Below are 56,712 nucleotides of genomic sequence, written 5' to 3' on the forward strand. Positions count from 1 at the left end.
AGTGGTGAAGGCGTCCCCTTCCCAAATCCCGACGTTGCAGATCAGGGTGTCTACACCTCCGACAAGCTCCTGATCGATCGAGTTCGCCGCCGTAACAGGTTCGGTCAGGTCTACTTCGATCCACTCGGAGACGTCGAACCCGTCAGGGCGCCGCCGAGAGATGCCGAGAACTTCGTGGCCGTCGCTCCTCAGTCCCTCGATCAAAGCACGACCGAGACCTCGGCTCGCACCGACAACAACCGCCCTCGCCACAATTACACCCTTCGTCGCTCGCTCATTCCATCCTAACGATCCGGTGGTCGCCGATAGTCAGGTCGTCACGTTCGAGTGATCGCGAAAAGTGTCGAAGAGTGTACGTGGCTCCCTCCCGAGCACCTCGTGCACACCGTTGGAAATGTAATCGTCACGACCTTTGGATATCGCAACGAACAGGTTTGTCAGCGACTGCACGAAAGATTCAGGAATTCCCATACGGGTTGCGTCGGATTTCCATTCGAGAACGGAGATCGATTCGAATCTCCCTGCATCCGTGCCAGTTACATCAGCGAGGACCCGGAGGGCTTCCTCGAACGAGTAGGACTTCGGACCCGTCAGCGGCAAAGGACCGCTCGGCGAAGGGTCGTCCATCGCAAGGATGGAGGAGGCCACTTCTGCGATGTCTCGGTAATCGATGAACGGCTCCGAACCGGTTCCCGCCGGGAGCCTCAATGTGCCGGTGGCCTGAAGTTGTCCCGCGAACATACCCGTCGTGAAATTCTGCGCGAACCAACTCGGTTGAAGGAAAGTGCTCTTCACCGCCGACTGGGCAAACGCGAATTCGGCCCCGACAGCTATGCCGTCACCACTGACGGATGGGTTTCGAGCGGTCAGAACAACTGCGTGCTCCACGCCGCAATTCTCCAAAAGGTCTACGAAGGCAACAAAATCCACCACTCTTTCGGGCAGCACCACGTACGCGCGCGAGACGCCTTCGACTGCTTGCCGCCACGTGTCCTGCCTGAACCAGTCGAAGGGCGTGGACCCAGACGAACGGGAGGCTCGCCGTACCGCGTGTCCTTCGCTCTCCAGTGAATCCGCCACTATCCGACCAGTTTGGCCAGTACTTCCGAGTACCAAAATCTCTCTACTTTTTGCCATGGTTGAACGCTAGTTTCGTCGTCGGTCAGCGCACCATGCTCGCGGGTTCAGGATCCATGTGATTGCGTTTCGCCCCTCCAACTCTCCATTTGCCTAGTATCAGGAGATGCTCAGTCCCGTAGACAGCGCACTCTCGGCATTTCGTATCGTGAGCTTCGATATCGCGAACACCGGCATCGCCAACACCGGCATCGAGGACTTCGATGCGTCTGCAGAGTCGTCGACATTCGAGGTGGGATTCTCCCGAAAGTTCCTTATTTTCAGCAATACTGAACTATCACTCGAGATAACATCTACCGCTTCACGCGGAGAAGTTACAGCGCTCCACGCTGGTGAGGTCGGCATCCTGTGCCTGCCCGCTGACCGTGACTTTCGCCTGTCCGAACCACATCGCGATTCGGATCGAACGAAAAGGTCCAGTCGCCCACCCGTCCTCGTATTCTCCTTCGAGTCGGCAGGAAATCTGTATTCGATTCTGGAGCATCATCTTCCGAATCTTTTGACGTCGAGAACCTCAGAGGTGAGCTCGGTATCCCATGTCCTGCAGTCGCTTGCCCGGGAACACGACAACTGGGCCGATGGGAAAGGATTCCCATCCACGGCGGTCAGACTCCTCGAATCGATTGTCTGCCTGATGCTCGCGGAGTGGTCTGCCGGTTGGAATGTGGGGAACCTGTCGCACGATCCCCGTCAATCGATCAGTGCCGTATTGCGCGAGGTCTACTCGAATCCCGGGAAGAAATGGACCCTGCCGGCGATGAGCGCCATTGCCGGCATGTCGCGATCCATGTTCGTCTCTGAATTCAAAAGTTCCGTCGGTGAACCCCCGATGCAACATCTACGCCGGTGGAGGCTGGCCTTGGTCGCGGATTCGCTGATCGTCGATCCATCGCTCACATTGGATCGTTTGGCAAAGAAGACCGGGTATTCGGATGCGTTCAATCTCAGTACCGCGTTCAAGACGCATTACGGGGTGTCACCTTCTCAGTACCCCTCTCGAGCTCGAACCGAATAATCCCTACCTGCACATCACCCGTTTCGAGTGAGTCGCGATGCGCCGGGAGCAGCCAGGCTGTGGGGAGCGTCAACGCGCCCGAATGGTCTCACGATGCCGCCGAACTGACGCCGAAGTTATTCGCTCGAGAGCGACGTCGTCCTCGCGAATTGCGCTTCCGACTTGAAGGCCGTCTACGCCTGAGGCTCAGCGTAGCCCGCCGAGTCGGGCGACTATCATGGACGCGTGCAGGAGGTGAGCGACGAGACTCGAAACTACGGCGGTCGACCGGTATCGGCTCGGCGTGCCGAAAGGCGGCTGCAGTTCATTTGGGCTGCGCTGGAAGTCTTCTCGGACAAGGGCTACGCCTCGAGTTCGGTCGCGGACATCTGTACCACTGCGAGCCTTGCACGACGACAGTTCTACGACGAGTTCGACAGCCGCGAAGATCTGTTGATCGCACTGTACGACCAGATCCAAAGCGATGCGCGGGACGCGATGCTGACTGCGATCGCTGACGAAAAGCCCGACACACTAGCCGATCTCGCAGAGACGGCGATGACAGCGTTCGTCGAGTCGATCGGCAGCGATCCTCGGCGAGCTCAGATCTCGTACGTAGACATCGTCGGGGTCAGCCTGCGAGTGGAAGCACATCGAGTAGAGCGGCGCACAGAATGGGCCGTGTTCTTCAAAACGACAGTTCAAAATGCCGTGGGTGAGGATTTCGTTCCCCCCGGAGGATACGAAATGGCGTCGACAGCATTCATCGGCGCACTCATAGCTCTCGTGCATCAGTGGAGCACTACGCCCACCCGCCCGCCCGTCGACGGTCTTGTCAAAGTCATGTCCACGATTCTGAGCGCTCTGATCGGCACCGACACCTCGTCCAGCTGATTCGACCGCGGCGCGCCACACGCTGCAGCGTCTTCCTCGGAACCCTTCTGCCTTCCGGCCCTTCTCCCGCAGTCCGGAATCTTCCTCAGCGGCGGCGCGCGGTGCAGGGCCCCATACAGACTCCAACTGTGGCGAATACCGATGCGAGACGACCATTGCGAGTCCCGTCACATGTGCGCTACCTTGAGGGAAAGTTAGACAACAATGTCTTACACGGAAGATCTGAGAAGAAATGCACAAAGCTGCGCTGCTCCGTCTCACGACAGTGGGCTTCCTCGCTGTCGGAGCATTTTCCATGAATCTCGCTCTTGCACAAGCGGAATCGAAAGATTTCTATCAACCACCCACGACATTGCCGGCAGGGGAGGGCACGATGATCAAGTCCGAGCCTACCCCTCTGCTCGGTCAGATACCCGGCATCCCTGGCACTTGGCCGGGCAATGGCGAGAAGATCATGTACACCTCCACTCTCGTGGACGGAACTCCCGTGGCCACCACGGGCGCAGCCATCACGCCGGCGTTTCCCTGGCGCGGGCCCGGTGAACGACCTACCGTGGTCGTCGCTCCGGGTACGTTCGGCCAGGGCGATCAATGCGCCGGTTCGAAGAACCTTGCGTGGGCCTTCAATATTCAGATCAGCCCTCAGTTGAGCTTGCCCGTCAACTACAACGTCGCCGACGCCGGCTTGCTGCTCACCGCAGGGTTTCGAGTAGTCATGCCCGACTACATCGGACTTGGCACTCCCGGGATTCACACCTACGTCAACAGGGTCGAGCAGGGCAACGCCGTCGTCGATGCCGCGCGCGCCTCGAATCAACTGTGGAATCTGCCTGACTCCACGCCGATCGCGTTCTGGGGCTACTCCCAGGGCGGCGGGGCGAGCGCATCCGCTGCAGAAATCGTCGGCGAGCGGGCACCAGAGCTGAACATGCTCGGTACCTACGCGGGGGCAGCCGATCCCGATCTGCGCGAAGTTCTCCGCAAGGCAGACGGGTCACTACTCACCGGAGCGATCGGGTACACCCTCAACAGCCTGATGGCGAGATACCCCGAGCTAGGTCCGATCTTCGACAAGCGGCTCAACGAGGAGGGAAAACAATGGCTTACGACCAGTGCGACGCAATGCGTGCCGGATACCGGGCTGACATCGTTGGGTACTCGTAGTACCGATTACACCGTCGACGGAAAATCCTTCTCTCAGATCCTCTCCGAAGAGCCGGAACTCGCGGCAGTAGTCGACGATCAACAGATCGGACGCACGACCCCCTCTGCCCCGGTATACCTGCACACGTCCACCAACGACGACATCGTTCCCGCTGATTCCGTTGCAGCACTGAGAGACAGATGGTGCGCATTGGGAGCGGAAGTCGAATACACACAAGACGACATCACGCCGCCATTACTACCGGGGTCAACTCTCAGCCATGATTTCGGAACGGCGACCGGAATGCCGCTAGCGGCAAAGTTCCTGTGGGACCGAATCAACAAGGCACCGGTCAACTCAGCGTGCAGTGCCTGACGGGCTGACCGAGAACGCCGATGGCCTGGCTACTGCCGAAAACAAGGAACACCAACCGAAGGGAACGGCATGACTGACGTAACTGTTGTTTTGGTACACGGTTTTTGGGGCGGCGCGGCCCACTGGGGCAAAGTCATCGTCGATTTGCACGCCAGGGGATATTCGAATCTCCGCGCCGTCGAACTGCCTCTGACATCACTCGCTGACGATGCCGAACGCACGCGCAAGATGGTCGAGCAGATTCAGGGCCCTGTTCTGCTGGTCGGTCACTCCTATGGCGGTGCAGTCATCACCGAAATGGGGGACCTCCCCAACGTCGTCGGGCTGGTGTACATCGCAGCGTTTGCACCCGATGCCGGCGAAAGCCCGGGCGGCATCACCCAACAGAACCCACCCGCCGCTGCCGCAAATCTGACACCGGACTCCGACGGATACCTGTGGATCATTCAGGAAAAGTATCGCGAAAGCTTCTGTCAGGATCTCGACGTCAATGACTCACTGATCATGGCAGTTACCCAAAAAGCACCATTGGCAAGTACTTTCGGTGACGCGGTTACTGCACCGGCGTGGAAGGTCAAGCCGAGCTGGTACCAGGTCTCCAGTGAAGATCGAATGATCCATCCCGACAACGAGCGCATGATGGCTGGGCGAATGAACCCTCGCAAACTCGTCGAGCTGCCAGCTGGGCACGCATCCTTGGCGTCGCAGCCGTCAGCGGTAACCGACTTGATCGTCGACGCGCTCAGCGACATTCAAGTCTGACAACCCGATCACTCATCCCCCGAGCGGCAGGTCCCGGCCCGCTCGGGGGTATCGGACCGAACCGGTACGCCACACGGAGAGCAGAGAATTGCTGAGCGAGCATGGATACAGCGTTTTCTGCATCAGATTGAACGCTCTTTTCGCAACCCGCCAACCTGGATTGACCAATGCACGAGTCTGCGACGCACTTCGCCAGCAGGGGTATCGCATATCGACGCCCTACCTTTCTCAACTTCGCACCGGGGTTCGCCGCGCCCCGTCAGCGACTGTGATGCATGGCCTCGCACAGTTCTTCGGTGTCACAACCAGCCACTTCTTCGACAGCCGAGGCGATTCAGGAACTGAAGACTCGCGACACTCGGATGCCTTGCTCATTGCCCAGTTGTCGGATGAACCGGTGAAGCATCTTCTCGGACTGACAAACGCTTTGTCGTCTGATTCCCAGGAGATGCTGATTTCGTTAGTTGATCGGTTACGGGAGTCCGACAGACTGGCGAGCCGCAAGTCAAGATCGCAGTGAATGTCGACTCTGCAGCGTCCAAGCCCACGCATCGATAGACCCCCGCCAAGGCAAGGCAAGGCAAGGCAAGGCAAGGCAAGGCAAGCGAACGCAAGGACATGTTTCGTGGTCTGACCAACATGTTCAGCAGGTGTGTAGATCGGCAGGCTAGGTGGATGACATCTCCCATGCCCTTCGGGGCCCTGACGGCCCCGAACAGCGCAACTCGAACGCACAGCAGAATGTCGCATGCTTCCGAGCGAGGTGTAGCCGGCGAGCCGTCGAGGATTCACTCGCGAATGAATCGGCGCACGCTGTTCGCAGGGGCGGCGGCACTCGCAGCCGCAGCCGCAGTCACACCCGCTGCCCCTGCAACTGCTACCGCAGTCACCGGCGTCTCTTCAGCTTCCCCCGCGCGACCGGACTACCTTCTCGTTCACGGTGGCAGCCATGGAGGTTGGTGTTGGCGCAAACTCGCGCCGATGTTGCAACGCGGCGAAAACCGAGTGATCACTCCGACGATCACCGGCGTAGGTGACCGATCCCATCTCCTCCATGCAGAGTTGAGCTACGACGACGCTGTCAACGACATCATTCGGACGATTGAAGCAGAGGAGCTCACAGACTTCGTACTGGTCGGCCACAGCATCGGTGGTGCTTACATAACCTCGGTGGCTGACCGGATGCCTGAGAAGATCCGTCGATTGGTCTACCTCGATGCTGTCGTCATCGAAAACGGTGAGACAGTGCTGTCCACAATGCCACTCGGCAGTCAGGAGGTACTCCGAACGCTTGTCGCTGCCACCGGCGGGCACGCTGTACCCGCCCCGACAGATCCCACTATGTTCGGTCTCACCGATCGAAATGACATCGATTGGGCGAAAAGGCAACTCACTGCGCACCCATGGTCGACCTGGAGTGACACAGTCACTCTCACCGGTCCGGCTGGTGCTGGACTTCCACGGCACTACATCGACTTCACCGAGCCCGCCTTCCCCGACATCCAAGCGTCGAAGCAGCGGGTGCTGAACAACTCGCGCGAGTGGCAACTCGATCGGATCAACACCGGGCACGACGGGATGATCTCCGCTCCCCGAGCAGTCGCCAAACAGATCTTGTCCTACGACCGCTGACTCGATCAGCGGCGAAACTATCGACGATTCAGATTGGACGCCACTCGACATGCAGCGCGAAAACATTGCCCCACAACTCATTACGGGTAGGTTCGGATACAACGCCGCGGTCAGAATCAGCGCACCTTCGGAGTTTCTCTTCGTATCGGGGCATGAGGGACGAGGCAGCGTGGACACACGCGGAGGCGTCGGCGACTTCAGAGCCCAAGTTGCAACGACTTTTGTCAACATCGACCGCACCCTCGAAGTTGCGGGCTTCAGTTTCAGAGACGTAGTACAGATCCGCATCTTTGTCAGAGACATAGCTGCTGCAACCTCGAACTACGATGTTGTTCTCGATGCCCTCGAAACCTACCAATGCTCACCAGCCAGCTTGATGGCTGAGACTACCGGGCTGTCCGACCCGGCAATGCTGGTCGAGATCGAAGCTGTGGCAGTCCGCTAGGGCACCTCGAACGAAATTGACGGATATCTCCAATTCCGCAGAGCGGTAATCATATTCGATCTCACGGATGAATTTCTTTTCGGCAAGCGAACTTACGTAATGGAGGAATAGTCGTGGCGCAGCAATACACTTTCGTTCTCGTGCATGGAGCTTGGCATACCGGGGAGCACTGGGCACCAGTGGCGAAACACCTGCTTGCAGTCGGCCATCGCGTGTACACGCCCACGGTCTCGGGGTTCGGGGTATCACAGACGAGTGTCCGACACGCGGACGGTGTCGAGTCGATCGTTCGGTACATCACAGAGCGAGACATCACGGATTTCATTCTGGTGGGACACAGCTTCGGCGGCACGATCATCTCCAAGGTCGCAGAGGTATTTCCCGACCGCATTCGACGACTTGTCTATTGGAACGCCTTTGTTCCAGCGAATGGCAACAGCATCAACGACGAGTCCCCGGCTCACTATCGAGAGATGGTGCGCGAAGGAGCGGTGGATGGAATGTTCTCCTTGCCTTGGAACGTGTGGCGAGAAGCGTTCTTGAACGACGCCGATCACGAGACAGCCATGAGCGCCTACGAGTCTCTATGTCCGACACCGGTCACTATGTTGGAAGACAAACTTGATCTCACGAAGTTCTACGAACTCGTCAACTCCGGGACGATGAGGACTTCCTACCTGAACTGCACGGAAGACACCGCAATGCCGCACGGCGAGTTCGCTTGGCATCCACGATTTTCGAGCAGACTCGGCCTGTGCAGGATCGTTCAGATGGCAGGAAGCCACGAAGCGATTTTCACTACACCAGCGACCCTCGCCGAGAAGCTGGTCGAAGCCGGGCGCGACTGACTCGTTCTGTGGGTGCCGATGTGCCGCTCCGAGACTACGGAGTGGAACCAACGCCGGCGTCCACCAATGACGCAGCGGGATCCGAAGTCTCCGTCATCAAAGCGATGCATATTTCTGTCAGTCGGTCTGCGAGGTCCGCACGGCGCCGAACGCTTCCGATACGGATAGCGTTGCCGATCAACGTCATTGCTGCACTCACGGTGAACTTCGCCTCGGTGGCATCCAAGCCGGGGCGAACTTCACTGAGCGCTCTAACCCACAGCTCCAGGTAGTCCCGCTGAGCTTGGACACATGCCTTTCGGGTGTTGTCGGGAAGCTCGGCGAGTTCCGTCGCCATCAAACCGATGAGGTGTCCGTCTTCCAGGGCAAACGCGATATGAACACCCAAGAGAATGTCGAGCGTCTGGCTCGAATCGCCTACTTGCGACAGGGCCTGCCTCACGGCAAGGTCACGTCGGTCGAAACCACGGGTGATTGCCGTGGACAGAATGTCGAGCTTTGTATCGAAATGGTTGTACACGTTCTGGCCTGTCGTCCCGCAGGCCGCGCCGATGTCCTCGTTGCTCACCGTTCGATACCCGCGTTCGTCGAACAGTTGAATCGCCGCAGTCAGTAGTTGTTCGCGTCGCGAAACGGGTATGGAGATGACCTCTGTGCGCGCAGCGGGAACGTCGGGGTCCGCAGACCCGATGGGGGACAGGGAAACACGCGCCGAAAGGTCGAACAGCAGTGCCTCCATCTGGCGGGGAGGCATCGAGATTCGGTGACTTGACGAACTGCTGAACACTGCAAGGATCGAGTACGCCAGCAGCCGACTGTCGGAGTCGGAAAGGTCAGACCTGTGCGCTTGCACCAGCTCCGAGATGCGAGAGGTACTGAACCGCAACTTCTTACGCAGCATCTCTCGTTGGTCGTCGTCCAGATACCTGGCTTCACGCTGCCACAACAGCGGCAGCCCGCGGCGCTCGACCGACGTTGCCGACAGCGTTGTCAGCAACGTGTACAGATCCGTTGCACCGCCGACAGATTCATTGAGAGACTCGATCCCGGCCAGAACCGCGTGATAGAGCAGGCTGTTCTTGTTTCGATAATGGCGATAGAGCGCGGACGTCGTGATGTCCACACGAGCGGTGACATCCGAAACAGAAATGTTGTGATACCCGTGCTCCCGGAACAGCTCGCTTGCTGCTGTCAATATCTGTTGCTTACGGTCGCGGGGTCGACGGACGGCAGTCATCGGTTCCCTTTCACGTGGCACGCCGCCATCCTATCGTCGATTCGGTCATTGCGTCAGATTCACAAAGCGAGTGTACTCGCATGAAGACGACTCATAACCAGAAAAGTCCAGTTACCTACTATTCTGCACACTCGGGAACCTCAGGTAGCTACGTTCGACTCGTAGCTTTCCAGACGATCTCCTTGTCACGCTCGGGGTTGGCGAAAATCAAGGTTCCGAACGCAAACAGGACCGCAACCAACCCGAAGGCCTGGAACGCAGTGGCATAGCCCGCAGCCGGAGTATCGGCAGCGTCGACGATCCGCCCGGTCACGTAAGGGCCGATCAAACCCCCGATTCCCATCATTGCCATGAAAACTCCGAGCGTTCCGGCTGTCTGCCGGGGCGGACATATTTCGGAGATCGTGGCGATGATCAGCGGATAGCCGGACGCGAGGAACCCGTATCCGACCGAGACGATCGCGACCGCCAGCGCGGGGGCCGACACGTAGGGCAGGAACACCATGATCATTCCGCTGACGAGCACACCCACCGAGGGAACGATTATTCGAATCAGGCGGGACGTGGCGCCGCGAGAAGTCAGACGATCTCCGGAAGAGGAGAGGATCAACATCAAGATAAGGCCCGCAATGCTGGGGAATGCGAACATCGAACCAGCCTGCAGTCGGCTGTATCCCAGGCCCACTTCGAAGTACGACGGAAGCCAGGTCAGCACAACCGCGACGATGGCGTATATCGCCATCACCAGCATTGTGCAGCTGATGAACGTCCGCGTTCGGAAGATGCGTATCCACGGCACCGCCGGCTCGTCGGTCTCGGCTGCACCGGCTCCCGCCTCTTCTCGTCGCTTTCCACTACGGATGTAGGGACCCTGCGACCACAGGGGCAGCCAGAGCACGCACCACAACACGCCGAGCACCGCCATGCAAACCACGGCCGCACGCCACCCCCACGTGACCGTCACGAAGGCAAGCGCGGGAGCCACGGCAATCTTCGCCAGCGAGGCCGACCCGGCGAGAAGCGCACCTGGAAGTCCACGCTTCGCCGGCGGATGCCAGGAGAACGCGGCGGTGTGCGTCAGGGGCCCGCTCGGCCCCTCAGCCAAACCCAACAGCATCCGACTGACCACCAGCACAGCAAAACTCGCCGTGATGACCATCGGGAGCATTGCCGCCGACCAGAGCAAGGCCAACACCGCCAGCGCCCATCTCAGTGTCGTTATTCGGGCAATCGCTCCGGAAAAGAAACCGCCGATCGTGAAGGTGAGGAAGAACAAGCTACCCACGAGACCGATCTGGGATGCTGTCAACCCCAACTCCTTGGACAACGGTTGGGCAATGATGCCCAAAACCGCTTTGTCGCCCCAGTTGATGACAGTCAGGAAGACCAGCAGCGAGGTCAAACCCCAAGCACGGCGACGTGATTCGGGCGGTGCGGGCACTGCTGTGCCCGAAGATGCTTGTTGGTGTGTTGCCACTTGACGAGGCGTTGCCTTGGGTGTGGTCCGGGGTGTTGTCACTGTCGGATCCTTCGAGGAGACGGTTTGATCAACGGGCACTGCCAACGCAGTGCAGGGGCAGACTTGTCGCTTGGTTTGGTGACACTTCGAGTTCACATCGATGTTTGGAATCGAGATCCATCACGCTCTTCTTCCGCAGAGAAGACACGTCAGTTGGCCATTCCTTGAGAGAAAACCACCGAATAGCACTGCCAGATAAGCAGAAACAGACAGTTCGACGCCCGCCTCCCTCAGGTCGAATTTTTCAGTTCAGCCATCCGTGCGCGGGCATTCTCATGCAATGCCGCTTCAGGGAATTACTTGGGATTCACTTTGAGCCATTTTCCCTACTGTGTCAAGGGTCACTTCGAACTACCGACGACACTGGTGACCTTGCCGAAAGGCCAGTTCCCTCGAAACCCAACCGCACGATGCCCCAACACGTGCGGTGACAATCGACAGCTTCCGGCACCCCAGAGTGTCCGTCACTCGCCACCTACGCCCCACCCTGCCAAGTTTGCACGCAACTGTGAACGCATTGGAATAGCGCTTGACCAGCTGTGACAGCGAAGATGCTTGACATACATACTTTTAAGGCCTAAAAGTGAATCATCAGTAATTGCGAATGAAGCTCCCGGAGCCACGACGCCTCGGGATATCGCAGCGCCGGAGCAACCACCGGCCTGGACTACCGCCAATTACGTTTCGCTACAACACTCTTCACTCGAAAGGGAACACCGTGGGAAATGGGATCGCGGGAACTGGGACCGTGGGTAACCTGGAGGGAAAGGTCGCTCTCGTATCCGGGTCGGGACGTGGGATCGGTCGAGAAATCGCACTCAAATTCGCCCGCGAGGGTGCAGCGGTGACAATCAACGACTTGGATCCCGAAGCTGCTGCACAGACCGAGCACGACATCAAGGCGGCCGGCGGGCAAGCAGTCAGCGTAGTGGGTTCAGTGTCCGAGGACGGTTTCGCGGAGCGATTCGTCAGCACTGCGGTCGAGACCTTCGGTGGTCTGGACATCATCGTCAACAACGCCGGATATACCTGGGACTCGGTGATTCAGAAGATGACCGACGAGCAGTGGGACACCATCGTGGACGTGAATCTCAAAGCGCCGTTCCGCATCCTGCGTGCGGCGCAACCTTTCATCAAAGCCAACCCGACCGAATACCACCGCAAGGTGGTGAACGTGTCGTCGGTGTCGGGGTACTACGGGAACGCCGGCCAATCCAACTACGCCGCCGCCAAAGCCGGACTGATCGGACTGACCAAGACTCTTGCCAAGGAATGGGGTCGGTACAGGGTCAACGTCAACGCAGTGGCCTTCGGACTGATCATCACGAGAATGACCGAGGTGTCCGCGGACGCGAACGCGACGTTGACGATCGACGGCCGCGAGATTCGCGTCGGCGTCAACCCTGATCGCTTGGCCGTCGCGTCGAAGATGATCCCATTTGGCCGAGGCGGCACTCCGGTGGAAGCCGCGGGGGCGGTGTACCTGCTGTGCACTCCCGAATCGGACTACATCAACAGCCAGTGCCTCGTCGTCGACGCCGGACGCGTCTGACCCAAAACACGTCATCTCACCACAAATCTTCAGGAGCGCATCATGAAACGTACCGTCTATGCCCCCGAGCACGAGGCATTCCGCGAGACCATCCGGACCTTCATCGCCAAGCAGGTGACGCCGAACTACCCGGAGTGGGAGAACGCGAATCAGGTACCGCGTGAGTTGTTCAACCAGCTTGCAGAACTCGGCGCGACGAGTTTCGACATCCCCGAGGAGTTCGGTGGCGCCGGGCCCACCAGCTTCAAATTCCAAGCTGTCATCCAAGAGGAAACAGCTCGTGCAGCAGTAAGTTTCGGACACTACGGAGTGAGCATCGGCATCGTGCTGCCGTACCTGCTGCGCCTTGCCGATGACGAGCAGAAGCAGCGGTGGCTTCCAGGCGTGGCGAGCGGCGAGACCATGCTCTGCATCGCCATGACCGAGCCGGGAACCGGATCGGATCTGGCAGGCATCAAGACCACGGCGCGCCTGTCCGAAGACGGCACCCACTACATCCTCAACGGTGCCAAGACCTTCATCACCGGTGCCCGCAACTCGGAACTCTGCGTCGCAGCCGCTCGAACCTCCGCGCCGTCCGAGGAGGACCGACGCTTCGGACTCAGCCTCCTGGTAGTTCCCACCGACAGTGTCGGCTTCAATTTCGGACGCAAGCTCGACAAGATCGGTATGAAGTCTTCCGACACCAACGAACTCTCGTTCACCGATGTTCGAGTTCCGGTCGAGAATCTCCTCGGCGAGCAGGACAAGGGCTTCTCCTACCTCGGCCAAAACCTCCCCCGCGAACGACTTTCCATCGGTGTCGGCCAGACCGCATGTGCGGCTGCGGCGATCGAGTTCGCGTCGGAGTACGTCCGCCAGCGTCAAGTCTTCGGTAAACCTGTTGCATCCTTCCAGAACACCAAGTTCGTTCTTGCCGAATGTGCTACCGAAGTCGCTGCCGCGCAGGCACTGGCGGACAAGGGACTCGATCTCGACGACTCCGGAGAACTCACCGCCGCCGATGCTGCACGCATCAAGCTGTTCTGCACCGAGATGGCAGGCCGCGTGATCGACAAGTGCCTACAACTGCACGGCGGCTACGGGTACATCCTCGAATATCCGATCGCTCGCCTGTACGCCGACACGAGAGTCTCGCGCATTTACGGCGGTACCAGCGAAGTCATGAAGACCATCATCGCCAAGGACATCGGTCTCTGATCTCCAACCGACTCGGACACAGGAGCTTTCATGCGTGATGCAGTCATTGTCGATGCGGTACGGACACCGATCGGCAAACGTGGTGGCGGGTTGTCCACCACGCATGCAGTCAATCTGTCAGCGCACGTTCTGCGCGCGCTGGCAGAGCGAAACGGGCTGGACCCTGCAATCGTCGACGACGTGATCTGGGGTTGCGTCGGAACCCTCGGCATGCAGGCCGGCTGTATCGCCCGGTCGGCAGTACTCGGCGCAGGATGGCCCGAACATGTCCCTGGCGTGACAGTCGACCGTCAATGCGGCTCTTCGCAGCAGGCCGTACACCAGGCGGCAGCGGGCGTGATCTCGGGCCAGTACGACGTCGCAGTCGCGGGCGGAGTCGAGATGATGAGCGTCATCCCGCTCGGCGCGGCTGCGCGTGCCGGCGACTACGGGCCGATGCACGGTCCACTAGTGCTGGGGCGCTACGACATCGAGCGATTCAACCAAGGACTCGGCGCTCAGATGATCGCCGACGAGTACGGCATCAGTCGCGCCGACATGGATCGACACGGCCTCGACTCGCATGCCCGAGCTGCTGCCGCTGTCGACGCCGGCCGTTTCGCCGGCCAGATCGCTCCGGTCACGGTCATCGACGCCGAAGGCGCCACCCGGATCATCGAGGCGGACGAAGGTATCCGTCGCGGCGGGACCATGGAACGCCTCGCCGAGCTGCCGGCAGCGTTCGAGGGAACCGAGATCACGGCGGGAAACGCTTCCCAGGTTTCCGACGGGTCCGCCGCGCTCCTCGTGACGACCAGTGACGTTGCGCGTGAACACGGTTGGACACCGATCGCCCGCATTCACACTGCGGTCGTGACCGGTACCGATCCGGTGAGCATCCTCAAGGGACCGATCCCGGCAACGGCGTTGGCGCTGAAGAAGTCCGGGTTGACGCTCTCCGACATCGGCACGTTCGAGATCAATGAAGCATTCGCCGCCGTGTCGCTGGCCTGGTTGCGCGAGACCGGAGCCGACTATTCGCTGATGAACCCCAACGGCGGCGCCATGGCCATCGGGCATCCCGTGGGAGGCTCCGGCGCGCGGTTGATGACCACGATGGTGCACCACATGCGTGACGAGGGAATCCGTTACGGCTTGCAGTCGATGTGTGAGGGCGGCGGCATGGCCAACGCCACCATCCTCGAGTTGCTCTGAATGCGCCTCACACACAACGAATCAACCACCAATCCACGAAGACCAGTAATCACAAGGGAGCACCGATGAGTCGCAAAGTACTAGTCGCCGGGGTCGGAATGATCCCGTTCACGAAGCCAGGGCGCAGCGAGCACTACTACGAGATGGGCGCGAAGGCCATTGTCAACGCACTCGCGGACGCCGGAATCGGATTCGACAAGATCGGGCAGGCCTACGCCGGCTACGTGTACGGGGATTCGACGAGTGGCCAACGCGCCATCTACGGCGCGGGTATGACCGGAATTCCGGTTGTCAACGTCAACAACAACTGCGCGAGTGGCTCGTCCGCGCTGTGGTTGGCCAGACAAGCCGTCGAGTCGGGCGTCGTCGAATGCGCACTCGCCGTTGGCTTCGAGCAGATGCAGCCTGGCGCTTTGGTCAACCACTGGGGAGACCGCCCGGCTCCGATGGAGCGACACGCGGAAGTCCTCGACCGCACCTACGGCATCGACCCCGCCAACCCGTCCATGGCGATGCAGTACTTCGGTGCCGCTGCGCAGGAGTACTCCAAGCGGTACGGGGTCTCGCCGGATCTGTTCGCGAAGATCTCGGTCAAATCCCGCAAGCACGCTGCCAACAACCCGTACGCGGTTTTCCGTGAGCCGGTCACCGAGCAAGAAGTGCTCGAATCAAAGGCACTGTACGGCGGGCTGACTCGTTTGCAGGCCTGCCCGCCCACCTGCGGAGCCGGCGCCGCCATCGTATGCAGCGAAGATTTCGCGCGTGCCCACGGCCTCACACCGGGCGTGGCGATCGCAGCTCAAGAGTTGGTCACCGACTTCCCCAGCGTCTTCACCGACGACGACGTCTTCAAAGTGGTCGGTGCGGACATCACTCGAGTTGCTTCGCAACGGATTTACGAAAAGGCCGGAGTGGATCCACGCGACATCCAGGTCGTGGAATTGCACGACTGCTTCTCGGTCAACGAGGTGCTCTCCTACGAGGCCCTCGGATTGGTCGACGAAGGGTGCTCCGAGAAGTTCATCCTCGACGGCGACAACACCTACGGCGGCCGGGTTGTCGTGAACCCCAGCGGTGGTCTGCTGTCCAAGGGGCATCCGCTCGGCGCCACCGGCTTGGCGCAGTGTGCGGAACTGGTGTGGCAGTTGCGCGGCACCGCCGACGCACGACAGGTCGACGGAGCAAAGCTTGCACTGCAGCACAATCTCGGTCTCGGCGGCGCCGGCGTCATCACGCTCTACGAAAAGGTTGCTTAGCAACCACTTCCGCCAACACGTCAACGCCGCCGCGCCGTAGCTCGGCGCGAAGAACGAAAGGAAACATCATGGGACAACTCGACGGACGCGTTGCCATCGTCACCGGGGCCGGCGCAGGCCTCGGTCGCGAACACGCATTACTCATGGCAGCCGAAGGCGCCAGCATCGTGGTCAACGACCTCCGCGGAGCACAGCAGGTGGCAGACGAAATCGTCGCTGCCGGCGGCTCGGCCATCGCGGTAGAGGGCTCGATCGCGGAAATGGCCGTCGGTGAGAAGCTAACCGACGCAGCAGTATCCACCTTCGGAAACTTGCACTCGGTGGTCAACAACGCCGGTATCATCCGCGACGCGATGCTGTGGAACATGACCGAGGAAGAGTTCGACTCGGTCATCGCTGTACACCTCAAGGGAACCTTCTCTGCTACCCGCGCCGCCGTGAGATATTGGCGCGACCAGTCGAAGGCAGGCGTGCAGGAGACACGCAACCTGGTCAACACCAGTTCCGGATCCGGACTGCACGGCAACTACGGGCAGTGGAATTACTCCGCCGCCAAGGCCGGTCTGGCCATCCAGGCAGTCAACGCCGCTCGCGAATTCGAGCGATTCGGCGTCAAGGCCAATGCCATCGCTCCCGTGGCGCGCACCGAACCTGTCAAAGCCACGCCCGGCATCAAGGATTTGGTCGGTGAGCCCGTCGACGAGTCAGTCTTCGATCGCTACAACCCCGCCAACTGCTCGTCACTCGTGGCCTACCTGTCGAGCGCCGAGTGCGCGTTCAACGGACAGGTTTTTGCCGTCTACGGCGGCTACGTGGGTCTCTACGGCGGCTACTCGATCGCCGACGAAATTCGTGAGGACCGGCAGCTCGACATCGGAGAGCTGACAAAGCTTCTCGGCGACGACGCCTTCCTCAAGTCGGTCGAGACCCGGCGCGCCGGCATCCCGAAGATCGAAGGAGAAACCAAGTGAGTTACACGTTTCCGCTCGACTACAGCAAGGTCCAGGAATTCGTCCGGGCCGTGAAGGCAAACCCAGAACAGCATGCCGGCGAGGATGCGGTGATCCCGCCGACCATGCTCACCAGCGGCCGAATGATCTGGGAGCCCGCAGACCAATCCGGTTTCGCCAAGCTCGGATTCGACCGTCGTCGCATCCTCCACGGTGAGGAGGAGTACATCTTCCACGGCCCACTTCCACGTGCCGGCCAGAAGCTGACCGCCGAGACAACTGTCGGTGACCGCTTCGAAAAGCCCGGAAAGCGCGGTGGTGTGATGACCTTCGCGAAGATGATCACCGAGTTCCGTGACGAGTCTGGAGAACTGATCGCGACGCAGAACAGCACGATCATCGAGACCGCCACAACGGGCGGCAAGGAGGAGGGGAAATGACGACCACGACCGAAACCGTCGTAGCCGGACAACAGGCCGAGAGCAAGACCTTCCCTCCACTGACTCGCACCGACTTCGTCAAGTATCAGGGTGCCTCGGGTGATTTCCATCCGTTGCACCACGACGACACGTTCGCCCGTGAGACCGGCTTCCCGTCCGTGTTCTCCGTCGGCATGCTTCAGGCAGGCATGCTGGCCAGCTACGTCACCGACTGGCTGGGTGTCGAGAACCTGCGTCGGTTCAAGATTCGATTCGCCGACAAGGTCTGGCCCGGTGACGAACTCACCTGCTCTGCTGTCGTCGTCGACACCTACGAGGCCGAGGACGGTCGACGTGCTCGTGTCGAACTTGTCTGCGCTCGTCAGAACGGCGTCAAGGCCCTCGTCGGAGACGCGGAATTCCTGATCGATTAACTCGAGGTCGGGGTGTCGATTCGTCGGCATCTCGACTATCCGCCGTCAGCACCACCCGACTCGAGGAGCACGCCAGCCCATGCATCTGACCCACCTTCTGCACAGGGCGGTTCAACAACAGCCGCACCGACCCTTGACCGTCTGCGAGCATCGCGAGCGCAACGCCCCACAGATCGCGAAGCGAGTCGCCAGACTCGCCGGAGCCCTGCGAGAGCGTGGCGTGGGTCCGGGCGACCGGGTCAGCATCCTGGCGTTCAACTCCGACCGTTACTTCGAGTCGTTGATGGCGACGTGGTGGATCGGCGCTGTCGTCAATCTCGTAAACCGTCACGGTTCCGTCCGTGAAGTCACCGACGCGGTCACCGGAGTCGGCAGCGCATTTGTACTCGTCGACGAGGAATGCCGGCTACTGGTGACCGGACTCGACGCCACTGTCACGCTCGTCTACATGGGCGACGAGCCGGCTCCCGCCGGAATGGCTGGTTTCGAAGACCTGATCGTCGAAGGCCCCGAGGTCGAGGACGTGCGTGCCGGCGGCGACACCTTGGCCGCGCTGATCTACACCGGCGGAACCACCGGCACTCCCAAAGCCGTCATGCACTCTCATCGCAGTTTCTCCACCGCCCTGCTCGGCGGTACCGGCTTTGCCCGGTCCTGCGAGATCGGTGGCATAACTCTGGTGATGGCTCCTCTGTTCCACATTGCCGCATTGCTCGGCATGATGGCCCAGACCCTGGTCGGCGGCACAGTCGTGTTCGCCAACCGCTTCGACGCCGGCGACGTGCTCGGCCTGATCGCGGGCCGTCGGGTCACCACGATGACCGCGATCCCGAGCATGTTGCAGATGCTCTACAACCATCCGGACTTTTCGGACACGGACGTCACCAGCGTCAAATCGATTGTGTACGGAGCCGCCCCGATGCCCGCGGCCATCCTGGAACGCGCGATGTCGCGCTTCCCCAACGCGAACTTCGTCCAGGGGTACGGCATGACGGAGACCGCGGTCATCGTCTCCCTGCTCGGATCGGATCACCGGGCCGGTGGTCCTCGCCTGCGCTCGGCGGGCCGTGCAAGCCTGCACGCCGAAATCATCATCGCCGACCGGGAAGGCAACGAGGTGCCACGGGGCACTGTCGGAGAGATCGTCACCCGCGGCGAGCACATCATGCTCGGATACTGGAATCGTCCGGAGGAGACCGCCGAAGCGCTACGCGGGGGCTGGCTGCACACCGGAGACCTCGCGTACATGGACGACGAGGGGTACATCTTCATCGTCGATCGCGCCAAGGACATGATCATCACCGGCGGCGAGAACGTCTATTCGGCCGAGGTGGAGGACGCCGTCGCCAACCACCCCGCTGTGTTGCGCTGCGCCGTCATCGGCCTGCCCGACGCTCAGTGGGGCGAGCGCGTGCATGCAGTGGTGGTCCTCAACCCACAACTGCATGCCACCGCCGAAGAAATTCGCGAGCACGTCAAAACCCAAATCGCAGGGTACAAAGCACCGCGCACGGTTGCCTTCGTCGAAGCACTGACGACCACGGCCACCGGTAAGACCGACAAACGTTCACTGCGCAGCCTCTACACCTAGCCAACCCCGCGTCGTCCGCGGAACAAGGAGACTTCCCATGAAGCGCACAATCTTCGACGATCAGCACGATGCCTTTCGCGAGGTGTTCCGGGGTTTTCTACACAGGGAGGTCGTCCCTGAGTTCGCGAAGTGGGAGGAACAGGGTTACGCGCCACGCGAGTTCTACCGCAAGCTCGGAGAATTGGGAGTCATGGGCTTCGACATCCCGGAGGAATACGGCGGCGCGGGGGCGACGAGCTACCGCTATCTGATGATCATCGGAGAGGAAGCCGCGCTGGCCGGTGTCTCATTGGGTAACTACCACGCGAGCGCCGGAATCGTTCTGCCCTACTTGCTCACTCTCGCAAACGAGGATCAGAAGAAGCGCTGGCTGCCCGCCTGTGCGAGTGGGCAGGCCGTGCTTGCCGTGGCGATGACCGAGCCGGGGACGGGTTCGGATCTGGCCGCCATTCGCACCACCGCGAAGCTCTCCGACGACGGAGAAAGCTACATCCTCAACGGCGCAAAGACCTTTATCACCAACGCCTCTCAGGCGACACACATGGTCGTGGTCGCCCGTACCGGCGACCCAGGTGAGAATCGCAGAGGCGGGCTCTCGCTGTTTGTCGTCGACACCGAATCCACCGGCTTCGAAGTTGGTCGCCGATTGGACAAGATCGGTTTGAAATTCAGCGATACCTGCGAGGTCTCGTTCACCAACGTCCGGGTACCGGTCACCGATGTACTCGGCGAGGAAGGAGCGGCCTTCAGCTACCTCGGACAGAACCTGCCCCGCGAACGCCTCGCCATGGCGGCCGGAGGGTGCGCCACCGCAGCCGCTGCCATCGCCCACGCGGTTTCCTACACCAGCGACCGACGAGTCTTCGGAAAACCGGTCGCAGACTTCCAGAACACCAAATTCGTTCTTGCCGAATGCGCTACGGATCTCGCCGCAGGTCAGACAATGGTCGATCACGCCGTCGCACTCGAAGACGCCGGCGAATTGAGTGCCGTCGACGCTGCGATCTGCAAGCTCTTCTGTACCGAGATGGCAGGCCGCGTGATCGACAAGTGTCTACAACTGCACGGCGGCTACGGGTACATCCTCGAATACCCGATCGCACGGTTGTACGCGGACACGAGGGTGTCGCGAATCTACGGCGGCACCAGCGAAGTCATGAAAACGATCATCGCGAAATCCCTGAGCCGATAGGAGCCCCGATGGACGAACTGTTGCAGCTCACTCACGCAGGCACTGCATACGGCGGGGCACCCGAATTTCGCGGAACCTGCTGTGCCGGTGGCCCAGATCGCGCCTACGGCGGCCATGTCGTCGCGCAGGCCCTGCTCGCTGCGCACCGCACCGTCGACCCTGTACGGTACGTGAACTCGCTTCACGCGTACTTCCTGTCCATGGGTCGACCGGGCGCCGAGGTGCAGTACCGAGTGCGAATCCTCCGAGACGGTGGCACCTATGCACTACGAGAGGTGACCGCCTTCCAGGGCGGCAATGCGCTGCTCTCACTGACCGCATCCTTCAAGAAGGAGGAACTCGGACCCGATCGCCATATTGCGATGCCCCACGTTCCCACACCGGAATCAATTCCGGCACAGAGCGAATCCGTTGATCGATTCTGGTCGGGCATCACGTCCTCGGCCATTCGCCAGGCAGTGCAGGTGCGCCCGATCAGCGGAGATTCGGCCGACGACGACGCTGCCGACCACGGCGGTGGCAGGGACCGCCGCATGTGGATTCGCATCGCAGGTGAAGTATCGAGCGATCACGGGATGCACGCCGCCGCACTTGCGTTCTGCTCGGACCTCACGCTGGCGCGAACCGCCGCCCTCGGTCATCTCGATCTGATCGGCGGGGGAAGTCCATCCCAGAAGCTCTTTCTCACTTCACTCGATCACGCCGTGTGGTTCCACCGCCCTTGCCGAACCGACGAATGGTTGCTGTTCGTTCAACGCAGCCCTACGTCGGGGGACGGACGGGGTCTGTCCAGTGGCGAATTCTGGACCCGCACCGGGGTTTTGGTTGCCACTGTCACCCAGGAAGTTCTCATTCGCGAAAAGCACGCTCCCACTTTCGACACGCGGCCGAAGCTCGCCGCGACCATGCAGGCAGGTTAACTACGTCAGGAGTAGATGTGCACGGAATGCCCTTCATGCCAGTATCTCTCGAGTATCCCGACGTTGCGTTCGACGCTGTTCTCGCCGGTTCGGCACGCGCCTACGGAGATCGTATTGCCCTACGGGACGGCGACCAGGCTCTCACTTTCATCGAACTCCACGATCACGCGCTCCGCATAGCGCAAGGACTGTCCGACAGGGGCATTCGACCTGGCGATCGTGTAGTTCTCCTGATGCCCAATTCCCTGTGGTACCCGGTCGCCTACTTCGGAATTCTGTGTGCCGGCGCCGTGGCATGCCCGGTCAACCACACTCAGCCGACGGAAACACTGCGAGAATTGTTGGCAGAGTTCTCGCCTCGTGCCGCGGTGGTTCACCCGTCCAGTGTGGCGGCATTCCGTGCGGCACAGAACTCGGGGCTCGAATTCACCGTCGTCGCTCCCCCGACCGCGGCGGCCCCGGCGAACTGCCCGTCGCAAGACAGCACAATCAGTGACGTCGATCTCTCTCATCTTCTCGAGTCGCCGGCCCTCACCCGAAAACTGGCGAGTTCACAAGGCGTCGCACATCTTCAGCTCACCGGTGGCACCACAGGCCGCTCGAAGGGCGTTCAGGTTCTGCACCGCAATCTGGTGGCCAGCACGATACAGACCACAGCGTGGCGTAGCTCGTCTCTTCCGGAAAGCGACGAAGACGGTGGCATTCGGATGGTTCCGGTACCCACTGCTGTACACGAGAATTCGGAGCGGATGGGCGAAGGCGTCATTGCCGTCGTCGCACCGTATTTTCACGGACTGGCTCTCGTCGGACAGTGCAATCACGTACTTGCCGGTACCACCACCCTCGTACTCGGCAGGTTCGATCCACACGAGTACCTCGCAACCATCGAGCGCCACAAGATCGACAGACTGATCGGCGCACCGGCGTTCTACCACCTACTCCTCGAGGCCTCGACCAAATCGACTCACGATTTGAGTTCGGTGCGTTCGGTGTTCTCAGGTGCTGCACCCATCGACACGACCACGTTGCGTCGCATGGGCGAGACATTCTCGAACGCGAAGGTCATCGAGGGTTACGGACTCAGCGAGGCGACAACCATTCTCACCAATCAACTCAACAACCCAGATGCGCGATCACCGATCGGCAGCGTAGGCCTACCGATCTTCGACACGCGAATATCATTGCGAGACATGGAAACCGAAGAGGAAGTCACAGCCGGTGAAGTGGGCGAGATCTGGGCGAGTGGACCGCAAGTCACCGCCGGGTACTTCGCCGCACCCGAACTGACCGCGCTCCAATTTCGTGACGGTTGGCTCAAGACCGGCGACTTGGGCAGATTCGACAGCGATGGAAATCTGTATGTCGTCGGCAGGAGCAAAGACATGATCATCTACAAGGGGTACAACGTATATCCGGTTCAGCTCGAGGAGGTGCTGTGCTCCCACCCCGGCGTCGCGCAGAGTGCGGTGATCGGCAGGCCCAATGACGAAGTCGGGCAGATCCCGGTGGCCTTCGTCGTAAGATCGCCGGGCGCGGCCAGGGTTTCGGCATCCGAACTCGTGGAATACGTGAGTGAGAAGGTGGCTCCCTACCAGCGCATCCATGCAGTCGAGTTCATCGAGGCGCTACCTTTGACTCCAACGGGAAAGGTGCAGAAGTCGCGGCTGTAGTTCCACCCGGTTGCGACCAGGGTAGTCAGGTGAGCGGTTTTCCACCCGTCACGCCGATGACTTCCCCAGTGGTGTAACTGGATTCGCCAGAGGCGAGAAATACATAGGCGGGAGCAAGCTCGGCCGGCTGACCTGCCCGCCCGAGCGGAACGTCGTCCCCGAACGTCTCGAACTTCTCCTTGGGCATCGTAGCCGGAATCAGTGGCGTCCAAATCGGTCCAGGTGCAACGGCATTGACCCTGATTCCCTTTCGTGCGACATCGGCGGCCAGTCCCTTGGTGAAGTCGATGATGCCCGCCTTTGTCGTGGCGTAATCGAGCAGCTCGGGCGACGGGGACGCACCTTGGATGGACGAGGTATTCACGATCGTCGATCCGGGCTCCATCTGCGCGATCGCTGCTTTGGAGAGCCAAAATAGTGCGTAGAGGTTGGTTTTCATCACACGGTCGAATTGTTCGGTGGTGATATCGGCGATGCCGCCCATCTGCACCATCTGAAACGCGGCGTTGTTCACCAAGATGTCGAGTCCGCCGAGTTCACGCACCGCGGTTTCGACCAAAGCAGAACAGTGTTCCTCGCTTCGGAGATCTCCCGGCACCGAGACGGCTTTGCGACCTGCCTCCTCGACCCAGCGAGCGGTTTCCCGAGCGTCCTGTTCTTCCTCGTCGAGATAACTCAGGACAACGTCCGCGCCTTCTCTGGCAAATGCAATCGCGACCGCACGTCCGATGCCCGAATCCGCTCCGGTGACAATCGCACGCCTTCCTTCGAGTCGACCGCTTCCTCGATAGGTGTTTTCACCGTGGTCGGGAGGAGAAATCATGTCTGCGGTGAGACCGGGATGTGCGATCTCCGCCTGCCGCTCACGCACAGGAGCGGGGAACCGCGTGGTCGGGTCCTGCATTGCGTACTGGTCCGGCATATCGATACTCCTCAGGTGACGCAGTTTCTCGTGGGCTTCTGGATGGATGCACTGCACATGCCTCCTTCCCGCCGAATAGAAATCGAAACCTCGGGGTGGCCGGGATCTCACTCGTCCTGGCGCCGACGATCTCGGTGCGTCGACCCCACTTGTTCGTTGTGGTTACTACGCGGTAGGTCGGGGTAGCCCGCGTAGCGGCGGTGGCTCCGCGACCCGCGGAGCACTCGTCGAGCAGAAGCTGAACATCACGTAAAGCACGCACCGACGAAGGGACGACCCCGATATGAGCAACTCCGAAACCACGTCCGCCTTGATCACCCAGTTACGCATCCTCCTCGGTCTGACGCACACCGAGATCCAGGTCGCCGAAACGCGCGTCGCACAGGCCAGAACCGAGGCTGTTCGACGCGAATTGACGGAAAACGCAGAGAACGGCCGTGAAAGGGCGAGTTCCATAGAGTCCACTGTTCGCGATCTGGGGGGCGTGCCGGAATTGGTCGGTCCGTTCATCGGACGCGCGACAGCCGGAGTGAAAGCGATGGTCGAACAGGCTCAGCCCTTCGACGAAGCGGTATTGGGAGACCTTGCGCTCGAACATCAACTCCTCGACCGCTCCCGCTACCTCAAGGCCCTGGCCACTGCCGGCGGCGATCAGACCGTCGCGGCGTTGGCCGACCGCCTCATCGCTGCACACTCCGCGACCGTGGACTGGCTCACGACTGTCTTGGCCGAAGAGGCACTCGGTGGACCGGCAGCTTTGCGCCGCACACCGATGCAAGCTGCCACCGGCGCGGCGATACGGCTGGTCAACGTTCCGGTCTCCTGGTCCACCCGCAGTCTCGACCGTGCCATCGACGCTGTTCGCACCTCACCGCCGGTACTGGGTGAGCTGATCAGCTGGGGCGCATATGCCGGTGACGTGACTGTGAAAACACTCTCGGCCAGTAGGGATGCGGCCATCGCCACGGCTGAGAAGGTCACTCGCCGAGAAGGTGCTGACGGTGCCGCCGACGTTTTCCGTTCGGTACGGAAGTCGAGTGGGCTACTCGACCCCACTGAACTTCCCATCGAAGACTTCGACGAACTCAACGTCACCCAAGCCGTCTCCGCCGTGAAGGAACTGACCGACGCCGCACAGGTGCGGGACATCGTTGCGTACGAGGAAGCGCACAAGAACCGACACGGCGTCGTATCCGCTGCCCAGGCAAGACTCGCAGCGATCGCCCAGGAAGTCGTCGGAATCAACTAGAGCGTTCAATCGACATATCGAGAGTCCGACTCTCGGAACCGCGAGCACTGGACCTCGTGAAAGCGGGATTCGCGGCCAGGGGCACCCGAGACCGTCAAGAAGATGACAGCGGCTCTCGAAGCCCTCTGATCAGTTCGACGCGCGCGGAATCGAGAATTTCCTCGGAGAGCGGGGAACCCTTGGTAGCTCGCGAAAGAACCAGTGCACCGAGCATGGTGGAGAGCCGGAGGAGACCGACAGCTTCGTCGTCGGCAAGAGCTGCGGCAAAATCCCCCACTCCCTCCGTGTAAACCCGACGGGCCTCGCTGTCTGCAGGCTCGCGCGCCATGTCGGCGGCGAGCGCAGCAGCGGGGCATCCGTCTGCCGGGTTGTCGCGATGCGCCACCGAGAGATAGGTATCGATCAAAGCTTTTCGGGCGGAGTCACGTTGCCCTGCATGCTCTTCGAGTTCCGCAGAATGCAGCTGAGCCAGTTCCTTGAAGGCGTGGGTGGTCGCTTCGTCGATGAGAGCGTCCTTGGACGCGAACTGCTTGTAGAAGCCACCGTGGGTCAGCCCCGACGCCTTCATCAGGTCGGCGACGCTGAGGTGAGTGCCCTTCTCTCGGAACAGTCGGGCTGCGGTTTCCACGACGCGCCGACGGTTCTCTTCCGCTTGTTGCTGCGATACGCGGCCCATCACAACGCCTTCCAGTTTGGATTTCACTTGACATCTATCCTAGCCGACACTTAGATTTGATTCATAATCTAAACGTCACGAGCAATCACAACACTGGGAGAATCATGGACCTGAACAAGACGGTTGCGGTCGTCACAGGAGCCAATCGCGGGCTCGGACGCCATCTGGCTGCGGGACTCGTCGAGCGCGGCGCAAAGGTGTACGCGGCTGCGCGCAATCCGGAAACTGTCGATCTACCCGGCGTCATCCCCCTGAGGTTGGACGTGACGGACGCCGAATCGATAACCGCCGCCGCGCAAATCGCATCGGATGTGACCTTGCTGGTCAACAACGCAGGTATTTCTACCTCGGCGCCCTTGATCGGGGGCGACATCGATGACATTCGACGAGAGATGGACGTCAACTTCTACGGCCCGCTCGCCGTGACCCGGGCGTTTGCTCCTGTCATCGAAAACAACGACGGCGGAACAATACTCAACGTTCTGTCGGTGCTGTCCTGGTTCCATCCAGCCGCGCTCGGGTCTTACGCGTCGTCGAAGGCAGCGGCCTGGGCGATGACCGACGCCGTTCGAGAAGAACTTGCGCCGCGCAAAATCTCCGTATCGGCACTGCATGTCGCATACATGGATACCGACATGGCCGCTGGCGTACCCGCCGAACAGAAGATCGATCCTGCCGACGTCGCCGCGCAAGCACTGGACGGTATCGAAAGCGGGCTCGCCGAGATCCTCGCTGACGACACCACCCGGTACGTCAAGGGGAGTCTGTCCTCGTCGAACTCCGAGTAAGCAAGGGACTGCAGACGAGTGACGCTTACCCCACCGTTTTGAGGCTGGCCAATCTGCTCAGGATCGGTGCCCGCCAAGCTGCGAGGTCTTCCGGACCGTTCTCTTCCCACAACTCGTACAACTCCGAAGTGTCGCTGTCGGAAACTGCACGCTCGAGTGCGGAGAGGACCCAACTCTTCTGCTCCGGGCTCAAGGTGCTGACGTACCCGGCGGCGTCAATTCCATCCAGCTGCACAGGCTTCGGCGCAACGCCGTGCGCAACCGCAAGAATCTCGGCGACGGCGATTGCTGTTTGAGCATCATCGGCATCGAGATAACCGCCATCGGGGTGGCTAGCGTAATCGTCGATGTCGTAGTCACCCGCCTGTACTGCGCTGAGCAGGTCGCCCGCTACGTCGTTGTCGAAAGGTCCTGAACCCCAAGTCCCCATGCTGTCTCTCCGATCCGTACCCGGCGCACCTGTCGTAAAGATATTAGTGAATCACAGGCTTCGGCCAGGACCCTCGGGCTGGAAGTACTGCGTTCGCCGGAAATCGACATCAGCGCAACGGCACGCGAAGGATGCGGTCATCACCGGGGTTGGGGTCGCCACGACCGTCGGTGTTGTTCGTCAGTATCCACAGCGACCCGTCCGGTGCGAATACAACATCACGGAGGCGCCCGTATTCGTCGACGAATTGCTCGTCGGCGGTCGCGGGATCGGTCAAGGGCACCGTGCGGAGTCGCTCACCACGAAGGTTGGCGATGTAGATCGTGCCGTCGTGGATGGCGATTCCGCTGGGGCTGGCATCATCCGGTGACCATTGTTGGAGCGGGTCGATGAATCCGTCTTCCCCCGCAATCCCTTCGACCTCGGGCCACCCGTAGTTTCCGCCGGCTTCGATCCGGTTGAGTTCGTCCCAGGTGTCCTGCCCGAACTCGCTGGCGTACATCGTGCCGTCCTCGGTCCAGGCAATGCCCTGGGAGTTGCGGTGGCCGTAGCTGTAGACGAACGAGTTCGGAAACGGATTATCTTGCGGCACATCACCATCCGGAGTCATTCGAAGGATTTTCCCGGACATCGAGTCGAGGTCCTGAGCTCTGTCTCGACTACCGGCATCACCGACGGTCACGTACAGCATCCCGTCCGGGCCGAACGCGATGCGACCACCGTTGTGGTAGTTGGCCGAAGCGAGCCCGTCGAGAATCGTCTCGGCCGGCCCGAGCGCGAATTCCCCCGGAGCACCGATGATGTCGAAGCGTTCGATCCGGTTCTCCCCGTTCGCGGTGAAGTACGCGTACAGGCGGTTTTCACGTGCTGCGATCCCTAGTAAACCGCCCTCACCTCTTGGGCTGACGCCGTCGACGACTCCCACCTCGCGGCTGTTTCCGCCGGCGTCGAGTTCGAGGATTCGCGCGCTGTCGCGCTCACTGACTAGTGGTGTATCGCCGTGGAATGCGATCGACCAGGGCGCGTCCAAGCCGTCGGCGACGGTCTCGGGTTCACCGAAGGCCGCGGCGGGCGCCGATCGTGTTGTCGTGCTTGCCTGTGGACCGGGCCCTTCAGGATCCTCGCTACCGCAGGCCGTCAGGAAGGCCGAAAGGAGCACGGCGGCGCCAAGCCCTCGGATCTGTCGTCGTGTCATGGGCGCGCCTCCCGGGTTCAGGCAGTCTTTGCGCCGACGGTAGCGCGCAATCGGCCACACCGGGAGTCCCTTCGAGTACCCCCAACGACCGGGACTCCCTCGCAGGCGACGGGCGTGATGCCCTGGACGGGTGCGCCACGACATACGCGTCGTCAACAGAAAGAGAACTGACCACCTCATGATTTCCGCCCCGACCGTCGAAGAAACCGGCCGCCTGCCGCTCGTGATCTACGTGCTGGCCGTCGGAGTTTTCTTGATGGGTACAACCGAATTCGTCGTCGCCGGCATTCTTCCCGAGATCGCGGGTGACCTCGGTACGTCGATCGCGAACGTCGGCCTGATGATCACCGTCTTCGCGATCGGAATGATTGTCGGCACGCCGGCGATGGCGATCTTGACACTCAGGGTTCCTCGACGCGTGACCTTGAGCTCGGCGCTGGTTGTTTTCGCGATCGGACACGTCATCGTTGCGCTCTCGTCCAACTTCGGACTCATTCTCGGCGCCCGCTTCCTCACAGCCGTGGCGACGGGCGCATTCTGGGCAGTCGCTGCAGTGGTCGGGGCAAAAGCGGCCGGCCCGGCGTCTTCCTCGCGCGCGCTCGGCATCGTCTTGGGTGGAGGCATGCTCGCGAACGTCATCGGTGTTCCGCTCGGCGCTCTGGCCGGTCAGAGCATCGGGTGGCGTGGTCCTTTCTGGGCCCTCGCCGCCCTCGCACTCGTTGCCGCGGCCGTCGTCCACCGATTGGTACCCGCCGACACCGACTCCGGTGCGGTGCCGTCCTGGCGAGCGGAGATCGCGAGCCTACGGGACGGACGCATCTGGCTCGTTCTGTCCGGTTGCGCCGTCGTGTGCGGGTCGTCGCTGGCGGCGTACAGCTTCATCTCTCCGCTGTTGACCGAGAACACGGGACTTGCTGCGTCGGCAGTGCCGCTAGTGCTTGTCGGCTACGGACTCGGTGCGTTCGTCGGCTCCAATCTCGGCGGTCGACTCGGTGCGAAGCATCAGTACGGGGTCTTGTTCGTCTCGGCAGCGATGACGTTTCTCGTACTCGGGGCGCTCTGCCTCTTCTCGCACAACGTGATCGTGACGGTGATTCTCGTAGTCATGCTGGGACTGTTCGGCATGTCGACCAATCCCATCCTGATCGGGATGGCTGTGCGTTATGCCGATCAGGCGCCGACGATGGCTTCTGCTCTCAGCACCTCGTCGTTCAATCTGGGCACGGCGGTCGGCTCCTGGATCGCCGGGTTTGCGTTCGCCTCGAGTCTCGGTGCCACTGGGCCGGTGTTGGTAGGCACCGGCGTTGCCGCTCTCTACTTTCTGCCGCTGATGATCCTGTTGCGCAAGGAACGCACGAAGCGCACCACCGTCGAAGTCGTCAACTGACGACCCGATCAACCGTCGCGCAGTTCGTCAGCCGTCCGTCAGCGACCGCTCCGACACGTGAGGAGCAGAGTCCGCATTCTCACTGGCTGCCAACGAGGCGAGTAGCTGCATCCGTTCCGCGGACGGCGATCCCGGCTCTGCGGTGTAGATCGTGAGCGTCAACCCCGGCTCGGCGGCCATCTCCAAACCTTCGAAGGCAAGCGTCAGCTCCCCCACGGCGGAGTGGTGAAAAGTCTTGAATCCGGTGCCGTGATGGCGGACGTCGTGCGCGCCCCACCGACGCCGGAATTCCTCACTCCGAGTGCTGAGTTCACCGATCAGATCGTGCAATTCCTTGTTGTGAGGATCTCGCCCAGCCTCGGTTCGCAGAATCGAGACGGTCACCTCGGCAAACGCGTTCCAGTCCGGATAAAACTCGAAAGCCCTTTCGTCGAGGAACGTGAAGCGCGCGATGTTCGGGGGCTGCCCCGGCATGTCGTACAGGTCCTTGTAAAACGCACGCGCGAGTGGGTTGACAGCAAGAAGATCCATGCGACCGTTCCGCACGAAAGCGGGTCCCGCGGTGACTGCATCAAGCGCCCACTGCAGGCTCTGATGGGGCTTCCAGCCCTTCGCATTTCGCCGACGCGGGGGCCTGGCTACCGGGCTTGCCGCGTGCGCGAGATCAAAAAGGTGGGCGCGCTCGGCGTCGTCGAGTCGTAAGGCCTTCGCGATACTGTCGAGTACACCCGGCGATGCGCCGCTGATCGCTCCGCGCTCGAGCCTCGTGTAGTACTCGACGCTCACGCCGGCGAGGGTTGCCACTTCACTTCGACGTAGACCGTCCACGCGGCGGTTCGATCCGGCCGGAAGTCCAACTTGTTCGGGCGTGACTCGGGCGCGCCGCGAGGTCAGGAATTCGCGTACTTGCGCTCGATCGTCCATGCCATCGAGCCTAAGTCAGTGACCGGTAGCGAGGGAGTCCCTCGCAGTACCACTATCGCGCGGGACTCCCGCACGCCGCCGAATCGTGATCAGGTTGAAGTGACACGAGAAAACCGATGGTGAGGAGCCACGTCATGCGCGCTGTCGTCATGCATGCCCCCGGCGACGTCCGGGTCGAAGAGATCGAAGCGCCGGTGATCGTCGAACCGACCGACGCGATCATTCGCGTTACAGCCACCTGCGTCTGCGGTTCCGACCTCTGGCCGTACCGCGGCATCGAAGAGCTGAATGGCCCGACGCCGATGGGACACGAATACGTGGGCGTCGTCGAACAGGTCGGCCCCGACGTCAACGACATCGAAGTTGGGGACTTCGTCGTGGGCTCGTTCGTCGCGTCGGACAACACCTGCGAAATCTGCGAGGCCGGCTTTCAGTCTCGCTGTATACACCAGGTCATGATGGGCTCGGTCGGCACCCAATCCGAATACGCTCGCATCCCGCTCGCGGACGGCACCCTCGTCCCTGTCCACGGAGAGCCGACCGAGCGGCAGGCCCGCAGCCTCCTTGCAGCCTCCGACGTACTCGGCACCGGTTGGTTCGCCGCCGTAGCTGCGGAAGCCGGACCTGGCAAAACGGTCGCCGTCGTCGGCGACGGCGCAGTCGGACTTTTGGCGATCCTCGCTGCCAGACAACTCGGCGCCGAGCGGATCATTGCCATGTCACGTCACGCCGACCGGCAGGCACTCGCCACACAATTCGGCGCCACCGACATCGTCGAAGAGCGGGGCGACGCGGGCATCGCGAAGATCAAGGAACTCACCGGCGGCTACGGCGCCCACTCGACCGTCGAAGCCGTAGGTACCCAAGAATCGATGATGCAGGCTATCGGAGCTACCCGCCCCGGCGGACATGTCGGCTACGTCGGGGTATCCCACGGCGTCGAACTCGACGGCATGAACCTGTTCTTCGCGACGGTGAGCCTGCTCGGCGGTCCCGCGCCGGTCAGGCGATTCCTACCCGAACTGATCGAGCTCATCATGACCGACCAGATCGACCCAGGCATCGTCTTCGACCTCACTCTCCCGTTGGAGGACGCCGCCGCAGGCTACCGGGCGATGGACGAGCGGCGCGCCACCAAAGTGCTACTCACCCTCTGACCGATACCAAAGGCTCACGAGACAGAACTGGGCTCTACACGCCGATCGAGAAACGTCTCGGCTACCAACGAGAGGCGCTCTTGGTTTACCGAGCAGCATGTTCACTGATCACAGCGAATGCGTATGACGCCGAAGGTGAGGATGGGTACTTCTATTGGTGCGCAGTCGCTTTGATCCCAGAGGATGCTACGCGACTGATATGCACCCCCACCGGCGGAAACCGATTGTACGAGTGAATGTTTCAATGAGAGCGACTCGGCGCTACTTTGCAGCAACGAAACTCGTCTCTACCTACGGTTGCGTACTGAATTCCTTGTGGGGCAGGCTTTCTTGTGTACTGCTGACGAGCCGTATCTGCTGACGAACCGTATTGCTGACGAACCAAGGTCGGAGAACAATGGGTCACTACAAAAGCAACGTGCGTGATATCGAGTTCAATCTGTTCGAGGTGCTCGGGATCGGCGAACTGTTGGATGCCGGCGCTTACGGGGACCTCGACACCGACACTGTGCGCAACATTCTTGCGGAAGTAGCGAGACTGGCAGAAGGCCCGGTCGCCGCGTCCTTCGCCGACGCGGATCGGAACCCTGTCGAATTCGACGCACCCAATCACGCAGTTGTGGTCCCGGAACCTCTGCGCAAGACGGTCGAGGCGGTGAACGAGGCCGGTTGGTCGCGACTCGGCCTACCAGAAGGCATGGGTGGTGTTCCTGCTCCTGCACCGTTGGTCTGGGTGATCGGCGAAATGTTGGTCGCGGCAAACGGATCCGCAAGCTTTTTCAACATGGGTCCACTGATGGCGAGCGTGCTCTACACCATCGGAAACGAACAGCAAAAACACTGGGCCAAAGAAGGATTCGAGCGCGGATGGGCCGGAACGATGGTGCTCACCGAACCAGACGCCGGATCCGATGTAGGCGCAGGCCGAACAAAGGCAATCGCGCAGGACGACGGCACGTGGCACATCGAGGGCGTCAAGCGATTCATCTCCGGCGGTGACGTCGGAGACACGGCCGAGAACCTCTTCCACTTGGTGCTTGCCCGGCCCGAGGGAGCCGGTCCAGGAACCAAAGGTTTGAGCCTGTTCTACGTTCCGAAGTCCCATTTCAACTCGGACACACTTGAACTGGGAGAGCGCAACGGTGTGTACGTCACCGGCGTCGAGCACAAGATGGGTCTCAAGTCTTCCCCGACTTGCGAGCTCACCTTCGGAGCGACGGACGTTCCTGCCGTCGGCTGGCTCGTGGGTGATGTCCACAACGGTATCGCCCAGATGTTCCAGGTCATCGAGAACGCTCGAATGATGGTGGGCACCAAGGCTACCGGAACACTGTCCACCGGCTATCTCAACGCCCTCGAGTACGCGAAAGAACGAATTCAAGGCGCAGACCTCACCGAGCTGACAAACAAGACCGCGCCCCGCGTGGCCATTACGCACCACCCCGACGTCCGACGCAGCCTGGCGATGCAGAAGGCCTACGCCGAAGGCCTCCGAGCGGTCTACCTCTACACCGCTGCACACCAGAATGCCGATGTCGCCGAGTTGGTTTCGGGTGCGGATGCCGAATTGGCGGCGCGGGTCAACGATCTGCTGCTGCCGATCGTCAAGGGCGTCGGCTCCGAGAAGGCCTACGAACTGCTCACCGAGAGCCTGCAGACCCTGGGCGGCTCCGGTTATCTTCAGGACTACCCCATCGAGCAGTACATCCGCGATGCCAAGATCGACACCCTGTACGAGGGCACCACGGCAATCCAGGCGCAGGACTTCTTCTTTCGAAAGATCGCACGCGACCGCGGCGTTGCGCTCGCTCACGTAGCCGGTCGCATACGAGAGTTCATCGACAGTGAGGCCGGGAACGGTCGACTCAAGGCCGAGCGAGTCCTACTCGAGACCGCCTTGACCGACGTGCAGGAGATGGCCGGGACGCTCACCGGGTATCTGATGGCTTCCCAGGACCAACCCTCCGAGTTGTACAAGATAGGCCTCGGCTCGGTGCGCTTTCTGTACGCGGTAGGCGACCTGCTCATCGGATGGCGCCTGTTGGTGCAAGCGGAAGTCGCGTTGGCAGCCTTGGACCGTGACGCGTCGGCAAAGGACCGGTCGTTCTATCGGGGCAAGGTGGTCATCGCGTCATACTTCGCCAAGAACATCCTGCCCGTCCTGGCGTCGACCAAAGAAATCCTGGGTTCCCTCGACAACGAGATCATGGAACTCGAGGAAGACGCATTCTGACAACGTGCCACAGTGAAGGCATGTATCTGCCCGACATCGAGTACGTAGGGGTCTGGAGCTTTCCGATCATGGGGCCGGATGCACCAGACGACGCTCCCGCCAACGTCGTCGAGGCGTGCCAGGCTGTCGGCAAGGATCTGCAATGCCGCTGGCACGGCCCCGATACGTACATGGAGAACTGCCTGTGGACGGTCTCGTTGCTCGATGACGGCCACTGCCACCTCGCGCTCGACGCTGGACCACGGCCGAAGCACAAGAGTGCAGGAACCAGCCCGTTGAGGGGCTTCGGGTTTGGCGGGCCGCACACCGAACAGCCTGTACAGGAGTTGACGGCCCTGATCGCCGGCGAAGTCCAGGACGAGCTGGCCGGCGGATTTCCCTTTGTGCACTGGCCCATCGAGAAGGACCGATTCTTGATGCCGACATTGCGTGCCGGACGCGCGGTATGGGTGGTTCGCAGCACTGATCGCATTGTCTCCGAGATCGGCGAACTCTGCCCGAGATGAGAATGCTTGCTGCGTGATTCAAACGTGGTCGTGAACCGGCGACGGAATCTTGTTGGAACGGTAAGAGTCTGCGCTCCGGTTCGGCCGCCAGAGACGCCAGTGTTTCGCGGACAACCGGAACGGGAGATGGTCTTGTAGGTGACGAGCACCGGACGACAACCGTTCGTCTGCTGGCAGGTTGAGCCACAGGGACAGTGAGGATGCCGCGTTCCCAAGGGTTGCGCGTATGCCTGACTCGCCGAGAGTCCGGCCGTATCCGTCGACGGCAAAGCGGCCGAACGCGTCGGGCGTGATGTCGGGATACGGCGCATGGGTGTCCGGGTCGATCAGGCGTACGGGCGCACTGTAGGTCAGTGCCGCCAAAGAACGTCCGTGGGTTGTGACCGCATCGGAACCAACGAGGGCATCGAGCGCTTCGTTGACAGAACCAGGTGGGACGTTCCATTCGGTATGGGTTTGCGCTTTGTAGCGGGGCCCACCGAGGATCCCAGTGGCAAGCTCTGTCAATTGCGCGGTCGGCGCGGGTGGCCCGCCCTGGCGGATCTCTAATGTCCACGACGGCAACGACACTGGTTCGATGCAGGCTTCCAGAAATGTCTGCAGGCGTTGAAATGCCACGTCGGGGCGCTTGACTCGAAGCGAGTGTGCACCACTGGGCAGCCCGTCGTATGTCACTACCTCGGGCAATGTGATGTCCGGTGTCCGCGCCGTCACAGGTTAGCCAATCGCGAAAGCACTACCCCGGCTGGTTTCTCCGTCGCGTGGCGATAGCCGGTGCCGGCCCATAGGTGCATGCGCTCGGGATCTGCCTGCGCAACAGCGGCTTTGCGCATCGGGTTGGTCAGGTGATGGATGGCCGGATACCCGATGGGCGCCCGTGCGTCGTAGCGATCGATGAACTCGTTCCGAAGTGCTCGTGCAGGACGTCCCGTGAAAGCTCTTGTGACGACCGTGTTCCCGCGTGACGTGTCGGCCAGAGCTGCCTTGTGCGGAGCCGAGGCACCACTCTCCTCGGTGCGCAGCAGTACGGTACCGACCACTGCCGCGTCCGCTCCGGCACGTAAGGCTGCAGCGACGTCGGCGGAGGTCGCCAGTCCACCGGCCGCCAATAGCGGAACCGAGGTGCGATGACGGATTTGTGCGATCAGTTCGGTGATCGGTGTTTCTGCCGGAGCCTGCAGGGGAGTGAGCGTTCCGGAGTGGCCGCCGGCAGCCGACGATTGCACCACAAGCAGATCGGCACCGGCGTCGACGGCAAGGAGCGCCTCTGCCTCCGAAGTCACAGTGAGGACGACAAGTGAACCGGCAGCGCGCAGCGCCTTGATGACGCCGGGTGCGGGAAAGCCGAAGGTGAAGCTGACCACCGGAACCGGGCTGGCCAGGAGCAGATCGATCTTGTCCTCGAAGTAGTCGTCGTCTTCGACCGGCTCACCGTCAGCCAGTGTGATGCCATAGCGATCCGCCTCGACCTGAATCGCCCTGGTATAGGCACGGTAGGCATCGACGTCGACAGGCACCGGGTTGGGTGCAAAGACGTTGACACCGAACGACACTCCCTCGGCGCGCACGGCGTCGATCTGGTCGGACAGAGCCTGAGGCGTCTTGTACCCGGCGGCGAGGAATCCGAGACCGCCTGCGCGAGAGGCAGCAGCAACAAGTGCCGGTGTGGAAGCGCCGCCGGCCATGGGGGCTGCGATGACAGGGACCTTCAGGTCGAGATCGGTTGTGAGTGCGCTCATTCGAACATCTCCAGTCCTACGTCGGGTAGTGCTCCGGCGGTTTCGTCATCTGACATCAAAAACTACCTCCTCAGTCGAGGTGGCCGTCCGAGGGTCCGCATCGAGATCGGAAGGGAATCGGAACCGCAAAACCGCGGCGGCCACTGCTGCGCCCAGAACGACGGCCGCACCCAACAGCAGAGCGTCGCGATACCCGTCTCGCAGCAACGGAGTGACAACGAGTGGGCCGAGAATCTGACCGACGCTGTATCCAGCGGTCAGCAACGCCACGGCGCGTGGGAACTGCAGGTGCGCGCCGATTGCCAACACAATTGACCCGATACCAAGGAAGGTGACACCGAACAGAAAAGCTGAAATCAGTGCGGGGCCGACGCCTCCGATCACAGCAGGAAGCGCTATGCCCACCGCCTGAATCAACAGGGCAACGAGAAGCAGAGTCGGCCTCGACCAACGCAGGCTGAGCCAAGCCCACAGGGCGCACGAGGGAAATGCGGCCAGACCGACCACTATCCAAGCGCCGCTGCCCACCCATTCTGGAGCGGCGAGATCGATTGCGGCAACAAGGAACGTGCCCGCGATGATGTAGCCGATGCCTTCCAGGAAATAACTGATGACCAAGGCAGTGAACCCGCGTTGGGGAGTGGGAGTTCCCGGCGCGTCCGGTGTGATGGCCGGACGCGGTTCCGGCGTCAATCCCCAGGCTGCGACCGCACACACCACTGCAAGGGCCGCAGATGCCAGCCAGGCTGTACTCCAGGTACCGATGAAGCGGACGACCAACACGAGGACCCCGGACAGGGCGATACCCAACCCAACTCCGCCGAATCCCCATCCGGCCAGAAATTGGGACTGCCCCCGAAGGTGCGCGTGCAAAGCGCTGACGGCGATCATGAAGACGAGGGCACTGGCAATGCCTGCGATGAGCCGCAGGGCGAACCAGATGGATCCGTCGTGGGTAGTGGGCATGAGCGCCAAAGTCGCGATGAGGACCACCAACGACGTGCGCATCACCGCTGCCGAGCGCACCGCGCCGGGAATGAGGATTCCCGCGAGCGCGCCGATCAGGTACCCGACGTAGTTGGCCGTCGCCAGGGTGGCGCCGAGCGAGGCCGACAGACCGGCCTGCGTGTGCATCAACGGCAGAATCGGTGTGTACACGAATCGACCGATTCCCATGCTCGCCGCCAGCGCAGCGGCAGCTTGGACAGCGTGCGCTCGCGGGGAGACGCCGTTGTGGACTGTGGTCATGGTCTTATCGTGTGCCCTGGCCGCGCCGGACCGCCACGACCGCTTTGCTCCTGACTGATAGGCACAACCTCCCACCGCACGTAGCATGAAGGATCGTGGAGCTGCGTCAGCTGAGATATTTCGAGGTCGTCGCCGAGGAACTGCACTTCGGCCGAGCCGCGGCGCGGCTACTGATAGCCGGGCCGTCATTGTCGCAGCAGATCATGGCACTCGAGCGCGACCTCGGCGTCAAGCTGTTCGTCCGCGACCGCCGTTCCGTCGCTCTGACGCCAGCCGGCGCGGCCTTGCTCCCTGATGTTCGTGCGCTACTCGAGAGTGCCGAGAATCTGCGACGCCGCGCGGAGCGTCTGTCCGGAGCGGAGCCCGTCCGGATCGGCTACGTCAATTGGCTCCCCACGGATCTGATCGCGAGCACTTCAGGGGTCGCGCAACTGCACGTCGACGCCTGGGTGGTGCCATCACACGCACAGGCCGCGCGGGTGGCAGACGGCAGCCTCGACCTGGCGATCGCCTGGGTACGGAAATACGATGTCGCCCAAAACGGTTTGAACGCCAGACTGCTCGGTACGGATCGGCTCTACGCCGTCTCCACCGGAGAGGACACCACACCGGTGCGGGCACGCGACGTCGTCGTGCTCGTCGACGACGACACCACCTCCTGGTATTCGTGGAACGTCTTCGCCGAAGAATTCGCTCGCGATACCGGCGCACAGATTCTGCGCATCAACGACGGTGGTATCACCGGTCCGGCATTCTTCGATCACGTCCGTGCCGTCGGCCGTCCGGTCGTCAACTCGCCCAAAGGGCAGACCATCACGCTGCCGAGCGATCTCACGGCACGTGCGGTGATCGACCCGGCGGCAATCTGGACGTGGTCTCTCCTGTGTCGCGAGAACGAAACGCGTCCTGCCGTTCTCGCGGCCGTCGACGCTCTCACCCGCGGCGTGACTGATCTCGGAATCCACGAGGACGGGATATGGCTACCCATGGACGATCCTTACCGGAGGACTCGATGACACGACGCGCTATTCGAGTTTTCTGGGGACGACGGCCGGAATCGGTGCAGGCCGTGGCCTCCCGGTGGCGTCGGACGTTGGAGCAAGTCGAATTCCTGTTGCCCGAGGTGGTCGGCGGGTCGTGGCAACAGATCCATTCCGCTGGACCTGCTACTGCCGTGACCGTCGACCAGTTGGCACACGTGCTCGAGAACGCGCAGGCCGCCGAAGACTGGTCGGATCGTCTGGGAATCGGGTTGAGGCTCGCATCCGGAGGAGGGCCCGAATGGGGGCTCGAACTCTCCGGGTTGGCCGGCGGCGAACCGGAAATCGTCCTACAGTCGATGATTCTCGCTGTCAGCGCGCCGGACGCCGCCGAAGTTCCTGAGACAGAACTACTTCGGATGCTCGCCGCGGTGTGGGAACCGGACTTCGGGGACGTCACCGACGACAACATCCTCGACGCTCTCGAAGACGAGTCCGACTATCGCGTCGGTGATCCCGTGATCGGCCGAGTCGGCTACCTCTCGTCCGCTCGCGCTGACGCGATCCCGGATGACCTGGCAGCAGGCGTTGCCGCGTTACCGGGCGGCGTGTTGCTACAGATCGGGGCCGTCGATGGGGTCGTTCGGGCGTACGAGCGCCTGCGCGAGACCGGCGCACTCGATCCGCTTCCACGTCCACTGGACCGCGCAGTCTTCTGAAGGCGGTTACCGTTCGTCGAGTTTGGGTAGCCCGGGCGTCGGAACGAAGTCTCGCCTCGGCACTACCGCCGAAAAATGAACCGAAAGGCCCACCGCATGGTTGACGTCACCCGCAAATTCACCGCCGAGGTACCGATCGAGAAGGCTGCGGCGTTTCTCCGCGACTTCGCCAATGCGCCGACGTGGGATCCGGGCACCGAGAGTTGCACGCAGATCTCCGACGGTCCTGTCGGCGTCGGAACCCAATGGCACAACGTGTCGAAGCTGTTCGGCGTCACCACGGAACTGACGTACACGCTGGTGACCGACGAGCTGAATCACGTTGTTCTCGAAGGAAAGAACAAGACTGCCACCAGTACCGACGACATCACCTTGACTTCGGTGGGTCCGAACTCGACCGAGATCGAGTATCACGCGAACGTCGAGTTCAACGGTGCCGCCAAGATTGCGTCGCCTCTCCTGAAGGCGGGATTCGAAGCCAAAGTGGCACCGGAGACGGTGAAGAAGATGACGGACGCCCTCGAAGCTCTCTGACAAGTCCGTCAGGTTCTTGTCACTATGGGTTGCCGCCGCTCGCGCCACCGTTGCGAGCTTCGATGGCATCGATGGACTTCGTGAACGACTTTCCCAGCACTTGGGTGCCGACGAGTCCGAGTACCGACGCCAGGAGCTTTCCCTTGAGGTTCTTGCCGTCCCGGACCACGACGGCGTCGACATCGGTCAGGCCCGTCGGTTGCCGGGTCAGCGTGTAGGTATGGCTCGACGCCCCGCCCCACAGGTTGGAGTCGGTGGTTGTCATCACGACGCGGTGCGGGTCGGTCCAGTCGTAGTGCAGACGCTCCCAGATACCACTGGAGCCCTCGGTGACATCAGCATCGTGGGGTCCTTGTTGGTGCACTTTCAGGTAGCTGTCCGCACTGCGGCCGAAGATTTCCTCACGGCCCGGGCCGAAGTCGGTCAGGCCGGCAAGGACCTGTTCGGGCGTCGCAGTGGTCGTCTTGTGAAGATGGATCGTGGTCATGGCGCCTTCTTTCAACTGTGGATGATCCGGTGCTGAAAAAGCCGGGGAGTGACTCATCCAGCACACCACTCACACGAAATGAATGAAAGAGAATTGCTCGCCCTGTCTCGATCCGCTGTCTCGATCCGCTATTCGACGCCGCGCCGGCTGGCAGTGATTGCGCCGTGCGGCCTGTAGCCGCTCCCCGTCCGGGTATGGGTCTCGATCACGTCGAAGCCCGCTGTGACCAGCACCTCGGCAAGTTCGGTCACCGGCCATCGATAACCAGTCGTCGCGGCGTGATCAAAAGGCTCCACGGTCACGCCTTCGAAGAAGCCCACCAGCAACCCACCACCTGGGCGGATCACGCGCGCGAATTCAGCGAGCGGTGCCTCGATATCTTGCGGGTGATGGTGAATGAGCGAGTACCAGGACAGCACGCCGCCCAGTGAATTCGTTTTCGCGTCCAATGCCTCGAAGCCCCCGACCTCGAAGGAAAGATCCGGGTATCGGGTGCGGGCTCGTTCGACGAACTCGGGCACGAGATCGATCCCGCTCACAGCCAGCCCGCTCTGGGCCAGGAAGTCTGTCCACTGCCCCGGCCCGCACCCGGCGTCGAGTACGGGGCCGGTCAAAGTGGCAGCCCAGCTGGTCACCAGGTCCCGATCAGATACGTGCGTCGAATCCATCGAGCCGAAGAGGTCCGTGTACTCCTGGGATCTGGCCGAATACGACTCTCGGACTACGTCGCGGCGCGTTGCACTCGAATTCTCCACGCCGTCAATGATTATCGATGTGCACCATTCCTTCGCCACAACTCGCCGAACCGAAGGTTCATACTCTGTTGAAGGCCTACGGTCACGTCCGGAAACTGAGGTCATATGGTGGAAGAGAAAGAACTGGCGGCGAAGATCCGCGAACTACTCAATGCCCGATCGGCCGAGTCGAGCATCTGCCCCTCCGACGTGGCCCGCGCAGCGGCACCCGACAATTGGCGTCCGCTGATGGAATCCGTCCGAGAGGCTGCCCGCCACATGGTGGCCGACGGCGAAGTGCAGATCACCCAGGGCGACGAAGTCGTCGACCCGGAATCCGTACGAGGTCCGATCAGGATTCGGTGGGCTCGTTGATCAACCGCGTAACTTCTGGCGGCGCTGCTCTCGCAGCGTGAATCAGCGGAAACGGTCCAGATGCTCACGCAGGAACGCATCCAGGCTTCGTGGCTCACGCCCCAGGACACGTGCCACCGTGTCGGTGGGTGACTCCGGGCGCGAGACGGCAAGTTGCTGGATCTCCAGAATGTGCTCGGCCAGCCACGGAGGCATGTGGGCATGATCGACGAGGTTTTGCCGCAGTTCGTGCGGTGGCAGGTCGATATATTGGACGGGGCGATCGAGCATGCGGGTCAGAGAATCGGCGATGCCGCCGTAGCCGACTGCCTCGCTACCCGTCAGGACGTAGGTACCGCCGGCGAGGTCGGCGCGTGTGAGCACGGCCGCGGCGACGTCACCGATGTCTCGGCAGTCGATCCAGTTGCACGGCGCGTCCCGCATTGCGCCCAGAATCACCCCTTGCGCAGCCACCGCCGGAGCCAGGAGCAACAGATTCTGCATGAACGCATAAGGGCGGAGCAGAGTGTGGCGGATCCCGGATGCACGCAGGTGTTCGCCGACGGCATGGTGGCCGCGGGAGAGAGCGATGGGGGAGTCGGCCGCGGCGGCGGGGTCGGAGATCTTGACGATGTGTTCGACGCCGCTCTCGGCGGCGATGTCGATCACACGCGTTTCGAGCTCGACCTGTTCGAGGCCGTTGGCCATGGCGAGGAAAAGTTGTTCGGCCCCTTCGAAAGCCGTGCGCAGCGAAGTTGGGTCTGAGGCATCGGCCGGCACTACTTCGACCAAACCGTCGGCCAAGTCGCCGAGGTGGGCGCGCAGCCTGTCCGGGTCGCGGGACAACGCTCGGCTCGGCACACCCGAGGATGCGAGACTGCGTAGCAACGCGCCGCCTGTGGTTCCGGACGCTCCCATGATGACGATCATCGTGTTCCTTTCGGTCTTCCCCGGGAAGCCGGGGATCGTTGACATATGTTGTCGGTCAGGAATTCTGACGGCGCCATCGCCAGCTGACGATGACGGCAGCGACAGCGGCAGATATCGGTAGATCGAGTTGCAGGCGAGCAAGCCAAGCAGTGTCGACTACGCTCGTGTGAGCTGGTAGCCAACGGGAGGCGAACCATCCGACGAGACCAGCAATCACAGCGGCTCCGACGGCAAGAGTTGCCGCCACCATGATGCGAGGCAGGGCCGTGGTCCACGGCCGTGACCTCCCGCGACGCTGCAACCAGGAGCCGATCAGCAACGCCACCACCGCCGACGTGCCCGCGATGGACGTAAATGCCGCCGTCGTCAGGCTCGCTTGGCCGGATGCGACTCCGCCCGCACCCGCCATCAGCGCAGGGGCAAGGTAGGCGACCAGCACCTCTCTCCACAGGATGAAAGGTCGTGCGCCGCGACGATCGGCAACCGGGTCGAGTCGATTGGAATCGGTTATCTCCCTTTCGTTTTCGCGACGGATCGGTGGGGTGAGTCCGGACATGAAGGAGACCAACTTTCCGACTATAATTAGGTGGCTAACTATTTGGGCATGAAAAGAGAAGTCGCTGTCGGGAATTGACGACGATTCGAATCGCTACGCGAATACTTGGAATCCCAGCTGACTACTCCGCAGTCAGCGCACCGATACCGCGAACGACCCGCGAGAGCAGATCCAAAAAAACCGCACGCTCGTCGACAGTGAGCTCGTCGACCATTTCCTCGAGACGAGCAAAGTGTTCGGGCGCCATGTCACGTAACCGCTGAGCGCCACGAGCAGTCAGGACGACCACCGCACCACGCCCGTCCTCCGCAGACGGACGTCGAGCGACCAAACCCTCCTGCTCGAGCCCATCGACCAAGCCGGTGACCGTGGCCCGCGAGACGCCGAGATCAGCGGCCAGTCGCGAGGGAGATTTCTCCCCGTCGTGGTCTTCCAGATCCGCAAGCAGTCGGTAACGGCCGGTCGACAGTCCATACCTCGCGAAGTGAACCTCGGTCGCTCGACCGAGCCGCGCGCCCGCCGAGATCAGCCGCACCGCAACCAGCACCGCCTGCGGATCGGACCCGAGGCCGTAGTGCTCCAACTGCCGCCGCGCCTGATCCAACGTGGGTGAGTCGTGATCGGTTCCGTCCACTGCCATGCAACTAATATGGCACCTAACTACATTCTGGTCAACCCTCCACCAGAGCTAGCTTCAAACGCCGAACAATACCTGCGGGGCCGCATGGCAGTCCGGGTGATTGCCGGGATACGGCAGGACCTTCTCGAGGGCGAGCCCAATCGCAAAGGCCGTCTGGTCGTCGTACGGTCGCGTAACTATCTGTGTGCCCGTGGGGATTCCGTTCCGAGCGAAACCTGTGGGGATTGTCAGCACCGGGCAGCTACTCAGGATGTTGAAGGTGATGGCCGGTACAGCCTCGAGGTAGAACTCCAATTCTGTTCCAGCCACATTGATTCCGTGCCCCACGTAGTCGTCGCCGGCAAGAAAGCCCTCCGTCGCCACTGCCGGAGTGATCAACGCGTCATAGGTATCGAACAGGGATCCGACCGATGAATACAGTTCGGCTTCGATCGCGAGTCCGTCGAGGAAAGTCGCGTCACCACGGGTGCGGCGGGCCCATCGGGCGAATTCCTTCGCGTACTCCGTGACCTTGCCGGGGTGCGCGGACGCTTCGGCAGAGATCGAAGCACCGAACACGTGGTCGTAGTGAATGGCGGCCGCACGCATGATTGCAGCGCGGGACAGGTCGACTTCGATGACCTCCGCGCGTGCGCCCAATGCGGTGAGGGTGTCCACCAACTTCGCCGTGTTCTCGGCGACGTCCGAATCAACCGGCCAGTCACCTAATGCAGGAATCACGGCAATACGCATTCCCGCGCACGAACGCGTTGCGAAGGTAGGTAACTGCGATGCCGGCACATGCGAGGCAATGTCAGTGGAGCTCGGTCCCGCGATGACCGACTGCAGTGTGAGGCAATCACTTACGGTGCGAGCCATCGGACCGCAGTGGCAGTAGCGATCGAGATTGAAGGGCGGATCAACGGGGACACGGCCGTGCGGTGGCTTGAACCCGACAATTCCGTTGAGTGACGACGGAGTTCGGATCGAACCTGCAACATCGGAACCGGTAGCCAAGTGCGTCATACCGGTGGCAAGTGCGACTGCCGATCCACCGGAAGACCCACCGGAGGAGTATTTCGTGTTCCACGGATTGCGAGTGACGCCCCACAACTCGGACTGTGTGAACGCGGCCGAGGAGAATTCGGGTGCCGTCGATCGCGCGTGGACGATGGCACCGGCGTCGATGATTCGCTGCACGAAAGTGGAAGTGTGAGTGGCGATCACATCCTCATAGACCTTGGACCCTTGAGTCCAAGGTTGTCCTTGCACCGGTTCATCCTCTTTCACCACAACGGGAACACCGGCGAGCGGAAGGCTGACATCCGAGCCGCGGGCGTAGTGGCGTTCCGCTGACTTCGCTTGTGCTCGTGCAGTAGCGAAGAATGTGTGTCCCACTGCGTTCAAGGTTGGGTTGAGCGCCTCGATACGTTCGATGGTGGACTCGAGCACTTCCACCGGAGAAAGCGATTTGTCCCGGTAGCGTTCGAGCAACTCGGCCACATCCATGAATGCCGAAGCGGGTGTCTGGTGCATATCTGTTGTCCTGCCTCTATGAAGGTTTGTGTAGGCGATTAGGTTGTCAGTTCGCGCTTTGCCACGACGGGACTGCGGAATGTCGCGAGCAGCATTGCCAGAGTTGCGATTCCCGCGGCTGTCCAGAAGACCGTTTCGGAACCGGAGTGGTCGTGAATGCGTCCGCCCGTGAACGCACCGAGCGCGATGCTTGCATTGAAGACTGCAACCCACAGAGCAGAAGCGGCCTCGCGGTGAACGGGAGCTGCTTGTGCAATCCATGTTTGAGTACTCACCGATGCACCACCGTAGAAGAGGCCCCAAGCCGCCATGAGCAGAGCAGCTGCGATCAAGGTGGTAGCCGAGATCGGAAACAGGGCGAGTGTGACCGCTATTCCCACGCTGAGGCTGACGACCACCGCCTTCGGGGACTTTGCAGCGGACGGCCCGGCGATGAAGTTGCCGACGACACCGAATGCACCGTAGATCAGGAGCATTGTGCCGACCTGCGAAGCGTTCAACCCCGCGAAGAACTCCAGCCCCGGACGCACATAGGTGTACGCCGCGAAATGAGCGGTGACGATGAGCGCGGTAATCGCGAATCCGACCCGGACTCCTGGGTTCCGAAAGGCCGCCACGAGACTCCCGAGCGACAAGGCCCGATCAGCTGGCATCGTGGGTAGGACAGCGATCATGGCGATCGCGATCAGCGTCGCCGCGCAGCTGAGAGTCCAGAACGCCACGCTCCATCCGGCGACTGCCCCGATATACGTCCCAGCAGGGACACCGAGAACTGAGGCAACAGCGATTCCGCTGAAGATGATCGTGGTCGCCAACCCGACGGATCTGGAACCCACCAATTTGGGTGCCAGACTAGCGGCGAGTGCCCAGACTCCACCCATGCTCACGCCTAGAAGGACGCGAGCCACAGCGAGGACAACGAAGCTCGGAGCAAGGGCCGTGAGGGCGTTCGCCGCGGCGACTACAAGCATCAGAACGATAAGCGTCGACCGACGATCGAAGCGCCGGGTCACGATGGGCACAAACGGGGCAGTGGCCGCTGCCACCAATCCGGTAATGGCCAGTGAGAGCCCGATGGTCCCTTCACTTTCCACCAGAGCAGCACCGATCGGGGTGAGTAGCCCGACCGGCATCATCTCTGCCGCGACAACGATGAAGGTGGACGCTGCGATCAGCGCGACCGCAGCCCAGTGGTTCTCAATGGTGTGTGCGTGGGTTGAGGACGTGGACGCAGGGCTGTTCTGTGCAGATGCGGAGTGGGGCATGTAACCAGAGAAGCTCCTGCACGCCGATGGATCAACGGCGAATCGCTCATCCAACCATTAGCTCAATTCATCGATGAGCCATGATGGAGTGGTCGAATGAGTCCAGGGTCGGAGTGAAAATGTCGGAGCCCCCGATGCGTGAGATCGAGTGCTTCCTCGTTCTCGCTGAAGAACTGCACTTCGGTCGCACCGGCGAGCGGCTGTTCATCTCCCAGAGCCGAGTGAGTCAGCTGATCAGCGCATTGGAGCGTCGTATCGGCACCAGCCTGGTGGCGCGGACCAGTCGCCGCGTTCACCTGACTGAGTTCGGCGCCGAATTTCTTGCGTCGTTGGCTCCCGCCCATCGGGCGCTCGTCGGAGTAATCGAGGACGCTCAATCGAGAGCACGCAACACGCCGACGCCGTTTCGGGTGGGTTTCCAAGGAGCAATTTACGATTCGATCGCGGCTGCTGTCTCTCGTTTCGAGATACAACATCCGCAAACATGCGTGACCATCAAAGAATTACCCCTGGGTGATCCGTTCAGTGATGTACTCGCCGGGCGAATCGATGCGGCAGTGGCCCTTCTCCCCGTAGATGAGCCGGAACTGACAACCGGGCTCGTCTTTTCTCGACAGCCCCAGACCCTCGCCGTCTCAGTCCATCACCCGTTCAGCGAACTGGGCGTGATCGACGCCGAGCAGTTGGCGCAGATCTGTCTCGTACCCATCACCGGCCCCGCCCCCGACTATTGGCAGCGTGTGAATTCCCCGAGCACGACGCCGGGCGGAGCCACGATTCCCACGCAGGGTGGGGCGAGCACCGTTCAGGAAGGCCTGTCGCAGGTCGCATTCAGTCAGGTCGGCCTCATCCTCTGCGCTGCGACCGCTGCATACAGCCAGCGCTCGGACATCACATTCGTACCGATCAACGGATTACCCGAATCTGCTTTGGGTCTCGTGTGGCGTACCGATCTCGAAAGCCCACGACTTCGCGCTTTCGCGAAAGCGATCGAGGAAGCGCACACCTGTCCCTCCTGACGTCGATCAGTAAGTCGCGGAAGGAGTCCGGGGCATTGAGATGCATCGTGTGTGAGATGATCGCGCCATGTCTGCGATCACCGACTACTTCACCGCGCGCACGGATGAGCATGCCACCTCTGCCCTCGCGGGACTCGTCGACTTGGAACCAGAGGTGATGGAGGCGAACGCAGCTTCTCGCCCGCGGGTCCAGTTGGCTGCGAGTGGGACTCCAGTTCTGCAGGCGAAAGGCGTCGATCCAGTTGTCGCGCTCGGCCGACTGGAAGCAGCCCTCACCGCTCGCCCCTACGACGAAGTTGCAAAAGGTCCACGCTGCGGGAAACTCGTCGCGATGAGCGACGACGGCGACACCCTCGTGCTCACGGTTACCGACGAATTACGCGATGCACTAGCGGAATTGAACGCTGACGGTGTCGCCGCCGCTGCGGCGGCCTGGGCAATCGACGAGACGAGTGAACCGTCGGAGGACTCAGTGCCGTTCCTGACCGCCTTCGCCGAACTAGCGACCAGAGCTGTGGCTCAGGGCGAACGGATGTACGGCTACGTCGTCATCTGAGCTTCGCAACTCCGCCGACCTGATTGGAAGGCTGTTCGTCTTCGACAACTCCGGATCTGACCGTCACCCCGGGATCTGCATGGCCAGATCGTTGCGGTCGAAATCGGAGAACTGCTGGGTGTCAGTGCAGTATCCACAGCTCGCTCCGAAGAACTCGGTGCGAGCGTTCGGATCGTCAAGTAGCCAGTACCGCAGCCACGCCGTGCTCGGCCCGCGCATATCGCCGCCGTTGATCGCCGTACCGAAGTGCGTGGCGCCGCGCAGTTCCAGATACTCGGCAGGCACGTGGTCTGCGTCCTCGTACATCGCCCGCACGATCGCCGGCCAAACGATTGCGTCGGCCTGGCCGGCCAGATAGAGAACGGGCTCGTCGATGAGATCGACATCATTGAGCGGGCCTGGTTGGATCGCGACGGCGGTGTCGACGCGGTCGTCGATCGCCGCGTTGATCGCCGCAGACCCGCCCTGCGAGTGCCCCACCGCACCAATATGTTCCAGGTCGACTTTGCCGAAGAAGACGCTCGACGGGCTGGCCGCTTTGTCCGCGATGAGGTCGATTCCCGACCGCACGGTGATGGCGAAATTGCTTGCCGGGGTATTGGCGGCGACCACGATGAATCCGTGGCTGGCGTAGTGGCGCAGCAAAGAGGTGTACGCACCGGGGAGCACACCGGTCCCGTTCCCCCAGATCACAACAGGGTGCTTCTCGCCGCGCGCGCCGAGCTGGCGCGGGTAGTACAGAGTGTGCACCAGCCCGATCGAGACGTTCGGCGTGTACGGCCCTGCACTCGCCCAATCGTGCCCGACGCTCGGGATGCCGGGCGCATCGGCAGCCGCTGTTCCGGTTGCGCCCGTGAGTCCTAGCGTCGCGCACAACGCAACCGCCGCTGCAGCATTCACGAAATGTTTCAGAGACTTTCGCATGAAAGTCAACCTTTCGAAGTTGATCCGGAGTGACGTGTATTACATATTCACGGGAAGGCAACCCGTCGGCTTTGTTTCAGGAAACGGACTATCCCAGAAGTGTTGTGTCTGTGGACAAAATCATCGTTCTCGGTGGATGCCCGGGCGACGCGAATACCCAGAGCGCAAGGTCGAGATCGCCTCGGCCTACGGCTTCCGCGCGGATTGCTCGGCACACAGCCGTAGGAAATGTTCGACGATCTGCGTGTTCTGGCCGTCCCTTGCCACGGCTGCGATCTTCCGTGGGGGCAGTTCGAATATCTCGCCCACAGTGCACCCGCGTTCGGATGCTCGCTCGGCACTGGAGAGTTCGAGGATGACAGCACCGATCCCTTCGTACGCGAAATCCGCGAAGGCATCGCGGTGCTGTGACCTCATCACGAATGCGTGGTCGATTCGCGGTTCGATCGACCGCAGATGGCGATAGACATCGGAAGTTTCGAACCGTGGTGCGACAACCAAGCCGATGCGCATGAGATCTTCGCCGATGAATACCCCGTCCACCGGTGGCGGGGTACCGGGCGGGCAGACGAGCCGCAACTTGTGGTCCGGAAGGCGCACCGTGCGCGTCCCGGGAACACCGGTGGGCGGCGACTCCATTATTGCCACGTCAGCGGTGCCTGCCATGACCGGATGAATCGCATCGGCCACGGACGACCCAGGCGGATCCGAGATGGTGATCCTCAGGTTCGGCACCTCCGTGCGCAGCGCTCCGAGCAGTACCGCTGCGGGATCGTCCGCAAGGCTCGCTGTCGTGGCAACACTGAGGTGGGGGACTGCTGACAGTAAGAACTCGCGCTCGACCACTAATCGGTCGAGCGCGGCCAGCGCTTCGCGTGCTGGATCGATGAGATTCCGTCCGCGCGCAGTCAGCGTCGCGCCGGTCCGGCCTCGATTGAAAAGCCGTCCTCCGACCCGTCTTTCGAGCCGCGCAATTGATTGAGAGACGCTCGATGTTCCCGTGAACTGATTTGCCGCTGCCGCCGTGATACTGCCGTGTTCGACGACGGCAAGGAAGTCTTGTAGCTGCCGCGGATCGATTCGCGGGGTGGCGGACTCTCCGAACTTGCTCATCCGGCGTTCCCCATTCCACCTTCGTCACGTAATCGGCTGGTCGTCTCGATAAACGCTTGTGCCGCAGGCGATGGCGTCGAACCGTGGAACATCCAGATATCACGAGTGAGCGGGGGCCGAGTACGACACAGCACCACACCTTCTCCGACTGTATCGGCGACCTCACCATCCCTCGCGGACAGTTCGTGAGCTTGGTCGGCAGGAGCGGTTGCGGAAAGACCACTCTGCTCAACGCGCTCGCTGGATTGGTGGACGCGACGGAAGGCAAAACCGAGGTCCTCGGCACAACACCATTCGACGCTCGTTCTCGGATGGGCTTCATGATGGCCCGAGATGCGCTGTTCCCGTGGCGAACAGCGCAGAAGAACGTGGAGTACGGTCTCGAATTGAGGGGAGTACCCAAGGCGGAGAGACGAACTCAATCCGCGCGCTGGCTTGCGGCCGTTCAAATGTCCGAGGCGTCACAGCTGTGGACTTGGCAGCTGTCCCAAGGGATGCGCCAGCGTGTCGCGTTGGCCCGGACGTGGGCTCTGGATCCGGACATCTTGTTGATGGACGAGCCGTTTGCCGCCCTCGATGCGCAAACCCGCGTCGAAGTACAGCGCGAATTCCTCGAGCTTTGGCAGTCCGAGGTCGGCCGGACGGTCATCTTCGTAACCCACGACCTCGGTGAAGCCATCTGTCTCTCCGACCGCGTTCTGCTGCTCGGGGCCGGCCGAGTGATCGACGACGTCAGCATTGACATCGAACACCCCCGCGAACTCGAAACCCTCACCGCCGAACCTCGATACATCGAAATCTTCAACCGGCTACGTGGTCAGCTCGACCACTGATGTGCCCAGCCAACTCAGCTTGATTACTGATGCGCCCAGCCAACTCAGCTTGATTTCTGATGCGCCCAGCCATCAAGGAACAGGAATCCCATGAAACTTCGACCTTTTGTCGGCACAGTCATTGCAGCGGCCCTACTGCTTTCCGCGTGTGGAGAGGGAGGGCGGCCGAACGACGGTAGCGTCGCCATCGGGGTCTACCCTGCGAGTGCTTTGTCCCTGCCTGTCTACGTCGCTGTCCAACAAGGAATGTTCGACAAGGAAGGCCTCCACGTCGAGCTCATCGACGGAAAGAACGGGCCCGAACTCATCAGCGGTCTCATCGGCGGTACAACCGATCTCGCGGTCGGTGCACCCGGAACCGTCGTGCCGGCCATAGAGCAAGGGCAGAGTCTGCGGCCACTGTCCCCGTACGGGTCGATCGATCTTGCCATCGCCGTGACGAAAGACAGCGGCATCACCACCATCGAGGATTTGCCCGGCAAGCGGATCGCCATACCGTCACGTGGCGGCGCGGCCGAGCAATTCGTCAATCAGCTTCTCGCAGAACGAAACATCGACGCCTCCACGGTGCAATTCATCGCAGCGGCACCCACCGCGAGTCAGATACCACTCGCACGAAAGGGCGACATCGATGCCGCCGTTCTCACCGCTGCCAGCCAGGCCGTATTCGACGCTCAAGGAATACCGATGACGGCGATTACAGAAGTAGACCCGGTGGGCTCTGACGGCGTGAGTTCATACGGCCTGGGCACGGTGCTCGTCACGACAGCCACATTCGCTGAATCCGATGCTGCCACCCCCGTGTGTGCGGCGCTCGAGGCCGCAGCAGGGTGGATAGCCGATCCTGCGAACGAGCTAGCAGGAGCTCAACTTCTCACCGAGCGAATGAATGTTCCTGCTGACAAAGCCAACCAGGTGTGGGCTTCGCAGAAGAGTCTCTGGCCTGTGCAGATTTCGGCCGACCGATGGACCCAGAACGTCGCATGGGTGAACAACCAGACCTCGGGCAAGTCCGACGCAGACGTTCCCTTCGACCCCCTCTGCTGACCAACGCCCCCAAACACAATCCAGTTCGTCTACCACGAAAGAGAAGAAACGATGACACAACTCGCTGACCAGTCAACACAATCCGAGTCCCAGCACGATCGCCGGCAGCTCACCGAGGCTTGGTCTGCAGTCACCGACAGCCTTGCGACATTCGGTTCGACCGCTGCCGCTACCGGATCGCCGCTGGACAGCGCCGAAGGTGTACGGCACGCACTTCGTCTGTTCGGATACCTCGCCGAGATGAACATCGAGCGCCAAGACGTACTCCGGCCTGAACTCTTCACCCTGATGTCACCGATGCGAAAGTTCTGGGGAGACGGCATCGACGTCGACTACTGGACTGCGATGATCGACCCCAACGAGACATATCGCATTCACGGTAACCGTGGCACAGTGCCCTACGTCGCCGTCCTCGCCAATCGTGTGGGCGCGTCTGGGACCGACAGGGTCGCCGACAACATCGTCATCGACGACAAGGTGTGTGACGCGGACGGCAACTTCGAGATCTTCGTCGCACAAGAGCTGGAGGGGCGCAGCGGCATTCGGCTGGATGAGCGCTGCTTCGACGTAGTAGTGCGTGTGTATCACAAGACGCGTAACGCGGAGATCGATCCTGTTCTCCACATCGAGCGCCTCGGTCCGCCGCCTGGTGCACGCCCCGATCTCGACACGGCGTGGCTGACCCAGCGCCTCACGAAACTTGCTCGTGGCATGGACGTGAGCCTTCGACGCAGTCTTCAGCTCATCGAAACACTCAGTCAGTCTCCCAACGAGATTCGCGTGACCTCGGAGCAGCGAGGGTGGGGAGACTTCTACGGCACCAGCTCCAACCAATACGTTGCCGGCTGGTGGTCACTGAAAGACGCTACTGCCGTCGACATTACGTTCACCATCCCCGACTGCACCTACTTCGGAGTGATGCTGTACAACCACTGGTTCGAGTCCTTCGAGTACCGCGACCACACCGTCAACCTCAACGACGCACACTTCGAGCGCAATGACGATGGAACCGTGACGATCCGAATCGGGGGAGTAGAAGGCGACAGAAACCGACTGAACCCCTGCAACCACACCGAAGGCATCTTGTTGGCGCGCTGCCTGGAGCCCGCTGAGGATGTCACTTCGCCTCATGTGGAGATCATTCGATGACCGACGAAGTAGACCTGCCGTTGGCAGGTGTCCGAGTAGTGGAGATCGGTCAACTGATCGCAATACCCAGCGCCGGGCAGCAGTTGTCCGATCTCGGCGCCGAGGTCATCAAGCTCGAGCCTCCAGGTGGTGAACCGGCCCGACAAATCGACGCCGACTACGCGCGCGGCATCTTCTACGGGTACAACCGTGGAAAGCGTTCAATCTGCCTCGACCTCAAAGACTCCGCCGATCTGCAGCGAGCTCGGGATCTGATCGCATCGAGCGACATCTTGCTGCACAATCTTCGCCCGGGAACCCTCGATCGATTGGGATTCTCCTCTACCGAACTTCAACGCCTGCGACCGGAAATCATCGCCGTCTCGGTGAGCGGGTACGGGGCGGAAGGCCCGTCCGCCACCCGCGCGGGGCTCGACATCGCTGCGCAAGCAGAGAGCGGACTGATGTCGGTGACGGGTGAGGCGGATAGCCCGCCACAACGTGTGGGCGCACCGGTCATAGACCATGCAACGAGCTATGTCGTCGCGCAGGCGGCACTGGCAGCGCTACTTCGACGTGAGCGCACCGGCAAAGGATCGTCCGTCCGAGTCTCCCTGCTGGACGTCGCAATCCACTTGCAGACCGCCAACTGGATCGAGTGGCAGGTATCCGGAAAGCCCATGAGTCGCAAAGGGAACGGACAACCAAGCGTCGCACCGGCGGCAGACGTCTTTCGCGCCGCCGACGGCGAGCTGGTGATCAGCGGATACCAACCGCGCGCATGGATCGAACTGTGCAAGGCGATCGACCTACCCGAGTTGGCCGACGACCCGAGGTTCACCACCAACGCGCTGCGCGTGGAAAACCGTGTTGACCTCGTCGCCACGATCGAGAAGCAGCTGTGCTACCGCAGCGCCGCTGAGGCAGTAGAGCATCTCACTGCGGCCGGAGTGGTTGCCGCAGTTGTGCGTGACTACGACCAGGTAATTTGCGCCGACGATGTGATTGCGAACCGTACCTTCATCCCCGGCACCAACGAACATGGCGAACAGTATTTGACGCCTGCCATGCCCTATCGCGCCGAACCTCCGATGGCACGAACTGAACTTTCACAGGTTCCGGCCTTGAACGAGTGGACAACATCGACGCTCTGAATGCGCCGTTCGGGTCGAAATTGACTTTGCACCAACGTAACTGACAAACAGATAGCCATGCACCATCGAGGAGATGTCCAGTGCTGACCACCGCATTTACCGAGACATTCGGAGTTCGCCACCCAATCGTGCAGGGCGGCATGCAATGGGTGGGGAGAGCAGAACTCGTAGCGGCAGTTGCAAACGCCGGCGCGCTCGGCATGCTCACTGCCCTGACACAGCCGACACCTGACGATCTTGCCCGAGAAATATCCCGAACGCGCGAGCTCACCGATCAACCTTTCGGGGTCAACCTCACAATCCTCCCGACGATCACACCTCCGCCCTACGATGAGTATCGCAACGTGATCATCGACTGCGGAGTGAAAGTCGTCGAGACAGCTGGATCGTCTCCCGCGCCCCATCTGCCGCACTTTCACGGCGCAGGCATCAAGGTTCTCCACAAGTGCACCAGCGTCCGCCACGCGGTCAAAGCCCAAGTCCTCGGCGTCGACGGCATCAGCATCGACGGGTTCGAATGTGCCGGGCATCCAGGGGAAGACGACGTACCGGGTCTCGTCCTCATCGCTGCAGCAGCAGAGCGGATCAGCATTCCCATGATCGCGTCCGGTGGATTTGCCGATGGGCGAGGATTAGTGGCGGCCCTCGCGCTCGGCGCCGACGGCATCAACATGGGTACACGGTTCATGTGCACCGAGGAGTCTCCGATTCACCGCAACATCAAAGAGGCGATAGTCGCTGCCTCGGAGGTCGACACGGAACTGATTTTCAGGTCACTACGCAATACCGCACGGGTAGCACGCAACAGCATCAGCCAAGAAGTTGTCGAAATCCTCTCCAGTGGTGGCAAATTCGAAGACGTTCGACATCTTGTGGCCGGTGCGCGGGGCAGAGCGGTGTTCGACAGCGGCGACCAGGAGGCTGGCATCTGGACGGCTGGGACTGTGCAAGGATTGATTCGCGACGTCCCCACTGTGGGTGAATTGGTGGAACGTATTGTCGCAGAGTCCGAAGCACTGATTGCCGGACGGCTTACCGGCCTCCTGGACCCGGTCAGCGCCTGACTACGTCCGAACCCGCTGAGCGCTACAGTCGGCCAGTCCTTCGCGCATGACCCCTGCCGTTGCGCTCGTCGACCCGCATGCCGCCTACACCTCGTCCTCGATGCGTCGTGCGGTGACGGTGAGCTCTTCGCGATCGCCTCGCGGCTTGTCATCGCCGTTCGATCGTTTCGGGTGCATCCGGACGATCATTGACGTCAGGACGAGGAAAGGAGGTGTACTCCGAATTGCTTGCGGTCATCAGAGTAACAACCGCAAGGATTTCGATCGGCACCGAACACGATCTACTCGACGTTGTGGCCATGGGGCTACCAAAACATCACCGTCGGCCCGCAGCAGCTCCCCCATTACGTCCACCGACATTTCTTGGCTTCGACTGCATACAGCAAGGACGAGAGCCCGGCGCGCCCGTCCCGACTGTGCGATCGTCGAAGTCGTCTGACAACCCTTTCAAGGCACCTACTCCCTATGGCGCCCCGATCCCCGCAACAATCTTGCGCTTGACCGAACACTGAAGTCTCACGCGCCCGATAGCGTTCGCGATAGAATCCGATATTTCGCTCGCATCGTCCGGGGCACACCGAAGGGGAATCAAGAGCATGCATGCGGTACCGACCCGGAGGGCGAAATTCGTTGCAGCGGGATTGATCATCGCTGTGGCTACTGCTGGTGCTATCGGTGTATCGAAGATCTTCGCTGCACGCCCATCCTCTGCGAATATCGAAGAGACCATCACGAAAGCGGAACGTGGACGGCACAATCCAGCGTGTGAACCCATCCCGTCGAGGCCCGACGCAGCTACGTTGCGTCGCTCTTCTGACGCATCGGTTCGTTTGACGAACGTGGTACAGACTGCTGCGCAGCTCTTGCGAGTCAACGGAGCGGCTTGGGGGCCCCAAGTCGCTGTCGGTACTGAGCTATCCATTGATGAAGCTTTCGAGAACGCCGGTTCGATTCCCGGAGATGCGATAGTCGCAGAAGCGGAGTGGCTTCGTCAGGCGCAACGAGATGGACTCTACGACGACGCAGATCGTTCGCTCGATTCGCTTGTCCGACACATCGAGTCGACAACCATCACGGACGTCGACCTCGCCAGCCATCTGGGGCCGAATTGGCCCGCAGTAATCGATGTCGTCGGGACTGTCGCCGCGATCGGGTTCGAGGAGTACGTGAGCAAGGTGCGCGCGTCACCCCCGATGAGAGCAGCTGACGCGCTCGACCTTCGATCCGCGTTGCGGGAGAACACGGTAGCCCTCGGCCTGGAGGCGGAGTGGGACGGCGCTCAGGAGTTGGTCGCTCTCTACTTTCAAGGATGCACTTCGGCCGCGCTGAGCCGGCGAGAAG

The 56,712-nt window shown here is 61.4% G+C and carries 57 protein-coding genes (2 of these 57 running past the window's edge); 36 read left to right on the top strand and 21 right to left on the bottom strand.

The annotated features are described in order from the left end of the window. Both RhoBH5_RS10640 and RhoBH5_RS10645 read right to left on the bottom strand, forming a co-directional pair. Positions 1-252 carry the start of an SDR family NAD(P)-dependent oxidoreductase gene (locus tag RhoBH5_RS10640; RefSeq protein ID WP_270008252.1) on the bottom strand. The gene continues 453 nt to the left of window position 1, outside the view, so the window shows 252 of its 705 coding nt (coding positions 1-252); it begins with the start codon at positions 250-252; the stop codon falls past the left edge of the window. Between the two features lie 57 nt (positions 253-309). Then, positions 310-1,080: a dTDP-4-dehydrorhamnose reductase gene (locus tag RhoBH5_RS10645; protein ID WP_270008253.1), complete on the bottom strand. Its 771-nt coding sequence runs from the start codon at positions 1,078-1,080 to the stop codon at positions 310-312. Between the two features lie 163 nt (positions 1,081-1,243). Here RhoBH5_RS10645 and RhoBH5_RS10650 point away from each other — a divergent pair, with 163 nt between their 5' ends. The 7 genes from RhoBH5_RS10650 (at position 1,244) to RhoBH5_RS10680 (ending at position 8,231) form a co-directional block, all read left to right on the top strand. Continuing rightward, positions 1,244-2,152, top strand: coding sequence for a helix-turn-helix transcriptional regulator (locus RhoBH5_RS10650; protein ID WP_165638482.1), 909 nt, complete (start codon positions 1,244-1,246; stop codon positions 2,150-2,152). A gap of 225 nt (positions 2,153-2,377) precedes the next feature. Further along, a complete protein-coding gene (locus RhoBH5_RS10655) occupies positions 2,378-3,025 on the top strand; it encodes a TetR/AcrR family transcriptional regulator (RefSeq protein ID WP_165638483.1) in 648 nt (215 codons plus the stop codon). A 232-nt stretch (positions 3,026-3,257) separates the two neighbouring features. Then, positions 3,258-4,544, top strand: coding sequence for an alpha/beta hydrolase (locus RhoBH5_RS10660; protein ID WP_165638484.1), 1,287 nt, complete (start codon positions 3,258-3,260; stop codon positions 4,542-4,544). 69 nt (positions 4,545-4,613) lie between these two features. Continuing rightward, a complete protein-coding gene (locus RhoBH5_RS10665; protein WP_007735651.1) occupies positions 4,614-5,306 on the top strand; it encodes an alpha/beta hydrolase in 693 nt (230 codons plus the stop codon). Positions 5,307-6,104: 798 nt separating this feature from the next. Continuing rightward, positions 6,105-6,938 (top strand): alpha/beta hydrolase, encoded by an 834-nt coding sequence (locus tag RhoBH5_RS10670; RefSeq protein WP_007735649.1) that lies wholly within the window; start codon positions 6,105-6,107, stop codon positions 6,936-6,938. 49 nt (positions 6,939-6,987) lie between these two features. Then, on the top strand, positions 6,988-7,383 hold the full coding sequence (locus RhoBH5_RS10675; protein WP_003943219.1) for a RidA family protein: 396 nt from the start codon (positions 6,988-6,990) through the stop codon (positions 7,381-7,383). A 113-nt stretch (positions 7,384-7,496) separates the two neighbouring features. After that, the gene (locus tag RhoBH5_RS10680) at positions 7,497-8,231 is read left to right on the top strand and encodes an alpha/beta fold hydrolase (protein ID WP_192712700.1); all 735 of its coding nucleotides are present in this window, start codon (positions 7,497-7,499) and stop codon (positions 8,229-8,231) included. Between the two features lie 34 nt (positions 8,232-8,265). Here the strand turns inward: RhoBH5_RS10680 and RhoBH5_RS10685 are convergent, their stop codons facing one another. Together RhoBH5_RS10685 and RhoBH5_RS10690 are read right to left on the bottom strand one after the other, a co-directional pair. Next, positions 8,266-9,489, bottom strand: coding sequence for a TetR/AcrR family transcriptional regulator (locus tag RhoBH5_RS10685; protein ID WP_270008254.1), 1,224 nt, complete (start codon positions 9,487-9,489; stop codon positions 8,266-8,268). 127 nt (positions 9,490-9,616) lie between these two features. Next, complete coding sequence (locus RhoBH5_RS10690) at positions 9,617-10,987, bottom strand: MFS transporter (RefSeq protein ID WP_003942979.1); 1,371 nt, start codon at positions 10,985-10,987, stop codon at positions 9,617-9,619. Positions 10,988-11,735: 748 nt separating this feature from the next. Here RhoBH5_RS10690 and RhoBH5_RS10695 point away from each other — a divergent pair. The 11 genes from RhoBH5_RS10695 (at position 11,736) to RhoBH5_RS10745 (ending at position 23,365) form a co-directional block, all read left to right on the top strand. Continuing rightward, positions 11,736-12,539 carry an SDR family NAD(P)-dependent oxidoreductase gene (locus RhoBH5_RS10695; protein WP_007735643.1) on the top strand — a complete coding sequence of 268 codons (804 nt, stop codon included), beginning with the start codon at positions 11,736-11,738 and terminating at the stop codon, positions 12,537-12,539. 42 nt (positions 12,540-12,581) lie between these two features. Beyond that, entirely contained in the window at positions 12,582-13,739 is a 1,158-nt protein-coding gene (locus RhoBH5_RS10700; RefSeq protein ID WP_270008255.1) for an acyl-CoA dehydrogenase family protein, read from the top strand. A 30-nt stretch (positions 13,740-13,769) separates the two neighbouring features. Further along, positions 13,770-14,933: a thiolase family protein gene (locus RhoBH5_RS10705; RefSeq protein ID WP_270008256.1), complete on the top strand. Its 1,164-nt coding sequence runs from the start codon at positions 13,770-13,772 to the stop codon at positions 14,931-14,933. Positions 14,934-14,998: 65 nt separating this feature from the next. Next, a complete protein-coding gene (locus RhoBH5_RS10710) occupies positions 14,999-16,189 on the top strand; it encodes a lipid-transfer protein (protein ID WP_165638488.1) in 1,191 nt (396 codons plus the stop codon). Positions 16,190-16,257: 68 nt separating this feature from the next. After that, positions 16,258-17,160, top strand: a complete 903-nt coding sequence (locus RhoBH5_RS10715; protein WP_003943051.1) for an SDR family NAD(P)-dependent oxidoreductase — start codon at positions 16,258-16,260, stop codon at positions 17,158-17,160. Beyond that, positions 17,157-17,579, top strand: a complete 423-nt coding sequence (locus RhoBH5_RS10720) for an FAS1-like dehydratase domain-containing protein (RefSeq protein WP_007735631.1) — start codon at positions 17,157-17,159, stop codon at positions 17,577-17,579. Before RhoBH5_RS10715 ends, RhoBH5_RS10720 begins: the two co-directional genes overlap by 4 nt. After that, complete coding sequence (locus RhoBH5_RS10725) at positions 17,576-17,992, top strand: MaoC/PaaZ C-terminal domain-containing protein (protein ID WP_003943245.1); 417 nt, start codon at positions 17,576-17,578, stop codon at positions 17,990-17,992. The genes RhoBH5_RS10720 and RhoBH5_RS10725 overlap by 4 nt, the downstream gene beginning before the upstream one ends. Before the next feature lie 79 nt (positions 17,993-18,071). Then, the gene (locus RhoBH5_RS10730) at positions 18,072-19,583 is read left to right on the top strand and encodes a long-chain-fatty-acid--CoA ligase (protein WP_270008257.1); all 1,512 of its coding nucleotides are present in this window, start codon (positions 18,072-18,074) and stop codon (positions 19,581-19,583) included. 37 nt (positions 19,584-19,620) lie between these two features. Then, complete coding sequence (locus RhoBH5_RS10735; protein WP_165638491.1) at positions 19,621-20,775, top strand: acyl-CoA dehydrogenase family protein; 1,155 nt, start codon at positions 19,621-19,623, stop codon at positions 20,773-20,775. A gap of 8 nt (positions 20,776-20,783) precedes the next feature. Then, on the top strand, positions 20,784-21,695 hold the full coding sequence (locus RhoBH5_RS10740) for an acyl-CoA thioesterase (RefSeq protein ID WP_003942886.1): 912 nt from the start codon (positions 20,784-20,786) through the stop codon (positions 21,693-21,695). A 35-nt stretch (positions 21,696-21,730) separates the two neighbouring features. Next, complete coding sequence (locus RhoBH5_RS10745) at positions 21,731-23,365, top strand: class I adenylate-forming enzyme family protein (RefSeq protein ID WP_270008258.1); 1,635 nt, start codon at positions 21,731-21,733, stop codon at positions 23,363-23,365. Between the two features lie 25 nt (positions 23,366-23,390). Here the strand turns inward: RhoBH5_RS10745 and RhoBH5_RS10750 are convergent, their stop codons facing one another. Further along, complete coding sequence (locus tag RhoBH5_RS10750) at positions 23,391-24,287, bottom strand: SDR family oxidoreductase (protein WP_007735622.1); 897 nt, start codon at positions 24,285-24,287, stop codon at positions 23,391-23,393. Between the two features lie 283 nt (positions 24,288-24,570). On the opposite strand from RhoBH5_RS10750, the gene RhoBH5_RS10755 reads away from it, so the two are divergent. Then, complete coding sequence (locus RhoBH5_RS10755; RefSeq protein ID WP_030537448.1) at positions 24,571-25,536, top strand: hypothetical protein; 966 nt, start codon at positions 24,571-24,573, stop codon at positions 25,534-25,536. 94 nt (positions 25,537-25,630) lie between these two features. On the opposite strand, the gene RhoBH5_RS10760 is transcribed toward RhoBH5_RS10755, so the two are convergent. Then, positions 25,631-26,239: a TetR/AcrR family transcriptional regulator gene (locus tag RhoBH5_RS10760; protein ID WP_211097547.1), complete on the bottom strand. Its 609-nt coding sequence runs from the start codon at positions 26,237-26,239 to the stop codon at positions 25,631-25,633. 77 nt (positions 26,240-26,316) lie between these two features. Here RhoBH5_RS10760 and RhoBH5_RS10765 point away from each other — a divergent pair, with 77 nt between their 5' ends. After that, positions 26,317-27,000, top strand: coding sequence for an SDR family oxidoreductase (locus tag RhoBH5_RS10765; protein ID WP_007735616.1), 684 nt, complete (start codon positions 26,317-26,319; stop codon positions 26,998-27,000). 25 nt (positions 27,001-27,025) lie between these two features. On the opposite strand, the gene RhoBH5_RS10770 is transcribed toward RhoBH5_RS10765, so the two are convergent. Together RhoBH5_RS10770 and RhoBH5_RS10775 are read right to left on the bottom strand one after the other, a co-directional pair. Beyond that, on the bottom strand, positions 27,026-27,430 hold the full coding sequence (locus tag RhoBH5_RS10770; RefSeq protein ID WP_003942974.1) for a DUF4259 domain-containing protein: 405 nt from the start codon (positions 27,428-27,430) through the stop codon (positions 27,026-27,028). 109 nt (positions 27,431-27,539) lie between these two features. Continuing rightward, positions 27,540-28,625, bottom strand: a complete 1,086-nt coding sequence (locus RhoBH5_RS10775) for a PQQ-dependent sugar dehydrogenase (protein ID WP_064443532.1) — start codon at positions 28,623-28,625, stop codon at positions 27,540-27,542. A 178-nt stretch (positions 28,626-28,803) separates the two neighbouring features. Between RhoBH5_RS10775 and RhoBH5_RS10780 the strand changes: the two genes are divergently transcribed. Continuing rightward, positions 28,804-30,012 carry an MFS transporter gene (locus RhoBH5_RS10780; RefSeq protein ID WP_064443531.1) on the top strand — a complete coding sequence of 403 codons (1,209 nt, stop codon included), beginning with the start codon at positions 28,804-28,806 and terminating at the stop codon, positions 30,010-30,012. Positions 30,013-30,039: 27 nt separating this feature from the next. Here RhoBH5_RS10780 and RhoBH5_RS10785 read toward each other — a convergent pair whose 3' ends face one another. Continuing rightward, positions 30,040-30,936 (bottom strand): helix-turn-helix transcriptional regulator, encoded by an 897-nt coding sequence (locus RhoBH5_RS10785; protein ID WP_029256657.1) that lies wholly within the window; start codon positions 30,934-30,936, stop codon positions 30,040-30,042. Between the two features lie 134 nt (positions 30,937-31,070). Between RhoBH5_RS10785 and RhoBH5_RS10790 the strand changes: the two genes are divergently transcribed. The 3 genes from RhoBH5_RS10790 (at position 31,071) to RhoBH5_RS10800 (ending at position 34,832) form a co-directional block, all read left to right on the top strand. Next, complete coding sequence (locus RhoBH5_RS10790; protein ID WP_030537173.1) at positions 31,071-32,093, top strand: zinc-dependent alcohol dehydrogenase family protein; 1,023 nt, start codon at positions 31,071-31,073, stop codon at positions 32,091-32,093. 397 nt (positions 32,094-32,490) lie between these two features. Then, positions 32,491-34,326, top strand: coding sequence for an acyl-CoA dehydrogenase (locus RhoBH5_RS10795; RefSeq protein ID WP_270008259.1), 1,836 nt, complete (start codon positions 32,491-32,493; stop codon positions 34,324-34,326). Between the two features lie 20 nt (positions 34,327-34,346). After that, the gene (locus tag RhoBH5_RS10800; protein WP_007735610.1) at positions 34,347-34,832 is read left to right on the top strand and encodes a hypothetical protein; all 486 of its coding nucleotides are present in this window, start codon (positions 34,347-34,349) and stop codon (positions 34,830-34,832) included. A gap of 18 nt (positions 34,833-34,850) precedes the next feature. Here the strand turns inward: RhoBH5_RS10800 and RhoBH5_RS10805 are convergent, their stop codons facing one another. From RhoBH5_RS10805 to RhoBH5_RS10815, 3 genes are read right to left on the bottom strand one after another with little or no spacing between them, the layout of a single operon-like run. After that, positions 34,851-35,546, bottom strand: coding sequence for a hypothetical protein (locus RhoBH5_RS10805; protein WP_270008260.1), 696 nt, complete (start codon positions 35,544-35,546; stop codon positions 34,851-34,853). Beyond that, complete coding sequence (locus RhoBH5_RS10810) at positions 35,543-36,571, bottom strand: NAD(P)H-dependent flavin oxidoreductase (protein WP_270008261.1); 1,029 nt, start codon at positions 36,569-36,571, stop codon at positions 35,543-35,545. The genes RhoBH5_RS10805 and RhoBH5_RS10810 overlap by 4 nt, the downstream gene beginning before the upstream one ends. A 45-nt stretch (positions 36,572-36,616) precedes the next feature. Beyond that, a complete protein-coding gene (locus tag RhoBH5_RS10815; protein WP_270008262.1) occupies positions 36,617-37,819 on the bottom strand; it encodes a YbfB/YjiJ family MFS transporter in 1,203 nt (400 codons plus the stop codon). 95 nt (positions 37,820-37,914) lie between these two features. Between RhoBH5_RS10815 and RhoBH5_RS10820 the strand changes: the two genes are divergently transcribed. The 3 genes from RhoBH5_RS10820 to RhoBH5_RS10830 all read left to right on the top strand — a co-directional run bounded on the left by RhoBH5_RS10820 (position 37,915) and on the right by RhoBH5_RS10830 (position 40,052). Next, positions 37,915-38,835, top strand: a complete 921-nt coding sequence (locus RhoBH5_RS10820) for a LysR family transcriptional regulator (RefSeq protein ID WP_270008263.1) — start codon at positions 37,915-37,917, stop codon at positions 38,833-38,835. Beyond that, positions 38,832-39,518, top strand: a complete 687-nt coding sequence (locus tag RhoBH5_RS10825; protein WP_270008264.1) for a hypothetical protein — start codon at positions 38,832-38,834, stop codon at positions 39,516-39,518. The genes RhoBH5_RS10820 and RhoBH5_RS10825 overlap by 4 nt, the downstream gene beginning before the upstream one ends. A 96-nt stretch (positions 39,519-39,614) precedes the next feature. Next, on the top strand, positions 39,615-40,052 hold the full coding sequence (locus tag RhoBH5_RS10830) for an SRPBCC family protein (RefSeq protein WP_030537167.1): 438 nt from the start codon (positions 39,615-39,617) through the stop codon (positions 40,050-40,052). Between the two features lie 22 nt (positions 40,053-40,074). Here the strand turns inward: RhoBH5_RS10830 and RhoBH5_RS10835 are convergent, their stop codons facing one another. Both RhoBH5_RS10835 and RhoBH5_RS10840 read right to left on the bottom strand, forming a co-directional pair. Further along, positions 40,075-40,539 carry a hypothetical protein gene (locus RhoBH5_RS10835; RefSeq protein WP_030537166.1) on the bottom strand — a complete coding sequence of 155 codons (465 nt, stop codon included), beginning with the start codon at positions 40,537-40,539 and terminating at the stop codon, positions 40,075-40,077. A gap of 128 nt (positions 40,540-40,667) precedes the next feature. Next, complete coding sequence (locus RhoBH5_RS10840) at positions 40,668-41,294, bottom strand: class I SAM-dependent methyltransferase (RefSeq protein WP_270008265.1); 627 nt, start codon at positions 41,292-41,294, stop codon at positions 40,668-40,670. Positions 41,295-41,399: 105 nt separating this feature from the next. Here RhoBH5_RS10840 and RhoBH5_RS10845 point away from each other — a divergent pair, with 105 nt between their 5' ends. After that, entirely contained in the window at positions 41,400-41,648 is a 249-nt protein-coding gene (locus RhoBH5_RS10845) for a DUF3253 domain-containing protein (RefSeq protein WP_270008266.1), read from the top strand. A gap of 42 nt (positions 41,649-41,690) precedes the next feature. Here RhoBH5_RS10845 and RhoBH5_RS10850 read toward each other — a convergent pair whose 3' ends face one another. The 5 genes from RhoBH5_RS10850 to RhoBH5_RS10870 form a co-directional block, all read right to left on the bottom strand. After that, positions 41,691-42,557 carry an NmrA family NAD(P)-binding protein gene (locus RhoBH5_RS10850; protein ID WP_058227799.1) on the bottom strand — a complete coding sequence of 289 codons (867 nt, stop codon included), beginning with the start codon at positions 42,555-42,557 and terminating at the stop codon, positions 41,691-41,693. A 55-nt stretch (positions 42,558-42,612) separates the two neighbouring features. Next, entirely contained in the window at positions 42,613-43,113 is a 501-nt protein-coding gene (locus RhoBH5_RS10855; RefSeq protein WP_058227798.1) for a hypothetical protein, read from the bottom strand. 121 nt (positions 43,114-43,234) lie between these two features. Next, positions 43,235-43,753, bottom strand: coding sequence for a MarR family winged helix-turn-helix transcriptional regulator (locus RhoBH5_RS10860; RefSeq protein ID WP_003943230.1), 519 nt, complete (start codon positions 43,751-43,753; stop codon positions 43,235-43,237). A gap of 54 nt (positions 43,754-43,807) precedes the next feature. Then, positions 43,808-45,268 (bottom strand): amidase, encoded by a 1,461-nt coding sequence (locus RhoBH5_RS10865; RefSeq protein ID WP_270008267.1) that lies wholly within the window; start codon positions 45,266-45,268, stop codon positions 43,808-43,810. Positions 45,269-45,306: 38 nt separating this feature from the next. After that, entirely contained in the window at positions 45,307-46,533 is a 1,227-nt protein-coding gene (locus tag RhoBH5_RS10870) for an MFS transporter (protein ID WP_270008268.1), read from the bottom strand. A 119-nt stretch (positions 46,534-46,652) separates the two neighbouring features. On the opposite strand from RhoBH5_RS10870, the gene RhoBH5_RS10875 reads away from it, so the two are divergent. Further along, a complete protein-coding gene (locus RhoBH5_RS10875) occupies positions 46,653-47,552 on the top strand; it encodes a LysR family transcriptional regulator (protein ID WP_270008269.1) in 900 nt (299 codons plus the stop codon). A gap of 67 nt (positions 47,553-47,619) precedes the next feature. After that, positions 47,620-48,108, top strand: coding sequence for a hypothetical protein (locus RhoBH5_RS10880; RefSeq protein ID WP_007735590.1), 489 nt, complete (start codon positions 47,620-47,622; stop codon positions 48,106-48,108). A gap of 63 nt (positions 48,109-48,171) precedes the next feature. Here RhoBH5_RS10880 and RhoBH5_RS10885 read toward each other — a convergent pair whose 3' ends face one another. Next, the gene (locus RhoBH5_RS10885) at positions 48,172-49,032 is read right to left on the bottom strand and encodes an alpha/beta hydrolase family protein (RefSeq protein ID WP_270008270.1); all 861 of its coding nucleotides are present in this window, start codon (positions 49,030-49,032) and stop codon (positions 48,172-48,174) included. Between the two features lie 186 nt (positions 49,033-49,218). Next, on the bottom strand, positions 49,219-50,145 hold the full coding sequence (locus RhoBH5_RS10890) for a LysR family transcriptional regulator (RefSeq protein WP_007735588.1): 927 nt from the start codon (positions 50,143-50,145) through the stop codon (positions 49,219-49,221). Between the two features lie 83 nt (positions 50,146-50,228). Between RhoBH5_RS10890 and RhoBH5_RS10895 the strand changes: the two genes are divergently transcribed. The 6 genes from RhoBH5_RS10895 to RhoBH5_RS10920 form a co-directional block, all read left to right on the top strand. Next, a complete protein-coding gene (locus RhoBH5_RS10895; RefSeq protein ID WP_270008271.1) occupies positions 50,229-50,978 on the top strand; it encodes an ABC transporter ATP-binding protein in 750 nt (249 codons plus the stop codon). 90 nt (positions 50,979-51,068) lie between these two features. Next, positions 51,069-52,025: an ABC transporter substrate-binding protein gene (locus tag RhoBH5_RS10900; RefSeq protein WP_270008272.1), complete on the top strand. Its 957-nt coding sequence runs from the start codon at positions 51,069-51,071 to the stop codon at positions 52,023-52,025. A 51-nt stretch (positions 52,026-52,076) separates the two neighbouring features. Further along, complete coding sequence (locus RhoBH5_RS10905; RefSeq protein ID WP_054188348.1) at positions 52,077-53,174, top strand: hypothetical protein; 1,098 nt, start codon at positions 52,077-52,079, stop codon at positions 53,172-53,174. After that, positions 53,171-54,307: a CaiB/BaiF CoA transferase family protein gene (locus tag RhoBH5_RS10910; RefSeq protein WP_270008273.1), complete on the top strand. Its 1,137-nt coding sequence runs from the start codon at positions 53,171-53,173 to the stop codon at positions 54,305-54,307. Before RhoBH5_RS10905 ends, RhoBH5_RS10910 begins: the two co-directional genes overlap by 4 nt. A gap of 80 nt (positions 54,308-54,387) precedes the next feature. Then, the gene (locus RhoBH5_RS10915) at positions 54,388-55,371 is read left to right on the top strand and encodes an NAD(P)H-dependent flavin oxidoreductase (RefSeq protein WP_054188349.1); all 984 of its coding nucleotides are present in this window, start codon (positions 54,388-54,390) and stop codon (positions 55,369-55,371) included. Positions 55,372-55,967: 596 nt separating this feature from the next. Beyond that, a protein-coding gene (locus RhoBH5_RS10920) for a hypothetical protein (RefSeq protein ID WP_116057649.1) crosses the window boundary here: on the top strand, positions 55,968-56,712 show its 5' portion. It continues 272 nt past the right edge of the window; only the first 745 of its 1,017 coding nucleotides appear in the window; it begins with the start codon at positions 55,968-55,970; the stop codon falls past the right edge of the window.

The sequence above is a fragment of the Rhodococcus sp. BH5 genome, from assembly GCF_027583855.1.
Classification (GTDB): Bacteria; Actinomycetota; Actinomycetes; order Mycobacteriales; family Mycobacteriaceae; genus Rhodococcus_F; species Rhodococcus_F qingshengii.

What these genes read in the sequence shown, in the direction of transcription:
- RhoBH5_RS10650 (WP_165638482.1), top strand. Translation starts at nt 1,244, where the DNA reads ATGCTCAGTCCCGTAGACAGCGCACTCTCGGCATTTCGTATCGTGAGC.
- RhoBH5_RS10660 (WP_165638484.1), top strand. Translation starts at nt 3,258, where the DNA reads ATGCACAAAGCTGCGCTGCTCCGTCTCACGACAGTGGGCTTCCTCGCT.
- RhoBH5_RS10665 (WP_007735651.1), top strand. Translation starts at nt 4,614, where the DNA reads ATGACTGACGTAACTGTTGTTTTGGTACACGGTTTTTGGGGCGGCGCG.
- RhoBH5_RS10670 (WP_007735649.1), top strand. Translation starts at nt 6,105, where the DNA reads ATGAATCGGCGCACGCTGTTCGCAGGGGCGGCGGCACTCGCAGCCGCA.
- RhoBH5_RS10675 (WP_003943219.1), top strand. Translation starts at nt 6,988, where the DNA reads ATGCAGCGCGAAAACATTGCCCCACAACTCATTACGGGTAGGTTCGGA.
- RhoBH5_RS10700 (WP_270008255.1), top strand. Translation starts at nt 12,582, where the DNA reads ATGAAACGTACCGTCTATGCCCCCGAGCACGAGGCATTCCGCGAGACC.
- RhoBH5_RS10705 (WP_270008256.1), top strand. Translation starts at nt 13,770, where the DNA reads ATGCGTGATGCAGTCATTGTCGATGCGGTACGGACACCGATCGGCAAA.
- RhoBH5_RS10710 (WP_165638488.1), top strand. Translation starts at nt 14,999, where the DNA reads ATGAGTCGCAAAGTACTAGTCGCCGGGGTCGGAATGATCCCGTTCACG.
- RhoBH5_RS10715 (WP_003943051.1), top strand. Translation starts at nt 16,258, where the DNA reads ATGGGACAACTCGACGGACGCGTTGCCATCGTCACCGGGGCCGGCGCA.
- RhoBH5_RS10725 (WP_003943245.1), top strand. Translation starts at nt 17,576, where the DNA reads ATGACGACCACGACCGAAACCGTCGTAGCCGGACAACAGGCCGAGAGC.
- RhoBH5_RS10730 (WP_270008257.1), top strand. Translation starts at nt 18,072, where the DNA reads ATGCATCTGACCCACCTTCTGCACAGGGCGGTTCAACAACAGCCGCAC.
- RhoBH5_RS10735 (WP_165638491.1), top strand. Translation starts at nt 19,621, where the DNA reads ATGAAGCGCACAATCTTCGACGATCAGCACGATGCCTTTCGCGAGGTG.
- RhoBH5_RS10740 (WP_003942886.1), top strand. Translation starts at nt 20,784, where the DNA reads ATGGACGAACTGTTGCAGCTCACTCACGCAGGCACTGCATACGGCGGG.
- RhoBH5_RS10745 (WP_270008258.1), top strand. Translation starts at nt 21,731, where the DNA reads ATGCCAGTATCTCTCGAGTATCCCGACGTTGCGTTCGACGCTGTTCTC.
- RhoBH5_RS10750 (WP_007735622.1), bottom strand. Translation starts at nt 24,287, where the DNA reads ATGCCGGACCAGTACGCAATGCAGGACCCGACCACGCGGTTCCCCGCT.
- RhoBH5_RS10755 (WP_030537448.1), top strand. Translation starts at nt 24,571, where the DNA reads ATGAGCAACTCCGAAACCACGTCCGCCTTGATCACCCAGTTACGCATC.
- RhoBH5_RS10765 (WP_007735616.1), top strand. Translation starts at nt 26,317, where the DNA reads ATGGACCTGAACAAGACGGTTGCGGTCGTCACAGGAGCCAATCGCGGG.
- RhoBH5_RS10770 (WP_003942974.1), bottom strand. Translation starts at nt 27,430, where the DNA reads ATGGGGACTTGGGGTTCAGGACCTTTCGACAACGACGTAGCGGGCGAC.
- RhoBH5_RS10775 (WP_064443532.1), bottom strand. Translation starts at nt 28,625, where the DNA reads ATGACACGACGACAGATCCGAGGGCTTGGCGCCGCCGTGCTCCTTTCG.
- RhoBH5_RS10780 (WP_064443531.1), top strand. Translation starts at nt 28,804, where the DNA reads ATGATTTCCGCCCCGACCGTCGAAGAAACCGGCCGCCTGCCGCTCGTG.
- RhoBH5_RS10785 (WP_029256657.1), bottom strand. Translation starts at nt 30,936, where the DNA reads ATGGACGATCGAGCGCAAGTACGCGAATTCCTGACCTCGCGGCGCGCC.
- RhoBH5_RS10790 (WP_030537173.1), top strand. Translation starts at nt 31,071, where the DNA reads ATGCGCGCTGTCGTCATGCATGCCCCCGGCGACGTCCGGGTCGAAGAG.
- RhoBH5_RS10795 (WP_270008259.1), top strand. Translation starts at nt 32,491, where the DNA reads ATGGGTCACTACAAAAGCAACGTGCGTGATATCGAGTTCAATCTGTTC.
- RhoBH5_RS10800 (WP_007735610.1), top strand. Translation starts at nt 34,347, where the DNA reads ATGTATCTGCCCGACATCGAGTACGTAGGGGTCTGGAGCTTTCCGATC.
- RhoBH5_RS10810 (WP_270008261.1), bottom strand. Translation starts at nt 36,571, where the DNA reads ATGAGCGCACTCACAACCGATCTCGACCTGAAGGTCCCTGTCATCGCA.
- RhoBH5_RS10815 (WP_270008262.1), bottom strand. Translation starts at nt 37,819, where the DNA reads ATGACCACAGTCCACAACGGCGTCTCCCCGCGAGCGCACGCTGTCCAA.
- RhoBH5_RS10825 (WP_270008264.1), top strand. Translation starts at nt 38,832, where the DNA reads ATGACACGACGCGCTATTCGAGTTTTCTGGGGACGACGGCCGGAATCG.
- RhoBH5_RS10830 (WP_030537167.1), top strand. Translation starts at nt 39,615, where the DNA reads ATGGTTGACGTCACCCGCAAATTCACCGCCGAGGTACCGATCGAGAAG.
- RhoBH5_RS10835 (WP_030537166.1), bottom strand. Translation starts at nt 40,539, where the DNA reads ATGACCACGATCCATCTTCACAAGACGACCACTGCGACGCCCGAACAG.
- RhoBH5_RS10845 (WP_270008266.1), top strand. Translation starts at nt 41,400, where the DNA reads ATGGTGGAAGAGAAAGAACTGGCGGCGAAGATCCGCGAACTACTCAAT.
- RhoBH5_RS10850 (WP_058227799.1), bottom strand. Translation starts at nt 42,557, where the DNA reads ATGATCGTCATCATGGGAGCGTCCGGAACCACAGGCGGCGCGTTGCTA.
- RhoBH5_RS10855 (WP_058227798.1), bottom strand. Translation starts at nt 43,113, where the DNA reads ATGTCCGGACTCACCCCACCGATCCGTCGCGAAAACGAAAGGGAGATA.
- RhoBH5_RS10860 (WP_003943230.1), bottom strand. Translation starts at nt 43,753, where the DNA reads ATGGCAGTGGACGGAACCGATCACGACTCACCCACGTTGGATCAGGCG.
- RhoBH5_RS10865 (WP_270008267.1), bottom strand. Translation starts at nt 45,268, where the DNA reads ATGCACCAGACACCCGCTTCGGCATTCATGGATGTGGCCGAGTTGCTC.
- RhoBH5_RS10870 (WP_270008268.1), bottom strand. Translation starts at nt 46,533, where the DNA reads ATGCCCCACTCCGCATCTGCACAGAACAGCCCTGCGTCCACGTCCTCA.
- RhoBH5_RS10875 (WP_270008269.1), top strand. Translation starts at nt 46,653, where the DNA reads ATGTCGGAGCCCCCGATGCGTGAGATCGAGTGCTTCCTCGTTCTCGCT.
- RhoBH5_RS10880 (WP_007735590.1), top strand. Translation starts at nt 47,620, where the DNA reads ATGTCTGCGATCACCGACTACTTCACCGCGCGCACGGATGAGCATGCC.
- RhoBH5_RS10885 (WP_270008270.1), bottom strand. Translation starts at nt 49,032, where the DNA reads ATGCGAAAGTCTCTGAAACATTTCGTGAATGCTGCAGCGGCGGTTGCG.
- RhoBH5_RS10890 (WP_007735588.1), bottom strand. Translation starts at nt 50,145, where the DNA reads ATGAGCAAGTTCGGAGAGTCCGCCACCCCGCGAATCGATCCGCGGCAG.
- RhoBH5_RS10900 (WP_270008272.1), top strand. Translation starts at nt 51,069, where the DNA reads ATGAAACTTCGACCTTTTGTCGGCACAGTCATTGCAGCGGCCCTACTG.
- RhoBH5_RS10905 (WP_054188348.1), top strand. Translation starts at nt 52,077, where the DNA reads ATGACACAACTCGCTGACCAGTCAACACAATCCGAGTCCCAGCACGAT.
- RhoBH5_RS10910 (WP_270008273.1), top strand. Translation starts at nt 53,171, where the DNA reads ATGACCGACGAAGTAGACCTGCCGTTGGCAGGTGTCCGAGTAGTGGAG.